47 protein-coding genes, 6 tRNA genes, 2 rRNA genes and 1 pseudogene (2 of these 56 running past the window's edge) are annotated in these 57671 nt (G+C 39.1%); 21 read left to right on the plus strand and 35 right to left on the minus strand.

From position 1 onward, the window contains the following. The 3 genes from O1450_RS02190 to rnr form a co-directional block, all read right to left on the minus strand. Positions 1 to 663, minus strand: the 5' end (the start) of a protein-coding gene (locus O1450_RS02190) for a M3 family metallopeptidase (protein WP_269229535.1). The gene continues 1377 nt to the left of window position 1, outside the view; only the first 663 of its 2040 coding nucleotides appear in the window; it begins with the start codon at positions 661 to 663; the stop codon falls past the left edge of the window. Positions 664 to 739: 76 nt separating this feature from the next. Beyond that, positions 740 to 1327 carry a hypothetical protein gene (locus tag O1450_RS02195; RefSeq protein WP_269229536.1) on the minus strand — a complete coding sequence of 196 codons (588 nt, stop codon included), beginning with the start codon at positions 1325 to 1327 and terminating at the stop codon, positions 740 to 742. A gap of 87 nt (positions 1328 to 1414) precedes the next feature. Next, entirely contained in the window at positions 1415 to 3841 is a 2427-nt protein-coding gene (rnr, locus tag O1450_RS02200; protein ID WP_269229537.1) for a ribonuclease R, read from the minus strand. Between the two features lie 259 nt (positions 3842 to 4100). Between rnr and O1450_RS02205 the strand changes: the two genes are divergently transcribed. From O1450_RS02205 to O1450_RS02220, 4 genes are all read left to right on the plus strand, one after another. After that, positions 4101 to 4190, plus strand: a tRNA-Ser gene (locus O1450_RS02205). 11 nt (positions 4191 to 4201) lie between these two features. After that, a tRNA-Arg gene (locus O1450_RS02210) sits at positions 4202 to 4278 on the plus strand. Between the two features lie 46 nt (positions 4279 to 4324). After that, positions 4325 to 4401 (plus strand) — tRNA-Arg (locus O1450_RS02215). Positions 4402 to 4665: 264 nt separating this feature from the next. After that, positions 4666 to 4742 (plus strand) — tRNA-Arg (locus tag O1450_RS02220). Positions 4743 to 4801: 59 nt separating this feature from the next. Here the strand turns inward: O1450_RS02220 and O1450_RS02225 are convergent. Beyond that, positions 4802 to 6100 (minus strand): SRPBCC family protein, encoded by a 1299-nt coding sequence (locus O1450_RS02225; protein WP_269229538.1) that lies wholly within the window; start codon positions 6098 to 6100, stop codon positions 4802 to 4804. Positions 6101 to 6460: 360 nt separating this feature from the next. Here O1450_RS02225 and O1450_RS02230 point away from each other — a divergent pair, with 360 nt between their 5' ends. Further along, complete coding sequence (locus O1450_RS02230; RefSeq protein ID WP_269229539.1) at positions 6461 to 6958, plus strand: YcxB family protein; 498 nt, start codon at positions 6461 to 6463, stop codon at positions 6956 to 6958. A gap of 33 nt (positions 6959 to 6991) precedes the next feature. Next, positions 6992 to 7633, plus strand: a complete 642-nt coding sequence (locus tag O1450_RS02235; protein ID WP_269229540.1) for a fumarylacetoacetate hydrolase family protein — start codon at positions 6992 to 6994, stop codon at positions 7631 to 7633. A 96-nt stretch (positions 7634 to 7729) separates the two neighbouring features. Here O1450_RS02235 and O1450_RS02240 read toward each other — a convergent pair whose 3' ends face one another. Continuing rightward, a complete protein-coding gene (locus O1450_RS02240; protein WP_269229541.1) occupies positions 7730 to 8980 on the minus strand; it encodes a YihY family inner membrane protein in 1251 nt (416 codons plus the stop codon). Between the two features lie 112 nt (positions 8981 to 9092). On the opposite strand from O1450_RS02240, the gene wrbA reads away from it, so the two are divergent. Beyond that, positions 9093 to 9692 carry an NAD(P)H:quinone oxidoreductase gene (gene wrbA, locus O1450_RS02245; RefSeq protein WP_269229542.1) on the plus strand — a complete coding sequence of 200 codons (600 nt, stop codon included), beginning with the start codon at positions 9093 to 9095 and terminating at the stop codon, positions 9690 to 9692. Between the two features lie 32 nt (positions 9693 to 9724). Here wrbA and lgt read toward each other — a convergent pair whose 3' ends face one another. After that, on the minus strand, positions 9725 to 10537 hold the full coding sequence (gene lgt, locus O1450_RS02250) for a prolipoprotein diacylglyceryl transferase (protein WP_269229543.1): 813 nt from the start codon (positions 10535 to 10537) through the stop codon (positions 9725 to 9727). 106 nt (positions 10538 to 10643) lie between these two features. On the opposite strand from lgt, the gene O1450_RS02255 reads away from it, so the two are divergent. After that, positions 10644 to 11426, plus strand: a complete 783-nt coding sequence (locus tag O1450_RS02255) for an NRDE family protein (protein ID WP_269230393.1) — start codon at positions 10644 to 10646, stop codon at positions 11424 to 11426. A gap of 40 nt (positions 11427 to 11466) precedes the next feature. On the opposite strand, the gene O1450_RS02260 is transcribed toward O1450_RS02255, so the two are convergent. From O1450_RS02260 to O1450_RS02320, 13 genes are all read right to left on the minus strand, one after another. Next, positions 11467 to 13455 (minus strand): PhoX family protein, encoded by a 1989-nt coding sequence (locus O1450_RS02260; protein WP_269229544.1) that lies wholly within the window; start codon positions 13453 to 13455, stop codon positions 11467 to 11469. 181 nt (positions 13456 to 13636) lie between these two features. Continuing rightward, complete coding sequence (tatC, locus tag O1450_RS02265; protein ID WP_269229545.1) at positions 13637 to 14404, minus strand: twin-arginine translocase subunit TatC; 768 nt, start codon at positions 14402 to 14404, stop codon at positions 13637 to 13639. Then, on the minus strand, positions 14401 to 14841 hold the full coding sequence (gene tatB / locus O1450_RS02270) for a Sec-independent protein translocase protein TatB (protein WP_269229546.1): 441 nt from the start codon (positions 14839 to 14841) through the stop codon (positions 14401 to 14403). The genes tatC and tatB overlap by 4 nt, the downstream gene beginning before the upstream one ends. Before the next feature lie 12 nt (positions 14842 to 14853). Next, the gene (locus O1450_RS02275) at positions 14854 to 15069 is read right to left on the minus strand and encodes a Sec-independent protein translocase subunit TatA (protein ID WP_004660425.1); all 216 of its coding nucleotides are present in this window, start codon (positions 15067 to 15069) and stop codon (positions 14854 to 14856) included. A gap of 241 nt (positions 15070 to 15310) precedes the next feature. After that, the gene (gene rdgB, locus O1450_RS02280) at positions 15311 to 15934 is read right to left on the minus strand and encodes an RdgB/HAM1 family non-canonical purine NTP pyrophosphatase (protein ID WP_269229547.1); all 624 of its coding nucleotides are present in this window, start codon (positions 15932 to 15934) and stop codon (positions 15311 to 15313) included. 98 nt (positions 15935 to 16032) lie between these two features. Then, on the minus strand, positions 16033 to 16737 hold the full coding sequence (locus O1450_RS02285) for an endonuclease/exonuclease/phosphatase family protein (RefSeq protein WP_269229548.1): 705 nt from the start codon (positions 16735 to 16737) through the stop codon (positions 16033 to 16035). A gap of 74 nt (positions 16738 to 16811) precedes the next feature. Continuing rightward, the gene (locus O1450_RS02290) at positions 16812 to 17399 is read right to left on the minus strand and encodes a tetratricopeptide repeat protein (protein WP_269229549.1); all 588 of its coding nucleotides are present in this window, start codon (positions 17397 to 17399) and stop codon (positions 16812 to 16814) included. Further along, on the minus strand, positions 17396 to 17989 hold the full coding sequence (gene metW / locus O1450_RS02295; RefSeq protein ID WP_269229550.1) for a methionine biosynthesis protein MetW: 594 nt from the start codon (positions 17987 to 17989) through the stop codon (positions 17396 to 17398). The genes O1450_RS02290 and metW overlap by 4 nt, the downstream gene beginning before the upstream one ends. Continuing rightward, positions 17989 to 19149 (minus strand): homoserine O-succinyltransferase MetX, encoded by a 1161-nt coding sequence (gene metX, locus O1450_RS02300; RefSeq protein ID WP_269229551.1) that lies wholly within the window; start codon positions 19147 to 19149, stop codon positions 17989 to 17991. The genes metW and metX overlap by 1 nt, the downstream gene beginning before the upstream one ends. A gap of 103 nt (positions 19150 to 19252) precedes the next feature. Further along, the gene (leuA, locus tag O1450_RS02305) at positions 19253 to 20950 is read right to left on the minus strand and encodes a 2-isopropylmalate synthase (RefSeq protein WP_269229552.1); all 1698 of its coding nucleotides are present in this window, start codon (positions 20948 to 20950) and stop codon (positions 19253 to 19255) included. Between the two features lie 399 nt (positions 20951 to 21349). After that, positions 21350 to 22453, minus strand: coding sequence for an alpha-hydroxy acid oxidase (locus tag O1450_RS02310; protein WP_269229553.1), 1104 nt, complete (start codon positions 22451 to 22453; stop codon positions 21350 to 21352). After that, positions 22453 to 23136 carry a Fe2+-dependent dioxygenase gene (locus O1450_RS02315; protein WP_269229554.1) on the minus strand — a complete coding sequence of 228 codons (684 nt, stop codon included), beginning with the start codon at positions 23134 to 23136 and terminating at the stop codon, positions 22453 to 22455. Before O1450_RS02315 ends, O1450_RS02310 begins: the two co-directional genes overlap by 1 nt. A gap of 97 nt (positions 23137 to 23233) precedes the next feature. Beyond that, positions 23234 to 25669: a catecholate siderophore receptor Fiu gene (locus O1450_RS02320; RefSeq protein WP_269229555.1), complete on the minus strand. Its 2436-nt coding sequence runs from the start codon at positions 25667 to 25669 to the stop codon at positions 23234 to 23236. Positions 25670 to 26142: 473 nt separating this feature from the next. Here O1450_RS02320 and tig point away from each other — a divergent pair, with 473 nt between their 5' ends. The 4 genes from tig (at position 26143) to O1450_RS02340 (ending at position 30483) form a co-directional block, all read left to right on the plus strand. After that, positions 26143 to 27474 (plus strand): trigger factor, encoded by a 1332-nt coding sequence (gene tig, locus O1450_RS02325; RefSeq protein ID WP_046738411.1) that lies wholly within the window; start codon positions 26143 to 26145, stop codon positions 27472 to 27474. A 196-nt stretch (positions 27475 to 27670) separates the two neighbouring features. Beyond that, positions 27671 to 28276 (plus strand): ATP-dependent Clp endopeptidase proteolytic subunit ClpP, encoded by a 606-nt coding sequence (gene clpP / locus O1450_RS02330; RefSeq protein WP_004660445.1) that lies wholly within the window; start codon positions 27671 to 27673, stop codon positions 28274 to 28276. 28 nt (positions 28277 to 28304) lie between these two features. Further along, the gene (clpX, locus tag O1450_RS02335; protein ID WP_269229556.1) at positions 28305 to 29615 is read left to right on the plus strand and encodes an ATP-dependent Clp protease ATP-binding subunit ClpX; all 1311 of its coding nucleotides are present in this window, start codon (positions 28305 to 28307) and stop codon (positions 29613 to 29615) included. A gap of 151 nt (positions 29616 to 29766) precedes the next feature. After that, positions 29767 to 30483 carry a DUF2846 domain-containing protein gene (locus tag O1450_RS02340; protein ID WP_269229557.1) on the plus strand — a complete coding sequence of 239 codons (717 nt, stop codon included), beginning with the start codon at positions 29767 to 29769 and terminating at the stop codon, positions 30481 to 30483. 17 nt (positions 30484 to 30500) lie between these two features. On the opposite strand, the gene O1450_RS02345 is transcribed toward O1450_RS02340, so the two are convergent. Both O1450_RS02345 and O1450_RS02350 read right to left on the minus strand, forming a co-directional pair. Continuing rightward, positions 30501 to 31043 carry a DUF2059 domain-containing protein gene (locus tag O1450_RS02345; protein WP_269229558.1) on the minus strand — a complete coding sequence of 181 codons (543 nt, stop codon included), beginning with the start codon at positions 31041 to 31043 and terminating at the stop codon, positions 30501 to 30503. 95 nt (positions 31044 to 31138) lie between these two features. Further along, positions 31139 to 32665, minus strand: coding sequence for a fumarate hydratase (locus tag O1450_RS02350; protein ID WP_269229559.1), 1527 nt, complete (start codon positions 32663 to 32665; stop codon positions 31139 to 31141). A gap of 202 nt (positions 32666 to 32867) precedes the next feature. On the opposite strand from O1450_RS02350, the pseudogene O1450_RS02355 reads away from it, so the two are divergent. After that, a pseudogene (locus tag O1450_RS02355) lies at positions 32868 to 33026 on the plus strand (DMT family transporter); the annotation flags it as partial. A 67-nt stretch (positions 33027 to 33093) separates the two neighbouring features. On the opposite strand, the gene pta reads toward O1450_RS02355, so the two are convergent. The 3 genes from pta to O1450_RS02370 all read right to left on the minus strand — a co-directional run bounded on the left by pta (position 33094) and on the right by O1450_RS02370 (position 37999). After that, the gene (gene pta / locus O1450_RS02360; RefSeq protein ID WP_269229560.1) at positions 33094 to 35229 is read right to left on the minus strand and encodes a phosphate acetyltransferase; all 2136 of its coding nucleotides are present in this window, start codon (positions 35227 to 35229) and stop codon (positions 33094 to 33096) included. A gap of 33 nt (positions 35230 to 35262) precedes the next feature. Next, the gene (locus O1450_RS02365) at positions 35263 to 36438 is read right to left on the minus strand and encodes an acetate/propionate family kinase (protein WP_269229561.1); all 1176 of its coding nucleotides are present in this window, start codon (positions 36436 to 36438) and stop codon (positions 35263 to 35265) included. A gap of 295 nt (positions 36439 to 36733) precedes the next feature. Beyond that, positions 36734 to 37999: a glutamate-5-semialdehyde dehydrogenase gene (locus O1450_RS02370; protein WP_269229562.1), complete on the minus strand. Its 1266-nt coding sequence runs from the start codon at positions 37997 to 37999 to the stop codon at positions 36734 to 36736. 344 nt (positions 38000 to 38343) lie between these two features. On the opposite strand from O1450_RS02370, the gene O1450_RS02375 reads away from it, so the two are divergent. Further along, positions 38344 to 39654: an alpha/beta fold hydrolase gene (locus tag O1450_RS02375; protein ID WP_269229563.1), complete on the plus strand. Its 1311-nt coding sequence runs from the start codon at positions 38344 to 38346 to the stop codon at positions 39652 to 39654. A 60-nt stretch (positions 39655 to 39714) separates the two neighbouring features. Here the strand turns inward: O1450_RS02375 and O1450_RS02380 are convergent, their stop codons facing one another. Together O1450_RS02380 and nagZ are read right to left on the minus strand one after the other, a co-directional pair. Then, on the minus strand, positions 39715 to 40557 hold the full coding sequence (locus tag O1450_RS02380) for a class I SAM-dependent methyltransferase (RefSeq protein WP_004660461.1): 843 nt from the start codon (positions 40555 to 40557) through the stop codon (positions 39715 to 39717). 133 nt (positions 40558 to 40690) lie between these two features. Next, on the minus strand, positions 40691 to 41710 hold the full coding sequence (nagZ, locus tag O1450_RS02385) for a beta-N-acetylhexosaminidase (protein WP_269229564.1): 1020 nt from the start codon (positions 41708 to 41710) through the stop codon (positions 40691 to 40693). A 239-nt stretch (positions 41711 to 41949) separates the two neighbouring features. Between nagZ and O1450_RS02390 the strand changes: the two genes are divergently transcribed. Then, on the plus strand, positions 41950 to 44133 hold the full coding sequence (locus tag O1450_RS02390; protein WP_269229565.1) for a carboxy terminal-processing peptidase: 2184 nt from the start codon (positions 41950 to 41952) through the stop codon (positions 44131 to 44133). Positions 44134 to 44194: 61 nt separating this feature from the next. Here O1450_RS02390 and O1450_RS02395 read toward each other — a convergent pair whose 3' ends face one another. From O1450_RS02395 to hflX, 5 genes are all read right to left on the minus strand, one after another. Beyond that, positions 44195 to 44641 carry a DUF2147 domain-containing protein gene (locus O1450_RS02395; RefSeq protein WP_269229566.1) on the minus strand — a complete coding sequence of 149 codons (447 nt, stop codon included), beginning with the start codon at positions 44639 to 44641 and terminating at the stop codon, positions 44195 to 44197. Between the two features lie 237 nt (positions 44642 to 44878). Beyond that, on the minus strand, positions 44879 to 45322 hold the full coding sequence (locus tag O1450_RS02400) for a DUF2147 domain-containing protein (protein ID WP_269230394.1): 444 nt from the start codon (positions 45320 to 45322) through the stop codon (positions 44879 to 44881). An 86-nt stretch (positions 45323 to 45408) separates the two neighbouring features. Then, positions 45409 to 46077, minus strand: coding sequence for an LrgB family protein (locus O1450_RS02405; protein ID WP_269229567.1), 669 nt, complete (start codon positions 46075 to 46077; stop codon positions 45409 to 45411). A 12-nt stretch (positions 46078 to 46089) separates the two neighbouring features. After that, complete coding sequence (locus O1450_RS02410) at positions 46090 to 46452, minus strand: hypothetical protein (RefSeq protein WP_004660470.1); 363 nt, start codon at positions 46450 to 46452, stop codon at positions 46090 to 46092. Between the two features lie 43 nt (positions 46453 to 46495). Continuing rightward, a complete protein-coding gene (hflX, locus tag O1450_RS02415; RefSeq protein ID WP_046738402.1) occupies positions 46496 to 47824 on the minus strand; it encodes a ribosome rescue GTPase HflX in 1329 nt (442 codons plus the stop codon). Positions 47825 to 48228: 404 nt separating this feature from the next. On the opposite strand from hflX, the gene O1450_RS02420 reads away from it, so the two are divergent. Further along, on the plus strand, positions 48229 to 49041 hold the full coding sequence (locus tag O1450_RS02420; protein ID WP_269229568.1) for a lysophospholipid acyltransferase family protein: 813 nt from the start codon (positions 48229 to 48231) through the stop codon (positions 49039 to 49041). A gap of 16 nt (positions 49042 to 49057) precedes the next feature. Here O1450_RS02420 and O1450_RS02425 read toward each other — a convergent pair whose 3' ends face one another. After that, entirely contained in the window at positions 49058 to 50623 is a 1566-nt protein-coding gene (locus tag O1450_RS02425) for a phospholipase D family protein (protein ID WP_442865410.1), read from the minus strand. Between the two features lie 168 nt (positions 50624 to 50791). On the opposite strand from O1450_RS02425, the gene O1450_RS02430 reads away from it, so the two are divergent. Next, positions 50792 to 51802: a metallophosphoesterase gene (locus O1450_RS02430; protein WP_269229570.1), complete on the plus strand. Its 1011-nt coding sequence runs from the start codon at positions 50792 to 50794 to the stop codon at positions 51800 to 51802. A 48-nt stretch (positions 51803 to 51850) separates the two neighbouring features. On the opposite strand, the gene O1450_RS02435 is transcribed toward O1450_RS02430, so the two are convergent. From O1450_RS02435 to O1450_RS02445, 3 genes are read right to left on the minus strand one after another with little or no spacing between them, the layout of a single operon-like run. Then, positions 51851 to 52330: an OmpA family protein gene (locus O1450_RS02435; protein WP_269229571.1), complete on the minus strand. Its 480-nt coding sequence runs from the start codon at positions 52328 to 52330 to the stop codon at positions 51851 to 51853. 8 nt (positions 52331 to 52338) lie between these two features. Next, positions 52339 to 53562 carry a diguanylate cyclase domain-containing protein gene (locus O1450_RS02440; protein WP_269229572.1) on the minus strand — a complete coding sequence of 408 codons (1224 nt, stop codon included), beginning with the start codon at positions 53560 to 53562 and terminating at the stop codon, positions 52339 to 52341. A gap of 5 nt (positions 53563 to 53567) precedes the next feature. After that, a complete protein-coding gene (locus tag O1450_RS02445; RefSeq protein ID WP_034601049.1) occupies positions 53568 to 54041 on the minus strand; it encodes a YfiR family protein in 474 nt (157 codons plus the stop codon). Positions 54042 to 54597: 556 nt separating this feature from the next. Here O1450_RS02445 and O1450_RS02450 point away from each other — a divergent pair. The 4 genes from O1450_RS02450 to O1450_RS02465 form a co-directional block, all read left to right on the plus strand. Continuing rightward, positions 54598 to 56135, plus strand: a 16S ribosomal RNA gene (locus O1450_RS02450). A 59-nt stretch (positions 56136 to 56194) separates the two neighbouring features. Further along, positions 56195 to 56271, plus strand: a tRNA-Ile gene (locus tag O1450_RS02455). 36 nt (positions 56272 to 56307) lie between these two features. Then, positions 56308 to 56383 (plus strand) — tRNA-Ala (locus O1450_RS02460). 385 nt (positions 56384 to 56768) lie between these two features. Then, a 23S ribosomal RNA gene (locus O1450_RS02465) occupies positions 56769 to 57671 on the plus strand (it continues 1988 nt past the right edge of the window). Together the 16S and 23S rRNA genes with 2 tRNA genes alongside form the textbook arrangement of a ribosomal RNA operon.

Genomic DNA, 57671 nt, shown 5'->3' on the forward strand with positions numbered 1-57671 from the left:
AATCGCAAAATAGGCAGGGAAGTCGAGTGTGGCAACGGCTTGCTCAAGCTCATGTTGTTGTCCGTATTGTTTTAACAGTTCAACACTGCTTTGTGGAAGGCCCTTGAGTTGCACTTCAGCTAAAGGCTTGAAATAAGCTTGGGTTGCATCGAGTACATGGTTTGAGAAGTCTGAAGACAACTGGGATAAACGCGCTGAAATTTCCGCATAACGTTTTTTCGCTTCGCCTTCGAGAGCCACACCAGACAGTTTAAAATCACGTAGCGCGAGTTTAATGGCACTTTGTTGTGCTTCGCTCAGCGTTTGTAAGGCTGCACTGTCATGAATCTGTTGATAGGTTTGATACAGCGCCGTGTGTTGTCCAAGCTGCGTATAGTATTCACTTAAACTTGGTAACAGGGCTTGGTAAACCTCACGGGTTTCAGCATTGTTCATGACTGCATTGAGATGTGACAAAATGCCCCACGATTCACTCATGTTATTTTCAAGTTGATCAACTTCTGCCAAGGTTGCCAGTTGGGCTTCAGAGCCTTGTGGAACTTCATTGAGTTGATTTAAGAAGTTTTGACCGTTTTGAATCGTTTGTTCAATCTGTTGTTTTAAATCGGCAAGTTGAATTTGATCAAATTGAGGAAGGGGAAGTGTCGCTTGTTGGAGTGTCATTGTATTTTTGCCATATTCATCTTTAAACATAGATATAGATGTAGGGCTTAGCGAGGGAGAAATCAAGGTTGATTGATTATTTATTCGTTGGGTTTTGCGTTGCAACCTGGATTTCATCAATTGACATTACATATGTACCGAATGTGCTATGACGGGTAGATAGCTTTAATTTGAGTTGATGATCCCTATACATTGCATATTGTTTTGATGTAATTCTGAAAATAGGGATCCCTGAATATATTGTTTGAAAAGAATAAAGATCGGTATTTTTATAGCGCTTTTTTACGGCTTGTGCTGATATTTCTATGATTTGAGGTTTTCCTAGCGTATACGTCCAGATCATTGGAAGCGTACCTGCTAAGTTGAGCCAGAGTACGGGAATAATGAATAAAGGGAAAAAAAATAAAGCATAACGTTTAGGTTGTTTTTGTACTTTTTCCCATTGTCTGGGAATAACCCATTCCTGTTTCTTTTTCAAGTAGAGAAAATAAATGAGGAGTAAAGCATAGAGAAAACAAGAAATGATTAAGGCGACAATTTCTACCGTAAAGTTAGGTGAAAAATCACTCCAAAATATAGAAATAGCAGCACCGATTGTGAGAAAGAAAAAGAGGATAGAAACGTAATGGTGATAATAATATTTTGTGATACGGTAGTGAGTCATTCGGATTTTATTTATATTTAGAAATAGTCTATCTGTTCATTATATAACAAAAAATAAGAGAGCCGAAGCTCTCTTATCGTGTAAAAACTACTCAGCTTTTGCTTTCGCATTCGACTTTTTCTTTTTCACTTTCTTTTTGGCCTTTTCTTTCGTATCAGGCTTAGCAGATGCTTTTTTAGCTGGCTTTTTGCTATAAGAACTCGATTTGCTCTTATCCTTTTTCTTACGCACAGGCTTTTCACCATCTTCACTAACTTTAGCTGTTGTCGATTGTGGTTTGCCAAAAACCTCTTCTGTCGTTTGAGTGCGGTTAGGCGCTGTAGTACGAGGTGCTTTTTGACGAATCGCACGACCGAGATGGGTGAGTTGTTGAACCAATTGGAAGTCAATCTTACGCTCTTCCAGATTTACGCCCGCCACTTGAATTTTGACTTCATCACCGAGGCTAAATGACTGTCCACGATTCTGACCAATCAAACTTTGGCTGGCTTGATCATAAAGGAAGAAGTCTTCACCGAGCTGGCTGACATGAATCATACCATCGACATAGAGGTCTTTCAGCGTCACGAATAGACCAAACTCAGTCACCGCACTAATGATACCAACAAACTCATCACCTAAATGCTGTTGCATATAATGGCATTTCAACCATGTGGTGACGCTGCGTGAAGCTTCATCGGCTCGACGTTCAGTTTGTGAAAAATGCTCGCCTGCATCATCTAAAGCTGCACCAGACAATGGATAAACTTTCTTATCGAGATAGGCTTTAATTGCACGGTGTAACAATAAATCTGGATAACGACGAATTGGCGAAGTGAAATGCGTATAAGCCTCATACGCTAAGCCGTAGTGTCCTGAATTTTTTGCGCCATAATAGGCTTGCATCATCGAACGTAATAACACTGCATGAATACTTGGCGCATCTAAACGATCTTTGGTTGCTTCAATCACGGCTTGGTAATCAGCTTGGGTTGGTTGCTCTGGGAATGGCAAACCGAGTAATTTGACGAAATCACGTACTTTCTGAATACGTGAAAACTCTGGTGCTTCATGTACACGATAAAGCATCGGAATATCATGTTCTAATGAGTATTCAGCTGCAGCAACGTTCGCCAATAACATGCATTCTTCAATCAGTTTATGTGCATCATTACGAGTACGTGGCAAAATTTCTTTAATACCACCTAACTCATCAAAGGTCATGTAGGTTTCAATGGTTTCAAATTCCATCGCATGACGTTTGGCACGTAGTTCTTTTAGTGTCTGATAAAGCTGGAATAGTGTATTTAACGATTTATGAACGCTTTTATCTTGCGGAATGGCATCGGTTGCGCCGTCAAAATAAGCAGCCACCTGATTATAGGTCAAACGTGCTTTGGAATGCATCACCGCAGGGTAAAACTCATAACCTGTGACTTTACCTGCACGAGACAGTTTTAAATCGCAGACCATACATAGACGGTCAACATGCGGATTTAAAGAACACAAACCATTTGATAATGCTTCAGGTAGCATCGGTAAAACAAAGTGTGGGAAATAAACCGATGTACCACGTTCTTCAGCTTCTTCATTTAAAGGCGAATCTAAACGGACATAATGGCTCACGTCTGCAATTGCCACTACAACACGGTAACCACCACCTGAGCGTTTCTCTGCGAATACGGCATCGTCAAAGTCACGTGCATCTTCACCATCAATCGTCACTAATGGCAAATCGCGTAAATCAACACGACCTTTGCGATCTTGTTCTGAAGGTTCTTTAAAACTTTCAGCTTCTTTAATGACGGCTTCTGGAAATTCATAAGGCAAACCAAATTCTAAAATGGTTTGTGGAATAATAATTTCAGTGTCAGCTTTGTCCGCCATCGACTGTACAACATGACCTGTCGCTAATTCTTCACGAGTTGGGTAATCATCAATCGCAACACGTAGCATATCGCCAACTTTGGCATTGGCATGTTCAATCAATTCTTTTTCGAGGGTAATTGGTTGGTGCTGATTTGGATTACTTGGCTGGATAAAGTATTCACCTTCATGTTCAGCGACTTTACCAATAATTTGTTTGACACGACGTTGTACGACTTCGGTAATAAAGCCCCAAGCTTTACCTTTACGGTCAACAGAAGTTTGGCGTACTTTAACACGATCACCATTAAAGACTAGACGTAATTCACGTTCAGGTAACAGGACATCATCCTGACCTGCGATATTGGCCGTACCTAAACCTTTACTGTTGATATAAACCGTTGCTTCATGGCTTGGCAAATCGGTTGCAGGTTGGTATTTAAAACCATCTTTCATTAACTGACCGTCGCGAACCATTGCACTTAAACGATGATTCAATGCATCAATACTTTTTTGATCTGGGATATTAAAGTGGTCAACCAGTTCTGCATGAGACTGTGCAGTTTTTAATTGTTCTAATGTAGTTAGAATAAGAGTTCGGCTAGGAATAGGATTATCATAACGTTGCGCTTCTGCTTTTGCTTCGGGATCAACCCAATTTGTAGTCATATCGTTTCATTTCACATCTGGCAGATCGGTTTAGCATAAGTCATTCAAACTTTAACTGCACGTCAAAGATTGCAAGATTCTGTTTATTGTCCAATCTAAATAAAGGAGAGAACACTATATTAACAAGCGTTGAGCTAAAAAATGCCGAAAAAACATAAGAATTGGTTAAAAAACATTTGATTGATTTAAAAAAAGAGAAAAAAACAGGATCATCTCTTGTGTAATGTGGTTTTAGTTTGTATTATTGCGCTCGTGTTACGGTGAGATGGGTGAGTGGCTGAAACCGCTTCCCTGCTAAGGAAGTGTACGGGTAACTGTACCGAGGGTTCGAATCCCTCTCTCACCGCCACTTTACTTAAAGCGCTCATAGCTCAGCTGGATAGAGCACTTGGCTACGAACTAAGGGGTCGGGAGTTCGAATCTCTCTGAGCGCACCAAGTAAAGATTTAAAGTAACACATGCCTAAATAGGCACATAAGTAATGCGCTCATAGCTCAGCTGGATAGAGCACTTGGCTACGAACTAAGGGGTCGGGAGTTCGAATCTCTCTGAGCGCACCAACTTAATAGAAGAAACCGCTTAATTGCGGTTTTTTTGTGTCTGTAGTTTGGATTAGTTCAACTGTGAAATATCTGTTTGATGTTTAAATTAAGGTTCTTCATTCATTTTATTAATAATAAAATCAGTTATTTATGTTGTTTTAAAAGATAATAACTATTGTACTTTAAATTCATAACGATCAATCAATCACCATTTGATTTCTATTTTATTAAAAAACACTTATCAATGGGGAAAAAATGCGTATAATGCGCTCCATCAAATATGCGCTCATAGCTCAGCTGGATAGAGCACTTGGCTACGAACTAAGGGGTCGGGAGTTCGAATCTCTCTGAGCGCACCAATTTGAATTTATCGAAAGATAAAATGAAAGAAACCGCTTAAATGCGGTTTTTTTGTGCCTTATATTTTGGTTTTAATTTTTTGTACAAATACAGTATTGCCACCAACAGCAGGCAGTACATCATGATAGGGCAGGCTTCGCATCGCTCTTAATAAAAAAGGTGCTTTTTCATCAATTTTCATTGAACTAGTGATTTTAAATAAAGTACCTTGATTAAGCTCTGTGGCAATCATTTTTCCTTTAATAAATCGCAAATCACCACCATTGGCATAAAAGTTATTTTCAACAGTATTTGGATAGTTGAAATGCAGCTTAAATGCAAAAGGAATATTAATCACACCTAAACCCACATTCACTTGAATATCTGCATCTTGACCTTGATTTTGGATTGGAGAGGTGATGATTTTCTTGACTTGTCTTGGAAATAATTCTTTATAGGCTAAAGGACTCAACCATTTATGTAATAGCTGCGGTGGCTGTTGATAAAATTGATAGGTTGTGGTGAAGCGCATGGTTTCCCGCCCATGTGTATACAAAATGCTGGTCGGGACATGTAGATAGCTGATGGGTTGTTGAGTGTTTTGACTCAGTTGTGCAATTTTAGCGAGTTGAGTTTCATTTAATTGTGGACTTGGAATTTGTCCTGAATTTAGTGCAACAATATTCGGTTTAATAAAGCGTGTTCGAAGTGATTCTAGGATAAAGGCATTGGTTGAACTTGGGATACCTAATTTGGCTTCAGGAATTGCATTTAGAATCTTCTTAAAAATAAATCCTTTAGGTTGGTTTAAATCACCCCATTGGGTGAGCGTAATTAAGGTTCGATGATCATCTAAGGCGAACCATTCAAATTTTCCTACACCGTATGGAATAGGAGAATCAATCACTAAACTGGCAATACTATTCGATTTAATCTGATGTTGTAGAGTGACATCTTCATTAAAGTTGAGAACTGGAATAGGCGTTGGAATGGAGACCTGATATTTCATTTTTATAATATTGCCTGATTGTTCCAGTGTCTTTGCAGATTTGAGTGTTGGAAACAAGCCGACATATTGATTAAAGTCGGTTAATGTCTTGGCAACTTGTTGTACATTGGCAGGTACGATGAGTGCAGCAGATGTAAAGCTTACACTCGGTTGTGAGTTGCTTTTGAGGGTAGGCACATTGGTCTTGGTATTGGGATGTGGGTAAATAAAAATATTATTCTGCGTATAACTTGCCAATAGTTGTGGATTATTTTGAAAAGGTTGTAAAGCACTTGGTATATTGTCATTCCATGTGATGATTTGTGCAAAACAGCTTTGCATTATGCTGAAAAAAACGGCTGTACATATAAATCCATTCAAATAAAACATCACATTCCTTTGATTTTTCTTAGTGATATAGTCAGTGGCATCTATGCATAAATAATAGAGCCTTGCTATTAATAAAAGTTTTTTTGTTTAAAAAACAGTCGTATTGTGTAAAACTTTCTTGAGCATCGAAATCTTAGACAAAGGATTATCTCTGCAAGTAAATACTTATAGCGGTTAATGTTGGTCAGTTAAGCGTAATTTCATTATTACTGAATTAGAAATTCCATCTCTTTGTTAAAAAGCAACTTAGAGTAGTGCTACGCCGTATTTGAATTTTGTATAAAATCGCTATAAATCTGATTTACGCTCAAGTCATTTATGTTCTAATAGATGAGTTTTTTCAAATCTTAGAAATCAAAAATGTCTGAACAACGTCCAACTGTATCTGTGCGCTATTATCTTAATTTAGAAGAATCACAAGATGGTTTTGCTCTTGTCACTTTTGGTAAAAAGACCTTTAGTCGTTTTCTAACACCTGTTATTAGTATTGCAATTATTGGTTGGGGAATCTATTTAGGTTTCTCAGATGTAGGGCGTTATTACGTTGCATTGGGTGCTTTTTTTCTGATTATGCAAGGATTGATGCGCTATTGGTTGTTACCGATGTTGTTTAAACGTCAGTTTGTTCGCTATCAATTTGGAAAAAGTGAGCAGGGAATTGACCTTTATCAAGATCATTTTGAACTTTATGCCACAGGTAAAAAGCAAACAGCGCAGTATGCAGAGGTACAATCTTTTGCAATAGGTAAACTGACTTATATGTTGGAGTTGAAAAACCATACGGTCGTTATTGTTCCAAAGCGTGCATTCACTGATCCAGCAGATCAAACCAAATTTGAAAATAGTTTTAAAAAATAACTTCATTCGCGATTTAAGGAACAAGGAGCTTTTATGAGCACACGTCCGTCAAAAATTGTTTGTGTAGGCAGAAATTATGCTGAACATGCGAAAGAACTAGGTAATGCAATTCCTGATCGCCCAATTTTATTTATCAAGCCACCGAGTAGTTTGAGTAGCTTAGCTCAAGGTATCTATTGGAATCAGGCTTTAGGTGAATGCCATTTTGAATGTGAAATTTGTTTGCAAATCGCACATCCATTATCGCAGGAAACCGATCCAAGCAAAGCTTTAGAAGCGATTGGTGCTGTGACTTTAGGGTTGGATTTAACTTTACGTGATTTGCAAAATGACTTAAAAGCGAAAGGACAGCCTTGGGAACGAGCAAAAGCTTTTGACGGCGCATGTATCTTGGCAGACTGGGTTGAAGCAGATGAAATTGGCGATTTACAAGAGTTAGAGCTTGTTTTAATGATTAATGGTGTTGAACGCCAACATGGTTTTAGCCAAGACATGATTTTTGATGTCGGTGCTTTATTGGTTGAGATTAGTCAGTCATTTAGTTTGGAAGCGGGCGATGTCATTATGACGGGTACGCCTGCTGGCGTCGGTGCATTACATTCAAATGATCAATTAACCATGAAACTAATAACCCAATCAGGAGAATATGATTGGGTTACGTTTGTTCAAGCATAATGATTAAGAACAAGTGCTGTTAATAAATAGCTTCTACCTAATTTCGTATGAGCGAGATAGTAAATAAAGAAAAGACCTCGGTTGAGGTCTTTCTTGTTACTTCTGTTCAAAAATAGTCGAAAGAGGAATCGAAAGTTTGGCAGCTAAATAATCATTACTCTCGATGAGGGATGGCCCTAAACGCTCTATCCATTCATCATCTTGATGGATATTGGCCACATCATGACGTAATGGTAAGGGGTAAGGAAGAGCTGTAAAAAAGCTCCAGAAATCGACTTGCTCAAGATTTCTAGCCAATACATACTCATCATTGTCTGTACGTTTGACTAAGTTCTGTTTTTCTAAATGTAGGATATATGCAGGTAAGCGTCCTAATTCACCGCGTCCAATAATCCCAAGTAGTTCTTGTTCACTGACACTTTCTCCAATTTGTTGCTTTTTATAAAACAACTCTAATATGTCCAATAGCATCAAGATAGGATGACGCTTTTGCTCCTTATCTGAATGAAAAGCAGTCAGTGCGTAACTCACTTCCACGCCCAATAATATAATGTTCCAAGACAAATAAATCCAAAGTAGAAAAATTGGAACAGCAGCAAAAGCACCATACACAATTTCATAACTGGTGAAATTACTCATCACCCAACCAAAAAAGCGTTTTAGTATTTCAAATACTGTTGCGCTAAAACATGCAGCAATAACAGCGGAAAGAATAGGGACGCTACGATTAGGGATGGTCCAGTAAAGAATGAAAAAGCCAACAATTGTAAGTAGAAATGAAATAAGCCATAAAAGGAAAGAGCCATCTAATTGATAACCCGCAAAGTTATTACTGAGAATATTCATTGAAGCGACAGTGGACGAGAGGACAAAAGCACTGCCTAGAATAATTGGACCTAGAGAAATAATCGTCCAATAACGCATAAAGCCAACAAGACCTGCCCGAGTTTCTTTGACACGCCAAATACGATTAAAGACATTTTCGATTGAAGTAAGCATAAGCACGGTGGTCACAAACAGAAATAGCACACCAATAATGGTGAGATTACTGGATTTATCTGTAAATGCGTTCAATGCTTTGTCAAAGGCAATGGTACTTTTTGGTAAAAAATTACTGTAAATCAATTGCTGTAGTTGTTGTCGAGCAGGCTCTAAAGCTTTAATTGAAGAGATAATGACTAAGAAAACAGTCAGCATCGGAACAACGGCAAAGAGCGTAGTGTAGGTCAAACCACCTGCTTGTTCTCTACAGCGATCGGCTTCGAACCGTCGTAACACAAATACAATAAATTGAAACCATGTTTTTTCTAAAAAAGGCAGTTTTCTTAGATAACGATTTAAGATCATGGGTTCTATCCTAGTTATTTTTAATAAAATCCTGTGTAAGCACAGGACTGACTACAGCTCAAAAGATGAAAAATGTCGTATAGTGTTCTTTTTAACAAAATTCATTAAAGTGATGCAACCTTACGTTCTTGTTCTTTATTACAGTAAATATGGTTCAACTCGAGAAATGGCACATTTAATTGCCGATGGAATTGAATCTTCTGGCATGACAGCTCGTATTCGAACTGTTCCTAATCTCTCAACTGTCGTGACGCAAGCAGAGCCAAGCATTCCATCAGATGGGGATATTTATTGTACTTTAGATGATTTGACGTATTGCTCAGGTTTAGCACTTGGTTCACCTACTCGCTTTGGTAATATGGCGAGCGAGATGAAATATTTTTGGGATCAAACGACGAGTTTATGGTTGAATGGTGCTTTGCATAATAAACCAGCATGTGTTTTTACTTCTTCTGGCTCGATGCATGGTGGGCAGGAAAGTACTTTGCTTAGCATGTTACCGCCATTATTCCATCATGGTATGTTCATCATGGGATTGCCCAACTCAATTCCAGCTTTGTCGAATACTAAAACAGGCGGTACGCCGTATGGGGCAAGTCATGTCAGTGGCCCTCGTCATGATCAAAATTTGAGTGTAGATGAAAAAGTATTATGCGAAGCGCAAGGTAAACGTTTAGGTGATATCGTAAAAGCGTTGTTAGGAAAAGTTTAGATTTAAAAAAGGGAGCATATGCTCCCATTGTTTTATTTTTTAATTTGCCAATCGTAGATTTTTTTCTGATAGGCATACCACATCATCCACAGTCCAATCAGTAACATTGGTACAGTGAGAATCTGACCTTTAGTCATCCAACCGAATAGAATAAAACCTTGATCTGCATCGGGCTGACGGAAGAACTCCATGAAGAAACGTGCAACTCCATAGCCCATCAAGAATAATGCTGAAACCGCCATACGAGGACGTGGTTTAGCGCTAAACCACCAAAGTATGATAAATAGAATCAGACCTTCACAAAGTGCTTGGTAAATTTGCGATGGATGGCGAACTAAGCCCAATGGATCGGTTGGAAAAACCATCCCAAATGGATAGCTAGGGTCTTGAACTTGACGACCATACAATTCACCACCAATAAAGTTACCGATACGACCAAACATTAAACCTGTCGGTACACATGGCGCAATAAAGTCCAATGTTTGAAACCATGTTTTCTGATATTTCTTACACCAGAATAACATTGCGATCATGACACCCAAGAAACCGCCGTGGAAGCTCATTCCACCTGTCCATACTTGGAATAACCAAAGTGGGTTTTCTAAGAATTTGCCAAACTCATAAAATAAAACATAGCCAATACGACCACCAAGTACTACGCCTAGAGCGCCATAAAACACCAGATCTGAGACCATATCGGCAGTCCAACCATCACGTTGTTTAGCACGATAAGAGGCTAAGCCCCAAGCGCATAAAAATGCCAAGAGATACATGAGTCCGTACCAATGCACTTTAACTGGTCCCAAGCTCAGCGCAACTGGATCAATATTTGGATAGGTCAGCATTGCTGTTCCTCAATTTAGAATTTGAAATTAAGTTTTGAGCAGATTGTAGCGGAATGATGTGAAAAATGTTGTACATTCAATGTGTAAAGATGTGAGAACAGAATTAATGTGTATTGTCGCTTTTGCATGGCATGTTCTTGATGATATGCCGTTGTGTTTAATTTCAAATCGTGATGAATTTTATCATCGACCAAGTGCTGTTTTACATCGATGGGATGACAGTTCGATAATTGCTGGGCAAGATTTACAGTCAGGTGGGGCATGGATGGGAGTCACTGAGTCTGGGCGTTGGGCAATCGTGACTAATTTTCGAAATGGAAGAGATAAAAACCAATACTCAACTTCACGTGGGCATTTAATCCAGTCTTTTTTAGAAAGTGATTTAGCCCCCATTCGTTTTGCACAACAATTAGAACAGCAACAACAAGACTATGCTGGTTTTAATTTGTTTGTCGGTGATCGAGAGCAAGCGGTTTATATGAGTAATCGGGGGGAAGCTCCACAAGTCTTAGCCAATGGTGTTTATGTTGTTTCCAACGGTTTAATGTCAGAAGATTGGGAGAAAACCAAACATTTACGTAAACGCTTTACACAAGAATTTTTACCAATGTTGCAACAATCAACGATTACAGAATCTGATTTGCAATATTCAGTCTGGGATATTTTGGAAGATGAACGAAAAATTATTCCAGATTTGTTGCCAGATACAGGGATTAGTGTGGAAATGGAAGAATTATTATCTTCAACTTTTATTCAAAGCCCAATTTATGGAACACGCTGTTCAAACTTTTTAACCATGACCAAGAGTGAGTGGAAGTGGATTGAAAAGACACAGCAAGGTGAACAGCAGGGGCGTATTATCGAAATGAAAGCAGATCTATGGAAATAAAAATACCGACAAGGCTGTCGGTATTTTTTACCAACCAAATTTATTTGGCAGAGGTTTTCTTTTCAACCGATGGTAAAACATCGGCTGTGATATAGCCAACACATGCACTATAACCACCATTATAGTTTTCTAAAACTTTTGCTTTTAATTCAGCAGAAAGTTTTGAGCTATCTCCAGGATGTTGGAAATTACTCATGATATATGTCCAACCATTTACAGAGTCAACTGCATGTAAGCCTGTTGATTCAGCACCTGCTGGAGTAGAGAGGATACGATCTAAAGACTTAGTATCAACGTTATATGCCCAGAGGAAGTTATTGGTATGGTTACCACTGTCTTCACCGATGAATAATGTGCGTAAAGTTTCAGAGAATTTTAAATTGTCTGGGCTTGCAATATTATTTGGATCTGCCGTGTTACCTAAGCTATCTACAGTAATATCTTTACCCATAAGAACCATACGGCTTTGGTAAGGTGTCCATTCACTATTGATCACATTGTTAAGATGATCAACTTGGCTACCTTTGAGGTCATGTCCAAGGACACCACCTGCTTTGAGCGTGCTCTTAAACTTAACATTATGTGATTCAACCCAAGCTGCATTGCCACCAATCATTGATTCTTGAATATTGGCAAGTGCAGAGTAAGCAACTTTATCTTTAATATTTACGGTAGTGCCTTCCATCTTTGTGAAAGCCATACTACCGCCTTTTAGGGCAGCATATCGATGTGTTTCTAGGAATGCAGCAGCAAGCTCAATCTCAGCTTTGCTAAAGCCATTGTTGGCTTCTTTGAGTTTAACCCAAAGCGACTTTCCATCTAACACAATCTTGGTATAACCTGTTAAATCAGCAGGAGCTACCGTTAAACTTTCCATAATGTTTTCAGATTTGATTCCTCGAACATTCACGAGGTCTTCGATGGTCTTACTATCAGTATGACCTAATTTGATCCATTTGATTGCTGCTGTTGAGGTCTCATTCAATTCTGATGTGTATTTCGCAACATATAATGTTCCAGCAGATAAGTCTTTTTCTTTGTCTGCAATAAACATGAAGAAACCACCGTTAGTGTAATCGTCACCCATGATTACAGTGCGGTTGTCTGGCATGACTTGAATCAGTTCATGTGAGATACGACCTAGACAATAATGCTTCACAGCCTGAGCACGACCTTTACCATCAAGAATAATTTCTGGCAAATGGCCATAGTTATAGGCATTTGCAGTATTTTCATTGCCATATAGATTTTTACTATATGCTTTGAGCATTGCGAGATCTGAACCGATTTGGTCAAATGCATCAGGCTCATATTCTTCACTTGAAAGGTGAGTATTCCAAGGAGAAAGGCTAGCACCACAGGTGATCCATAGACCATGAACTTTCGACATATCGACATTGAAGTATTTTTTCAATGCCAAGTGTCCAGTTTTTTGATCTTGATCTAATGTTAATACTGCAATTGGTGACGGTAATTTACCATACATGTTTTGCTTAGCTAAGTTTTTGGTGGTGTATTCAAACTGCACCACATGGAAAACTGGGTTTGATACACCCGCTACATTTGCGCCTTTAATATGAATCAGTGATGAACCATCTGGAGAGTCAGAGAAGAATTGGCGTTCTTGACCGATTACAGAAGTATCTTTAATGGGTTGATTATTAATATCATAATAACTACCTGCAATGATTTTTCCACCATCGATATTATCAACTTGCATGCCAGTACGGAAAAACTCCTGATAACCCAATTTGTACTCTGTGGTTGTATTATCATCCCACGTAATCGTCAAAGCAGATTTAACTGAAGTTGTAGCCATCTCTGGTACAGTTGAAGGTGCCGCCATCGGTGTAAATTTTGCATTTTTAAATTTTGCAGCAGGTACGGTTGGCGTAACGTTAGTATCGTTATTATCATTGCAACCTGCTAAAGCTGCTGCTGTGCCCATTGCCCCTAGTGGTAAAAACGGAACACCCGCGAACCACTTTAAAATATCACGACGACTTGGCTGATTTGTATTGGCTGTCATAATAAATCCGTATCTTTAATAAATGGTAAATAAATCTAGATTGATTTTATGTTTGATAGATGACAATTTTTTGACACTTTTAAGGCAGTTTGAAGACAATTTAATTTTTATAAATATATAAAAAATATAAATTTAAATACAAAAATCCCTGAGCTTATTCAGGGATTGAATAGGGATATTATTATTCTGAAACTGCTTTACGCTTTTCTAATATTTTTCCAAAAAGTAAACCGATTTCAAATAGCATCCACATCGGAACAGCTAGCATAATCATGGATAAGGCATCAGGCGGAGTAACAAACATTGCAACAAAAAAACATCCAACAATAATAAAACGGCGTTTTTCAATGAGACTTTGTGTACTCACGACACCAATCAAAATCAGTACTAAAGTAATGATTGGAATTTCAAAGGTAAAACCGAAAACCAAGAATAGTTTTAAGCAGAAGCTCAGATAACTATTAATATCTGTCATAGGTGCAACAGTTTCAGGAGACACACTAATAAAGAAATGCAAAATAGCAGGTAGGGTAATGAAATAGGCGAATGCGACACCTAAGTAAAATAATAGAATGCTGCCAAATAGCAAAGGAATCGCTAAATGTTGTTCTTTTTCATATAGCGCAGGTTTTATAAATGACCAAATTTGATAAATGATATAGGGCATTGCCAGCATAAATGCGACGAATAAATTGAGTTTAAACGGTGCCATAAAGGTAGCTGTGACATCCGTCGCAATCATGGTTGATGTTGCGGGTAATTGTTGTCTCAATGGTTCAGACAGCCATTGATAGGTTTGATTTCTAAAAGGTAATAAACAAAAAAACAGAAAAATTGTTACACCAACAATCTTAAAAAGATATTGGCGAAGTACGATTAAATGCTGCATGACCGGCATTTGTTGTAGGGTTTCTTCAGTACTGACTGAAGTTGATGATAATTGGCTCATACGGCAATCTTTAATTCGTTATCAAACTGATTCAACGATGGGTATGCTTCCATACCAATCACAGATGATTTTTTGTATTGAACACAAAAGGGAATAATAGAACTTGAGTGATATGGCACATAGCGAATCGAATTTTGAGATTTAGTTACTGATGGTGCAGTCTCTACCTCATGATCTTGAGTTTTCAATTCATCTAATTGTTTTTGTAGCCGACGTTCAAGCTCAGTAATCTTTTCAATTTCTTTTTGCATTTCTTCGCGGAACTCAGAAAGACGGAGCTCTCGATCAATTTCGTTCTGAATATTGTTGATAAATTTTTTAATTTTCCCATACCATTTTGCTACAAATCGAGCAGCTTCAGGTAATTTATCAGGTCCGAGAACTAATAATGCAATTACTGCAAAGCAAAAAATCTCAGTCATTCCCAAGTTCAGCATAATTCCGCTCGCTTAGCTTTTTACTGAGCTTTCAGCATTTTTAACTTGAGCATCAATGGTACGAGGCTCATTGAGTGGCGCAGCAACTTCATCTTCTTTAATAGACTTTTTGAAATCTTTAACAGCACCGCCAACATCTTTGCCTAAATTTTTAAGCTTTGATGTACCGAATAGTAAAATCACCACAATTGCAAAAATAACGACGTGCCAAATTGATAAACCAGCCATAATTCTATTCCTATATAACTTTGGTTATATCTCAACAGTTTGGCATGACAAAGATGTGACACTTATATTGCAATTTTGCGACAAATAGTTGTAAGAATTAGTATTGGTGAATGGATTTTTTTACTTTTTGGTTTGTAATCAATGCTTAATATTGTGAGGTGTTATTTGCTAATAAGAGAGTATTTTTATTCAATCTTAATTTAAATCACTTGCCCTAGGTTTTAGCTAAGGCAAGCTACTTTTAGACCAAACTTGCTTTAAATAGCTGCATTGCTTGACCGCGATGGCTGATCTTATTTTTATCAGCTTTGCTTAGTTCGGCACTCGAAACATTCAATTCTGGTAGCCAAAACAAAGGATCATAGCCAAAACCATTCTCACCGCGCGCTGCTTCTAAAATCTCACCTTTCCAAATGCCTTGAAAGATTTGTGGCAATGGATCTTTGGCATGTGTGACCAGTGCTAATACGCATACAAACATACCTTCAATTGCTTCGCCATCTTTACGTAAAGGTGCAAGATCAGCCAATAATTTTTGGTTGTTGGCTGCATCATTGCCATGTTCGCCTGCATAGCGTGCAGAGTAGATGCCTGGTGCACCACCTAAGATCGGGACACACAATCCAGAGTCATCTGCTAGCGCAGGTTTACCAGAAAGTTTAGATGCATGGCGTGCTTTGATAATGGCATTTTCAACAAAGCTGAGACCATCTTCGATGGCATCTTCAATATCAAGTTTACCTTGAGCAATGATCTCGACAGGTAGATTGAGCTGTTGAAATAGATGATCAAATTCTGCAATTTTACCTTTGTTATTGCTTGCAAGAACAAGACTACCTTGGGTGAGCCAGAGGGGAGTAGACATATTAATTTTAGACTAACTTATATTGAGTAGAATTTTAGGGTGTTTTTATAGAATAGGGTAGAGAGTCACTATTTATTTTCGGTAAATGTTCAACAAGTCTAGATATTAATTTCAAAAAGTAGAGGAATATGATCGCTGTAGTTAAGCCATTCATATTTATCGAAACTTTTAAAAGATGAGTTGTTCTTAGAGAATAAATTACGATGACAAAATAAGTAGTCAATATGATAGTTTTTTTCATGATTTCTATTCATGTAAAATGTAGGAAGTGTCTCTTTTCCCTGCTCTTCATTTGATAACTCATGGTAAAGGCTATGAATATTCATTGCTCGTAATTGATTTACTACATCACTGTGATTCCACCAGCGATCCCATACATCCCATTGAGCGTTACTATTTAAATCGCCACAAATAAGGGTAGGTTGTACTTTTATTAGCTCTTCATGTAATTGTAAATATTTCCAAAGTTGCCCAATATATTGAAATGTAGGGGAATTGGCATATTTAGTCCAAGCAGCTAAGAGCTGGAAATTATCATTAACTCTTATTGGTAAAAATAATTCTAACTCGAAATCTTCCCAATACAATTGCTCTAATTTATAGTCTTCTCTAGCAAAGACTCCTAATCCTTTATTTTTATTATTACCTTTCCAAATTAAATTTGGTAACCATGCTTCATAAGCACCTTTGGACTGTTGTTGATTTTCACATTCTTGAATGATGTAGATGTCTGCTTCAATTTGTTGAAGAAACTCGATTTTCTTTCTAAACGCCCCGTTGCAATTCCATGTTAATATTTTCAAACTCTCATTTCCTTAAATAAAAAACCGACTCTTACAAGTCGGTTTTTAAAATCACTCAATAGATCTAAGCAAGATTATTGCGCTTGAATCCATTTATCAGCACGGTCACGTGCGGTACGGATTTGATCTTGAGTCAGGTTAGCAGCCAAAGCAGTTTTCTTACCTTCAGAAAGACTAATGACTTTCGTATCAAGCATGCCATCACGAGTTGAAAGCTCATACCACTGATAAGCACCAACAAAGTTTTTCTTCTGTTCTTCCATCATCGCAAGATTGAAACTCGCACGGTTATCACCATTGCTTGCTGCTTTCTCGAAATATTTGCGTGCTAAAACTTCATCTTTCTTCGTACCGATGCCATCTGCATACATACGACCGACATTTAACTGTGCAGCAGATAAACCTTGATCTGCTGCCGCTTTAAATAAAGAAAAAGCTTGTTTTTCATCTTTCGCAACGTCTTTACCAAATTGGTAACGCGTTGCTAAATAAAATTGTGCCCCAGCTTGACCAGACTTCGCTGCGCTTTGTAATTCACTGATACTCATGACTGAATATCGCGCTGCCTGTGTTGCCACAGATTGTGGTTGAGCAACATAGTCAGCGTGCGCTTGTATACTGATCAGACCAAATAAAAATGTGCTGATTAATGTCTTTTTCATAGAGCGCTCACTCGATAAATTGCGACTTCACCAAATAGGTTCGGCATATGCTTACTGAGCAGACTACCTTGTTGGTCACCATTAACGGCAAGTCGATTAATAATTTTAATTCCGTTCTCAGCACATAAGGCTTCAAAGTCACGGAAAGTACATAAATGAATATTCGGGGTGTTATACCACATATAGGGTAAAGCTTCCGAAACAGGCATTTTCCCTTTTAATGCAAGAAAAGAACGAGTCTTCCAATACGCAAAGTTTGGAAAGGTAATAATTGCCTGTTTACCAACACGCACCATATCCCGTAATAATACATCTGGTGCATCTACTGCTTGCAAAGCTTGTGCCATGACCACAGAATCAAAAGATTGGTCGGCAAAACGGCTTAAACCAAGGTTTAAGTCTTGTTGAATAATATTTAACCCCCGACTGATGGCAATTGCAATCTTTTCTTGATCAATTTCTAAGCCATAAGCACGAATATTGTGCTGTTTGCTCATATGAGCAAGCAATTCGCCATCACCACAGCCTAAGTCCAATACGCTAGAGTTCGGGCTGATCCATTTTTCAGCGAGTCGTTGATCTATTCGCATTAGTGCTGCTCCTGCGGTGTAGCTTGCAACTGTTGTTCTCCACCTAAAAATGCTCTTAATGTTTTCACATAGAGTGGGATAGGGAATAAGAACGAATCATGACCTTGTTCCGCATCAATATCTAAGTAACTGACGGGCTTATGATTATCAATTAAAGCATCAACTAATTCTTGTGAACGACTTGGGCTAAAACGCCAGTCAGTGGTAAATGAAACCACCAAAAATTGGCACTTTGGTTGACTCATTGCCTTCGTCAGAGAATGTTCATATTCACGAGAGGGATCAAAGTAATCCAATGCCTTGGTCATAATCAAGTAGGTATTCGCATCGAAATTGCGGCTAAATTGTTCGCCTTGGTAACGCAAATAGCTTTCCACTTGGAATTCGACATCAAAACCATACATAAATTTGCCAGATTTCAAATCGCGACCAAATTTCTGTTTCATAGCTTCTTCAGACAAATACGTAATATGACCGACCATACGTGCCAAAATTAACCCACGTTTTGGATAACTGTCATTTTCCAAATAACGCCCATGATGGAAATCTGGATCAGAGAGAATCGATTGGCGAGCAACTTCATTAAAGGCAATATTTTGAGCTGATAATTTTGGTGCACTGGCGATAATGACACATTTTTTTAAACGATCAGCATAGTCCAATGACCATTGTAGTGCTTGCATGCCACCTAAAGAACCACCAATCACGGCAAACCAAGCATCAATTCCAAGACGATCAGACAACATGGCTTGAGTTTTTACCCAGTCACGAACAGTGACTAATGGAAAATCTGGACCATACGGTCGGTTTTCATTTTCAGGGTTTGGCGATGTTGGGCCTGTTGAACCATTACAGCCACCAATATTATTTAAAGAAACAATAAAGAAGTGATTGGTATCAATCGCTTTGCCGGGACCAATACAGCTATCCCACCAACCTGCTTTTTTATCATCTGCATGATGATAACCCGCAGCATGATGATGCCCAGATAATGCATGGCAAATTAAGATTGCATTGGATTTATCTGCATTAAGTGTTCCATAGGTTTCAACCATCAAATCAAAACGTGGCAGGATACGCCCACATTCAAGCTCTAATGGTTGCTCAAATTGAAATTTTTGTGGTGTGACTAAACCCACTGAATCCGATGGAAAAGACACTGGAATGATTCGCCTTGTATAAATCTTTGATCAATAATAAAAGGATACCAATTCAGGTATCCTTTCAAAAGTCATTTTTTCTGATATTACAACTCAGCTTTGCTTAAACTGCCGCAGCAGCAACTTGCTCAGTTGTCAGTACACCTTGCTCTATTAAACGATTGGTACATGCAATAATCGCTTCAATGGATGAGGTGACAATGTTGTCATGAATCCCTGCACCAAATGCGCTCTTACCTGTGCCTTTAACTTGAAGCTCAATCAACGCAAGTGCTTTGGCATTTGCCCCAGAACTGATACTGCGCTCTTCATAGTTTAAGACATCAATTGGCAATTGTAACGCATCGAGCATCGCCGAAATTGGACCGTTACCTTCACCGCGTAAACGTTGTACTTCACCATCAATTTCAATATCTAATTCAATGATTTGTGTGCCATTAATATCGGATAATTGATAATGCTTGGTTTGATAATGGCTATTTTTCACATCCACATAGGTATTTTGGAATAAGGTCCAGATTTCATGTGCACTGATTTCTGTACCGTTTTCATCAGTATGTTGCTGTACGATTTGGCTGAACTCGATTTGTACTCGGCGTGGTAAAGCAACGTTGTAGTTCGATTCTAATAAGTATGCAATACCACCTTTACCAGATTGGCTGTTGACACGAATCACTGCATCATAGTCACGACCCAAGTCTTTGGGGTCGATTGGTAAGTACGGCATATCCCAGATCTCTTCATTTTTCTGGAATTTGAAGCCTTTTTTAATCGCATCTTGGTGTGAACCAGAGAACGCGGTAAAGACTAAATCACCTGCGTATGGATGACGAGGGTGAACTGGTAAACCTGTACATTCTTCAACAGTTGCAATGATTTCATTGATATTGGAGAAGTCTAAGTTTGGCGCGACACCTTGGGTATACATATTCAAGGCAATTGCCGCAACGTCGACGTTACCTGTACGTTCACCATTACCAAACACGCAACCTTCAACACGGTCAGCACCTGCCATGATTGCTAATTCAGAGGCTGCGATACCACAACCACGGTCATTGTGACAGTGAACTGAGATAATCACGCCATCGCGACGCGCCAAATTACGGTGCATCCATTCGATTTGATCGGCATAGACATTTGGTGTTGAAACTTCAACGGTTGCAGGCAAGTTTAAGATCACCTTATTGGTTGGAGACGCTTCCCAAATTTCCGTGACCGCATCACAGACATCTTTGGCAACTTCTAATTCTGTTGCAGAAAAACACTCTGGACTGTACTGGAAAATCCAGTCGGTTGCAGGGTATTGCGCTGCGTATTCTTTAACTTTATTTGCTGCATTAATGGCAAGTTGCTTTGCGCCGTTTGCATCTACATTCAACACTTTTTGACGGAATGTTGGTGAGTTTGAATTGTAGATATGCACGATCGCACGTTTAGCATCAACTAAAGCTTCAAAAGTACGCGCAATTAAATGATCTCGAGCTTGAACCAAAACTTCGATGTACACATCTTCTGGAATCAAATCTTCTTCAATTAACTTACGAGTAAAGTCAAAGTCAATTTGAGATGCTGAAGGGAAACCAATTTCAATATGTTTGAAGCCGATTTTAACCAACATGTGGAACATTTTTAATTTTTGATCCATATCCATTGGCTCAAAAATCGCTTGGTTACCATCACGAAGATCGGTGCTCATCCAAATCGGTGCTTGGTTAATTTCGTTATTTGGCCATTGACGATCTGGTAAATCCACTCGTTGATACATACGGCGGTATTTTTTGCTTGGGTCAGCCAACATCATGAGATAACTCCTTGTTGTAGCATGGTTGCTGCTTCAAAATAAATGCAACGTGCTACGAATATATATGGTGTCTATAAGAATCAATTTAAAGAGAATATGTATTGAGTACCTAAAATCTAGGTAAAAATTTATACGCGCGCGAGGCGCAGCATCAGGAGAGCAGTGAGTAGTTTTATATCAGACGGATGGCTAAAATCATCACTCGTTTTCATCATCTACCGTTCAAAGCAAAAGTATTGGGTTTTGCAGTTATCTTAATCACCTAATTTGAATCAGTCTAGGTGAAAATACAAGCGACTGCAGTGGTCTATAATTTATTTTAATTCGAATGGATGGGAAATATTTTCCTATTTTTTGCATAAAAATAAAATTTAAAGAAAATATTTCCCATTAATATGCTTAAGACTGATAAATATAGTCTTGATTAATGTCCTTTATGGTAGCAGTTCCCATAAGTGCCATCGTAATTTCAAATTCTTCTTTTAACATGCGGATGACATGAGCAACACCTAAAGCGCCTGCTGTTGCTAAACCATAAATATAAGGGCGTCCAATCAATACGGCGTTTGCACCTAAAGCAATTGCTTTGAACACATCCGTTCCACGTCGAATTCCACCATCGAATAATACAGGGTAATCAGCAGGAACAATTGCACGAATTTTTTGTAATGCAACTAAAGGTGGAATAGTCGTATCTATAATGCGCCCACCATGATTAGAAACAATAATCCCAGACACCCCATGATCGAGGGCTTTCTGAGCATCGGCAGGATGTAATATTCCTTTTAAGATTACAGGCAGATGTGTATTTGCAATCACCCAAGCAATATCAGACCACTTTGGCGCGATTTGCATTAAACCTTGAAACAACTGACTTTCGGATGGAGATACATCAGGAAAACTCAGGTGTGTAGGCGTATGTGGGTGCTGCATATCTTTAGGTAATTGGAAGAATAATTTGCGTTCTCGATCTCGAATACCAACATGCGGAGCATCGACGGTGATAACCAGTGCGCGATAACCTGATTGTTCAGCTTGTTTGATTAAGGTTAAAGATTTTTCTCGAGAACCCTGCCAATAAAGCTGAAACCATTTATATGGATTATGGTGCGTGAGTTCATCCATTGCGGTATTACTAAAAGTACTGAGAATGATATTACTCTGCATCACTTCGGCAGCAAGGGCAGAAGCCGCCTCTGCTTGAGGGTGAAAAAGTGCTTGATGACCAATCGGTGCTAAAAAAATAGGATGTGGATATTCCATCCCAAATAACTGAAAACGGGTATTTCCCTGTGTTAAATCATTTAAATGTCTCGGAATTAGTTGAATATTTTGAAATTGCTGGCAATTATTTTGCACACTAAGTTCATGCATTGCACCACCATTTAAATATCCCCAAACATCTTCAGGAACATGTCGCTGAGCTTGTTGTTGATAGTCGTGAATGGTTTGAATATATGCAGGAATCGCATCTAATGGCGCTAATGGTCTGTGCTGAGACATTATAAATTGCCCCATTGTCTTAATAAATTATGATAATGACTGGTCAAGCTCACAACTTCTTCGGTGTCTCCCAATTGTTGTCTGAGTTTGATAATGGTCATATCGAGATTAAAGAGCATGGTTCGTTGCCAGTCATCTTTCACCATACTTTGAATCCAAGTAAAAGCCGCAATTCGGCTGCCTTGAGTCACTGGCTCAACGCGATGTAAACTGGTTGCTGGATAGACAATTGCATCTCCCGCATCAAGCTTAACTTCATGGCTGCCATAGGTATCTTCGATGACTAATTCACCACCTTCATATTCATCAGGTTCAGATAAGAAAACGGTAATAGAGACATCGGTACGAATCATTTGCCCAGTTTTGGTTGAATATTGAATTGCATTATCAACATGATTGCCATAGTTACCTTGACTTTGGTAACAGTTAAACATGGGCGATAAAATATGCTGTGGGAGAGCCGCTGAGCGAAGCAGTAAGTTTTGTTGTAAGGCATTTAAAACATGATGGCTGATTGAAGGATATACATCACTATGCACATCAATTTGTAAGTTGTTTTTAATTTGTTGAGCTTGTTGTCCCGCACTTTGGATACCATTAACCCAGACTGATGCTTGTTGTATTTGTTGGCGTAGTTCATCAACTTGTTGTTTATTTAGGACTTCGGGGATATGCAACATCATATTTAAAATCTTCCAAAAAAATACAGCCTGTCGAAAGTATAACTTTTCTGACAGGCTGTGTTCATGTGTTAAATCATTAATGATTTAACAGAATGATTTAGAACTTATAGTTGAAGCTGAGAGACGCTGAACGTGGTTGACCAAGAACGAGACGGCTACCGCCACCATTTAATGTACTGATATAGTCTTTATCTGCAAGGTTATAGACGTTTAAAGTCATGGATGCATTTTTGTTAAAGGTATAGGCAGCCATTGCATCAAATACCACATAAGATGGAATAATTGGCATCGCTACAGGTGTTGCACTATTGGTAATTAAACGTTTTTGTTCGTCTACATAACGTGCGCCAATACCAGCTTTAAAACCAGAAACGCTATATGTTGTCCATAACGAAGCAGTCCAATCTGGCGACCAACGAACGCCATCGGTATATGTCCATGTTTTGGTTGTTTCATTATACGCTTGTTGATTTTCCTGTTCAGTGTTCATATAAGCAACACCTGCAGAGACGTTCCATGCACGTGTAATTTGCCCAACAGCACCAAGCTCTAAGCCTTTAACTGTTATTTTTCCTTCAGGAATGTACGCCAAAGTGATTGGATCTTGAGTGATTTGGTTTTCATTCTCTGTGTGGTAAGCCGCAGCAGTTAAAATGATTTTATCGTCATTTAAAACCCATTTGGTTCCAATCTCATAATGATGTGTTTCTTGAGGTTTGGTTGATGGGTTGTTGGTTACAGCATTGACTGAATTTGAAGCACTACTTAATACAAAGCCCGTTCCTGGAGGGGTTAATGATTTAGCATAAGATGCATAAACACTACTTTCGGTTGTTGGTTTAAATACACCACCGAGTTTCCAGCTAACCAAGGTATCATGTACTTTTAAATTTGTTTTTACTTCTGTAATTTTAGATGTCTTTGAATCCGTATTTACTTCGAGTGCATCATATTGAGTATCAAAATAATCGACGCGGACACCACCATTTAACTGAAAACGTTCACCAAATTTGAGTGTGTCAAACAAATAAAGTGCCGCTGTATCCGTTTGTGCGTCTGTATATCCGCCTGTGTAAACCAAATCAGGTAATACAGTATCTCGGTTTGGGTTGTATATATTGGCAGCTGGAATGGTTGGGGCTACCTGACCTGGTATTTGTACATTACGAGTCTTGTTGTACTGCTGTTCTTGTAATAGCTCTAAACCAGCAACAATATTATGCTCAATGTCACCTGTTTTTACATTGATATTCAATGTGCTTTGGTTCGCAAGTATTTTATTGGTTTGATCTAAGCCTTGGCGGGTGCGAGCAACTGTAAAAGTATCTGGGTTAGATAAATCAAGGGTCTTATAATTAAATTTATAGCTATAAGTTTTATCCGCATTCACTTTGACATCTACAGATGGAACGGTAATCGCATTGACTCCAGTCAATACACGCTCCATTTCAGTTTTACCAAAACGTGAAATATTGGTGAATTTGATATTTTCAGAGAGATCACTTTCAATTTTTGCAGAGACCATATTGGCTGTAATATCTTCATGATCATTAACATTGCCGTAAAAATTGGTACGGTCAACTGCAGATGCTTTTGCTAAAGCCGCATTAATTTTCTTTGCATCCGCTGAGTTGTTAATATCTGCTCGAATTGTATCTCTTAATGTTTTGTCTTTAGAGTCAAAAGGATACTTGCTATCATATTCATAATTAGATGAATAGCCATAATAGAAACCATCCATGCCAATGGTTGGAATACCACCATCAGGGATATTATTTTGTTTGATATGTTGTGAATATAGATAGAAACGTGTGTCAGAATCTAAACCGAAAGCAATAGAAGGTGCGATTGCCCAACCATTTTGTTCAATATAGTCACGACCTTCAACACCACCTTGTTGCCCCATAACATTCAAACGTACAGCCGTACTTTCATTGATTGCTTGGTTAATATCGGCAGCCAAACGGCTATGTTCTGCTGTGTTGTATGTTGCTGAAACTTCGCTGCTATTGTCCGCATGTGGTAACTTGGTTGATAAATTGATATAACCACCAGCACCGCCACGACCTGCTTCTGCACCAGACGGGCCTTTGACCACTTCAATTTGTTCAAAGTTATAAACATCACGGGTAATTGCACCAATGTCACGGATACCATCGACATAAATCGAGTTTTTGGTATCAAAACCACGCATTTGGAAAGAATCTCCCGCGCTGGTATTACCATTTTCACCTAACTGTAGGGTAATGCCTGGTGTGTTACGCAAGGCATCTGTCAGTGAAGTTGCACCTTGTTCTTTTAAAATTTCTTTTTTGATGACACTAATCGTTTGAGGTGTATCAACCAAAGGTTGTGTGTACTTTGGTGAACTTACTTTATCCGCTTTATAAGTATTTTCTGCATTCACTTCAATCGTTGGAAGTTTAGCAATATTTTCTTCTTTAGTCGCAGCATGACCAGCAAAAGGTAAACTTGCAGCAAGTGCAACTAACTGTGTCGTACCAATATGTTTACGACTTTTAATCTTTGCCATTGAGAGAACCCCTGAATTGAAGTGATGAATGACTGAACTTTCGATTTTGTAAATATTTTTACAAAAAAGCAGTAAAAGTGGATGGATTGTTAAGCTATGTAACAATTTGCGCGAAGTCTAATGATAATTATTATCGTTATCAATGGCTTTATCTATTGTAGAATGAATTGTATACATCTAAGTTGTTGATATATAATATCTAAAAATGTAATTGGTATTAACGATTTTTATTTAGATGTAAATTAATAATAATGATTGATTTAAATAAATATTTGTTTTTTAAATGAATAAATTGTAAATGTTGGATTTGTTAAATTGTATTTTTATCCATAAGTGATGAGAGCTTAAATATAATTCTTTTGATTTATACGAAAAATAGGGAATTTTGATCATCTAATTTTGTATATCCTGAAAGTTGTCATATAATGTGGCACTTTTAAAAATGTTACTACTAACTATATATCGAGGAAGCCATGCAAGTAACGACTGAAGCGGTTTCGGGCGTTGCCCGTCGTTTAAATGTTTCTGTACCGACGAGCCGTGTTAACGAGCAATTTGAAGCTCGCTTAAAACGCACTGCCAAAACTGTGAAGATCAACGGCTTCCGTCCAGGTAAAGTGCCTTTAAATGTTGTTCGCCGTGAATATGGTGCAAGCATTTATCAAGAAGTTGTGAATGACATCATTCGTGACACAGTATTCGAAGCAATTCAACAAGAAAAAATCAATGCGGTCGGCATGCCGAACATTGAAAAAGTTGAAAACAAAGATGATGCTTTAGTTTTTGAAGCGACTGTAGAAGTTTATCCAGAAGTAGAAGTGAAAGCTTTTGCTGACTTAGAAGTTGAACGTAAATCATCAGAAATCAACGATGCCGATGTTGATGTCATGATTGAAAACTTGCAAAAACAACGTGCTTCTTGGACTGAAACTAAAGGCATGGCGAAAAAAGACATGCAAGTGACTTTCGATTTTGAAGGTACAGTTGATGGTGAGAAGTTTGAAGGCGGCGCTGCTGAAGACTTTAAACTTGTTCTTGGTTCTGGTCGTATGATTCCAGGCTTTGAAGATGGCATCATCGGGATGAAGAAAGGCGAAGAGAAAGTGATTGATGTTACTTTCCCTGAAGATTACCAAGCTGAAAACTTAGCGGGTAAAGCAGCTCAATTCAAAATCACTGTTAAACTTGTTGAAAAACAAAAACTTCCAGAGATTGATGCTGAATTTTTAAAAATCTTTGGTTTAACTGAAGAAGAAGGCGTAGACAAGTTAAAAGCTGACGTTCGTAAAAATATGGAACGTGAAGTTCGCAACGGTCTTCGTAACCAAGTTAAACAAGCTGCATTTGACGCACTTGTCGCTGCAAACGAAATTGAAGTTCCAGCTTCTATGGTTGCTCAAGAAATTGACCGTCAACGTCAACAAATGATTCAACAGTTCACTCAACAGTTTGGTGCTCAAGGTGCAGGTGCATTTGATAGCAGCATGCTTCCAGATGAATTGTTCAAAGAGCAAGCTGAAAAATCAGTGAAGCTTGGTGTATTGGTCAGCAAAGTATTGGCTGATGCTAAACTTGAAGTTGATCAAGCACGTGTTGAAGCTTACATTGATGACATGGCTTCTTCTTATGAAGATCCAACAGAGGTGGTTGAATACTTCAAAAATGATAAACAACAACGTGCTCAAATTGAAGCAGTTGTGTTAGAAGACCAAGTTGTTGACCACATTTTAGCTGCTGCTAAAGTAAATGATGTTCCAGTAAGTTACGAAGACTTATTGAAAGAACAACAAGCTCGTCGTGGCTAATCTTTTAAAAGTTCAGAAGAAAGGCGCTTAATGCGCCTTTTTTTATCCGTGTTATGAAAGTGTTAATTTATCGAAAAATTGCCAGCTTTTAGTCTAAATAGTCGAATATTTAGGGTTGAACCTTTTGCAATTTCAGCGATTATCCCTCATATTGTTGGCATGATCGAGTCAGAATAATTTAGGAATAAATAAACATATGTATGTTCCAACAATTGAAAATGCTTTAGTTCCTGTAGTCGTTGAACAGTCATCACGTGGTGAGCGTTCATTTGATATTTTCTCACGTTTGTTACGTGAGCGTGTCATCTTCTTGACAGGTGAAGTTGAAGATAACATGGCAAATCTTATCGTTGCGCAGATGTTATTTTTAGAAGCTGAGAATCCAGAGAAAGATATCCATCTTTATATCAACTCACCGGGAGGCTCAGTAACTGCTGGTATGGCAATTTATGACACTATGCAGTTTATTAAGCCAGATGTTGTTACATATTGCATGGGACAAGCGGCTTCAATGGGTGCATTCTTATTGAATGCAGGTGCTAAAGGAAAACGTTACTGTCTTGAAAATGCACGCGTGATGATTCACCAACCACTCGGTGGTTTCCGTGGTCAGGCGTCTGATATCGAAATTCATGCACGTGAAATTCTTTATATCAAAGAGCGTCTAAACCGTTTGATGGCTGAGCATAGTGGTCAAGATTATGAAAGAATTGCACGTGACACAGATCGTGACAATTTTATGACTGCACAAGCAGCCAAAGAATATGGTTTAGTTGACCAAGTATTAAGCAAACGTCCCTAGTTTTTAAGATTTAAGTTGTGGAGTAAATATGTCCGAACATCCTCAAGGACAAAAGCATTGTTCATTTTGTGGTAAGACACAATCTGAAGTTGGAAAATTGATTGCAGGTGAGGACGCATATATTTGTAATGAGTGTGTGGATGTCTGCTTAGATTTAGTGCAAACCAGTCAACAAGTTGAAGCAGGTGACTGGGCGACTAAAGCTTTGCCTAAACCACATGAGATACGTGCTGCGTTGGATCAATATGTCATTGGACAAGATGTTGCAAAGAAAACATTATCTGTTGCGGTCTATAACCATTATAAGCGCTTGAAAGTTGGTCAGTCTCATCATGCACATCAGGATATCGAGATTGCGAAAAGTAATATCTTGTTGATTGGACCAACGGGTTCAGGTAAGACCTTACTTGCGCAAACTCTTGCACGCTTATTGGATGTTCCTTTTGCCATGGCAGATGCAACGACACTCACAGAAGCGGGTTATGTGGGTGAAGATGTTGAAAATATCGTACAAAAGTTATTGCAGAAAGCGGACTACGATGTAGAAAAAGCGCAGAAAGGTATTATCTATATTGATGAGATTGATAAGATTACCCGTAAATCTGAAAATCCTTCGATTACGCGTGATGTCTCGGGTGAAGGTGTACAACAAGCATTATTAAAAATGATTGAAGGTACGGTTGCTTCTATTCCGCCACAAGGTGGTCGTAAGCATCCGCAACAAGAATTCATTCAAATTGATACCTCAAATATTTTATTTATTTGCGGTGGTGCATTCTCTGGTTTAGAGAAAATTGTACAGCAACGTCAAGAGAAAGGCGGTATTGGATTCACGGCTGATGTGAAGAATAAGGATGACAGTAAAAAAGTCTCTGAGTTGTTCCGTCAAGTTGAAGCAACTGATTTAGTCAAATTTGGTTTGATTCCTGAGTTTATTGGTCGTTTGCCTGTGATTGCAACTTTAGAAGAACTGGATGAAGAAGCATTAATGCAAATTCTGACAGAGCCTAAAAATGCATTAACTCGCCAGTATCAGTATCTTTTCACGATGGAAAATGTTGATCTTGTCTTTGATGAATCTGCATTGCGTGCTGTAGCGAAAAAAGCACTTGAACGTAATACGGGCGCACGTGGTTTACGTTCTATTTTGGAAAATGTATTGCTTGAAACCATGTATGACTTACCAAGTCGTAGTGATGTGGGGACGGTTATTGTGGATGAAGCTGTGATTAATGGTACAGCTAAGCCGACATTTAAAGCTGAACGTTTACCTCAAGTTGCAACACCAGAGTTGGTGGAAAAGAAAGATCTGAAAGTGATTGACTCAAAGTCAGCTTGATTCACATTCATCTAAAAAAGCATGAAAGCCTCGGCTTTTCATGCTTTTTTTATTTGCAATTAATTAATGAGGTGTTAATCTTAAAAATCGGAAAATCCGCATAGTTTTGCGCTGTTAAAAATAAATCCAAGAAAACGCCTTGAGGGATATCATGCGTTATTTAATATTGTCATTATGTTGTGCAGGGGTGTTAGCTGGCTGTCAAAGTCATAAGGCGGTTGAAGAAAATTCGACAGTACTCACAGCGACTTTACCTCCAGTTGATACAGCAAAAGAACCGGGGCTATCTGATCAGTATCATGTTGGTGGTTTTACCATAGGTGGATGGGTCAATCAAAAATTAGGTCAATATTACACACCGATCAAACCACAGAATGAGCAAGCGGCAGTGGTCTATTTATATCGCCCAGATACGCGCTGGAATCGCCAAGAAATTGCTGCTGCAAATTTATTTATCAATGGTCATCGAATTCCAAGCCTGTTACATAATCATTATTATTGGGTAGAATTACCAGCTGGGACATATCGTTTGAGTGTCAGCCGTCCATTGGCAGGGCTACATTTTCAAAAACCAAAATATGTAGATTTTACGGTTGATGCGTCACAAACGTATTTTATTAAATACGATGAAGAAAATAAGATTTCTCGTAGTGAACATACGGGACCATTTATGATTATGCCTGATAAAGTTGCACATCAGGAAATCGCATTTACACGGTTAAAATCATCGAGCTATAACTTTGTAGCACAAGATGCCTCAGGTAAAGTTCGTTCAAAACCACAAGAATTGAAACCTCTGAAATATGATGAAAAATCTGAAGTACTATTGGTTAAACCATTTAAGCTTTGGAATCCTTTGACTTGGTAATGGATAAAGAGCAGGGCTTACTCATCTTGAATTAAAGGTTTGATGATGCTTAAAAGCTGCTCTTTAAGCTGTAAACTCTGCTCAGGGTCAGCCAACGTTTTTTGACTTAAATTATTCATGTATTGAAAAACATTGGTATTAATCTTTAAGTTTTTTTGATTAATTGATTTTCCTTCTGGTGTTCTTAAAAACTTTAAATAGGCTTGTACTTCTTCTTCACTGAGTGTTTCTGTATAAATTTGTTCAATGGCTTGTAATGTCTCAGGGCGAGCAAACATTTTTGAACTTGTCTGTTTTAAAAGCTGTCCCAGTTCTATAACGGCTAAATATTCTTCTGTTGTTGTTAGTCGCTGTTTGCCTAAAATGCGTAATAGAATATTTTCTGCCTCAGCATCTAATGTTGGCTGCATCTCATCTAAAGACGTATGTAAAACATTTTCTAATTCACTGAGTTTAATCAGCTCCTTTACTGATTTGACTTGAGCAGGGCTTGCCTCAGTATTTTGTACAGCTATGACGATGCAAAAGCTTATGAGTAGTTTCGATATTGTTTTATGCATGTTTTTATCCTTATCGTTCTGTGAATAATTTAGCAGAAGCTTAAGGCAAAAAAATAGCCGAATACGATGATTCGGCTAAGATTATTGTATGAGTATTATTGAGCGGCAGCATCTACAACAGGAATTTTCCCAATTTTTGCTTGCCAGATTTTTGGTGCAGTGGCATGGATTGAAGTACCATTGACATCAACTGCAACAGAAACAGGCATATCTTCAACCACGAATTTGTAGATTGCTTCCATACCTAAGTCTGCAAAAGCAACGACTTCAGCTTCACGAACTGCTTTAGACACGAGGTACGCAGCACCGCCAACAGCCATCAAGTATGTTGCTTGATTGTCTTTGATTGCTTCAATTGCAGCAGGACCACGATCCGCTTTACCAATCATACCGAATAAGCCAGTTGCTTCTAACACTTGACGAGTGAACTTATCCATACGAGTTGCTGTTGTTGGGCCTGCAGGACCAACGACTTCATCGCCAACTGGATCGACTGGACCCACGTAGTAAATGAATTTACCTTTTAAGTCGACTGGAAGCTCTTCACCATTATTTAACATGTCGACCATGCGCTTGTGTGCAGCATCACGACCTGTGTAAATCGTACCGTTAAGAAGTAATGTATCACCTGGCTTCCATTCATTCATTTCTTCTTGGGTGATGGTATCAAGATTCACACGTTTTGATTGTGATGAATCCCATGTTACAGCAGGGTAGTCTTCAAGTTTCGGTGCTTGAATGTGTGCAACACCTGTACCATCTAACTGGAAGTGTGCGTGACGAGTCGCAGCACAGTTTGGAATCATACCGACTGGCTTACCTGCCGCATGGCATGGGTAATCTTTGATTTTAATATCAAGTACTGTGGTTAAACCGCCAAGACCTTGTGCGCCAATGCCCAATGCATTCACTTTCTCGAAGATCTCGATACGGAGTTCTTCCATTTTGCTTTGTGGGCCACGACGAAGTAATTCGTCCATGTTGATTTCTTCCATAAGTGCTTCTTTTGCAAGCATCATGGCTTTTTCAGCAGTACCACCGATACCAATACCGAGCATACCTGGTGGACACCAACCTGCACCCATCGTTGGAACAGTTTTAAGTACCCAATCCACGATTGAGTCAGATGGGTTGAGCATCGCAAGTTTAGATTTATTTTCTGAACCGCCACCCTTCGCAGCAACGGTAATATCAACTTTATTACCAGGAACGAGTTTGTAGTGAATCACGGCAGGCGTATTGTCTTTGGTATTTTTACGACCAAAAGCTGGATCTGCTAAAACAGAAGCACGGAGTACATTTGAGTTCTCTAGGTAACCTTGGCGTACACCTTCGTTTACAGCATCATCCAAGCTCATGGTTAAATCAAATTTAACATCTAAGCCGACTTCAAGGAAAACGTTAACGATCCCTGTATCCTGACAGATTGGTCGGTGCCCTTCAGCACACATACGTGAGTTGATCAGGATTTGGGCAATAGCATCTTTTGCAGCTTGGTTTTCTTCACGATCATAAGCACGGCTCATCGCTTGGATGAAGTCTTGTGGGTGATAGTAAGAAATAAACTGCAGGGCATCCTTGATTGATGTAATCAAGTCATCTTGTTTGATGATCGTTGTCATATCAAATTTCTCTTGAGCGGGCGATTAGCTGGCGGGCTAAATTATATGACAAAAAGCAATGAATGTGGGAGTTTTAGCTTAGATTTGGCTAAAGGTCTAAAGTAAGCCTTTGATCTAAATTGCATCAACCAAAGGTGCGCTTTGGATTTTAGTTTTTTCTCAGTTGAGATGGACTATAGCCAAACTGTTTCTTAAAGCGAAGTTATTTCCTTTAGTGGCCTTGATGATCTCGACAGTTTGGGAAGATTATCATTGGCAAATGAATGCAGTGATCGGAGTGATCTTAATCTTATGTGGTAATGCAATTTTCTTTGTGAAAATTCCGCAGTTAAAGCGTATAGATTCTTCAAAAAATGCTTGATTGTTGGATAAATAAAAAAGCCATTAACTTTTGAACGAGTTAATGGCTTTAATATAATGATATGAGTTTAGTCTTGTTGTTTTGCCTGAATCGCCGTTAAGGCAATGGTAAATACAATATCATCAACCAAAGCACCGCGAGATAAGTCATTCACAGGTTTGTTTAGACCTTGCAGCATTGGGCCAACACTCACCACATTCGCTGCACGTTGTACTGCTTTATAGGTGGTGTTACCAGTATTGAGATCAGGGAAAATAAATACATTGGCACGACCTGCAACTTTAGATTCAGGTGCTTTTTGACGTCCAACGCTTTCAACTGAAGCTGCATCGTATTGTAGAGGCCCATCAATCAGTAAATCAGGACGACGTTGTTGGGCGATCTTGGTTGCTTCAGCCACTTTTTCAACATCGGCCCCTGCGCCTGACGTACCTGTGGAATAACTGATCATGGCAATACGTGGATCAAGACCAAAGGCTTTAGCAGAGTCTGCAGATTGAATCGCAATTTCAGCAAGTTGTTCAGCATTTGGATCTGGATTAATTGCACAATCGCCGTAGACATAAACTTCATCAGGTAACAACATAAAGAAGATTGATGAAACTAGTGAATAGTTCGGGGAAGTTTTAATCAATTGAAATGCAGGCCGAACGGTATTGGCAGTGGTATGAATTGCGCCAGATACTAAGCCATCGACTTGATCAAGTGCCAACATCATCGTACCAAGGACTACAGTATCTTGTAGCTGTGCTTTTGCTTGTAATGCATCTAACTTACCTTTGCGTAATTCAACCATAGGTTCAATATATTGGTCACGAATACTATCGGGATCAATAATTTGCAGATCAGCTGGAAGCTGAATACCACGCGCTTTAGCAACTTCAGCAACAGCTTCAGGTTTCGCTAATAAAATACATTCAGCAATACCACGTGATTGGCAAATTGCAGCAGCTTGTACAGTACGAGGTTCATCACCTTCAGGTAGTACAATGCATTTTTTCGCAGCAATCGATTTTTGTACCAGCTCGTAGCGGAATGCAGATGGAGATAATCGTGGATTCAGGTTGTTCTGAGTATGTTGATCGAGCCAACTATTATCAAGATGGCTTGAAACAAAACGCGTCACTTGTTCAGCACGTTCAATATCATCTACAGGAATTTCATTGCCAAAATGATATAGGCGTTGTGCTGTTTCTAATGTGTCTAGCGAAGTGTGTAAAATCGGTAGGCCTTGTTTAATAGCACCTTGGCAGAATTCTAAAATATTCGCGGCTGGAGCGGCTTGTTCAGCTAAAACCAAACCCGCTAAAGGAATTCCATTACTGCTTGCGAGACTTGCTGCAAGTAGAGCATCTGTACGTTGAGATGCGCTAATGATGAGTTCGCCAGCAACAAATTTATGTAATTCGGCTTCAATATCAGATGCGATTAAACTGGTATGTAAAATACGGCGTTGTTTTGCTTCACCTTCATTTAACCAAATTCCATTAACAACAGTAGCAATATCTAAGCTACGCGGTACGCTGAGAATATTACTGAATGGCACTAAACCAATGATAGGTAATTCACTTGTTCCAATAAAACGATTGTAACGTTGTAATTGTATTGAAAATTCAGCTATTTGCTTATCTAAACGCAAACTTGGATCAAGTGTGACAGGAATTGCTGCTGTACCATCGGGAAGACCTTTGGTTCGCATAAATAAAACGCCTGTGGTGCGCGCTGATGCAGCACCTCCGAATTGACGCAAATGTGCATCAACTTTTTCAGCTGTTTTACGTGGGTCAGCTAAATCCGCTGTGCTGACCAAAACAACTTGGGCATCGAGTGCTTGTGCAAGTGCGGCATTAATTTCACTGGCAAAGTGATCTTGTCCATTGGGTACAAGTCCTTCGACAATAATCACATCGTGATTGGCTGAGATTTTACGATGCAGTGCAACAGCTTCTTCGAGTAGCTCATCTGTTTCGCCTAAACCAAGAAGCTGGGTGAGTTTTTCATAAGCAATCGGTTCAACAGACTGATGTTGAAATAAATGACGATAAAGTGTTGCAGTGCGATCAACGGTTGAATCTGCTAATTGAGAAAATGGTTTAAGAAAACCAGCATTAATTCCTTTACAGTCTAAAGCGTAGATCATTCCTAAACAGGCAGATGTAAGACCAACCCCTTCACCTGTTGGAATCAGTAAAATCGTATTCATAAGAACCTTAAAATTTATCTAAATTTTTGTGAATTAAGCGAGCTGTTCAACGACTTGACGCGTTTCTTTCGCAATGCGTCCTTCTTCGTCTGTAGGTACAACCCAAATCTGTGGACCTGTGCCATTATCGATTTGGCCTTCAGTGCCGCGTGCTAACGCATTATTTTTTTCTGCACTAAACTGCAAACCAAAGTGTGGTAGATAAGCCAAGGTTTTTTCACGAACATAAGCTGAGTTTTCACCGATTCCACCCGTGAAAACTAAACCATCTAAACGCGGCAAACCACAGCTTAACGCCGATAAAGATTTAGCCAAACGATAACAGAATACTTCAATCGCCAGTGTTGCCCCTTCATGGCCATTACCCGAAGCTTCAACTAAAGTACGCATGTCGTTTGACAGGCCAGATAAGCCAAGCAAGCCACTTTCTTTATTCAACATACTGTCAATTTTCTGGATGCTCCAGCCTAAATTACTTGCAAGGAATAAATGTAAGCTTGGGTCAACATCGCCACTACGTGTACCCATCACGACACCTTCAAGTGGAGTCATGCCCATAGAAGTATCAAGACTTTGACCATTCCAAACAGCACAGGTTGAGCTACCATTGCCTAAGTGGGCGCTGAGCCAGCCCCCTTGATTTTTCGTACCTGCGAGTTCACTTGCACGTTCTGTGACATAGGCGTGACTTGTGCCGTGAAAACCATAGCGACGGACATGGTGTTCGGTATATAAATTTTGTGGCAAAGCATAGCGGTAAGCATGTTCAGGCATGGTTTGATGGAATGCCGTATCAAATACAGCAACTTGAGGCAATTCAGGGAACAAACGCATGGTTGCTTCAATCCCAATCAAATGTGCAGGATTGTGTAAGGGTGCAAGTGGTGTTGCAGCTTCGATGCGGCTTACAATTTCAGGTGTTAATAGTTCTGCTTTGGTTAAATTGCCACCATGAACAACACGATGACCAATCGCTTGTGGATTGTAGTTCGCTAAACGTGCAAGAAGAGTCTCAAGTGCTTTGGCGTGATCTGCATGTGGAATCGAAAGTTCAAGTGGTTCACCACCAATCGTAACGCCTTTGATACGCGCTTCAGCAGAACCTAAGTTTTCTGCTAATCCATAAATACGATCTTCACGACGTTCTGAAATAAGCGCATATTTGATCGACGATGAACCACAGTTAATTACAAGTACAGATTTAGCCACGTTTGAACACCTAACAAATTTTAAATTTTATGACGAACACTTTGATCTTGCTGCAACGCATAAGCAGGGTAATCAAGCACAATGTTTTAACATGGGTTGTCATATTGGCGAAGATAGACTTTAGCCTATACAACTGATTTATAATTGAATCTAATGATTATAGAGTGTAAATAGCAACTTCTTAGGATGAATCTGTTTATTTTGATCAGGGTTTTTGTATGAAAATATGTAAAAACACGATAAAGATCAAATAAATGAGCTTTATCGTGCAGCGTTTTACTTGGATCTAAATGCCTTATTGGCGTATTTGACCATCACCAAATACGATCCATTTCTGAGAAGTTAGACCTTCGAGACCAACTGGACCACGTGCATGGATTTTGTCTGTTGAAATCCCTATTTCAGCACCTAGACCATACTCAAAGCCATCAGCAAAGCGGGTTGAAGCATTGATCATGACTGAGCTTGAATCAACTCGTGCGAGAAACTCACGTGCTAGACTAAAGTTTTCAGTAATAATCGCATCGGTATGATGAGAACCATATTTATTAATATGTTCGATTGCTTCATCCATACCTGTAACGACTTTGATTGCAAGGATAGGACCTAAATATTCAGTGTACCAATCTTCTTCGGTGGCTGTTTTAACAGACTCACCTAAGATACGTCGTGTTTCCGCACAACCTCTTAGTTCAACTTGTTTATCTGCATATAGTTCAGCAATACTTGGTAGGAAATCTTCTGCAATTGCTTCATCAACAAGTAATGTTTCCATCGCATTGCATACGCCATAACGATGTGTTTTTGAGTTGAGCGCAATTGGTAATGCTTTTTGTAAATCTGCTTGTGCTTCAACAAAAACATGGCAATTGCCATCTAAATGCTTAATCACAGGAATACGTGCTTCATTCGTTACACGTTCAATCAAGCTTTTACCGCCACGAGGGACAATCACGTCTACAAATTCAGTCATCGTGATTAAATGACCTACTGCTGCGCGGTCAGGTGTGTCAATCACTTGAACAGCATGTTCAGGTAAGCCTGCAATTTGTAAACCGTGTTGAATTGCGATTGCAATTGCTTTATTCGATTCAATCGCTTCTGAACCACCACGTAGAATAATGGCATTTCCTGACTTTAGTGCTAATGATGCGGCTTCAAGGGTAACATTCGGTCTCGATTCGTAAATCATGCCGATTACACCTAAAGGAACCCGCATTTTACCCAGTTGGATACCCGATGGACGGTAAGCTAAATCCGTAATTTCCCCAATTGGGTCAACAAGTGCAATAACATCTTTTAACCCTTGTAGCATGCCTTTAAAGCGAGCAGGAGTAAGTTCAAGACGATCAAGGAGGGCAGAATCTAATTGACGTTGGTGACCATTTTGCATATCAATTTGATTGGCTGCCAAAATTTGTGCTTGATTATTTTCTAAAGCAGTATAAATTGCAGACAGAGCATGGTTCTTTAGATGCGTTGATGCGCTCATTAAGATACGAGACGCTTGACGTGCCTGAGTACCAACCTGTTGCATATAGTTTTGAATAGAATCTTGCATAGCATTTTGACGATTGCATATATTTACAATGATAGTAACAGTCAAATGATGAACAATGAATAGGCTGAACTGATAATTCAAAAAATTATAGATTGTAAATTTTGAGCAGTTCTTTTGATTTAAAATTGAATTTACAAGCTGATTACATATTTTGAAAAATATTATTGATCTAAACAAGATAAGTGGTTAAGGAAATGATTGCGTATAAATCATGCATTTGTATAGAATGAAAAATGTATAGGATAAATGTAATACAAATTTTATAAATTTGTTAACTTGTAACTAGAACTCACTAAAAATGAGACTAATTACAGCAAAAAAATAAACAAGGATGGAGGAAGGATATGAATTCCATAATCCAAATGGACTCGGATTTAAACCATACCTACACAGGGTTTGGTTTTTTCGACATATACAATAAAAACAGTTTTAAACAACCAGCGCGTACTACATGGATAGATGGTTGGAAAATTGAATATATGGCAATTGCAGATCCTAAGACGATCTATAACACGCCAATTGTAATTGTCGGGGGCGCATTTCAAAATTTTAACTCTTATAAGTATTGTGTCGAGCAACTGTTTGAGAGTGGGCCTGTCATATTGATTGATTTACCATCAATGGGCGCAAATCAGCAGATTCGAAATGTGGACACAGGCGAGTCAGCTGGAATTCTTGAATTACCAGATTTATCAAAAATGTTGGGTCAATGGCTTGATATTGTTGGGATTGATAAAGTATCTGTTATGGGCATGTCGTTGGGTTCAGTCGTTGCATCTTCATTTGCACACCAACGTCCCGAACTGATTGATCGCATGGTCTTGATGGGTGTGATGCAAAAGACCCGTAAAAGCTGGCGTATGCTGCTCGAGGAATCTTTACACTTGATGCGTGAAGATCGTATGGAGGAGTTTGGGCAAGCAGTTATTTTGTATCTTGTGAATCATGCCAAGCTTGATAAAACGCGGATGTCTCCAACGGCAAAACGTTTATTCTTTAGACAGATGGCAGAGTTTACTGCAACTGAACGTGAGCGTTACGAGATTAATTGCAATCGACTACTCCGTTTAAGCAATGTACCTGTTGCGCAGTGTAAAACTCTAGTTGCAGCAGGGCAGTATGATAGCTTTACTTTGCCACATGAAAATGCTGACTTTGCTTTGCAATGTAATAATATGGAATTTGCGTTGATTGCCAATGCAGACCATGTTCCACAATTACAGCGTCGCAAAGAAACGATGACGCTTTTTACTACGTTTTTAAAGGGAGAATCCATCGACAATCTTGATGGTATTATTCCAATGAACCGTGAACAGATGAAAAATATTGAGCGTCGTGGTGAAGAACGTATCCCTGTTTTAAAACCAGACACTAAATTATCACATCGACATTCAGATACCGAAGTAGCAGTAAAGATTGTAGATATTACGTTCTTTGGTGTGTACCTAAAACTTGATCATTTGGATCAGCTTGGTTTTGTTAGCCAGCATCCACGAGATTTAGCCTTACATTTAGCTGATGAAGAAGGTGAGTTTAAAATAGAATGTTTAACATTTGAGGCAACTGAACAAGGTTTACGTATCTTGTTTAAACACGGTAGTTTCGACGTTGCGGATCGTTTATCTCGTTTTATTGAGCGTCAGAAACAAATTTAATTATTTTTTAATAAAATTTAAAAGAGAAGTGTTTTGAATTCACTTCTCTTTTTTTGACTTTTATTTATTGGTGGCTTGAATCATCCAAACAAGATCACCGAGATGTTGTTCCTTGTTTTCTAAACGTGTTTGTTCAAAAAATTCTTTAGGTTGAAGCACTTCAACTTGCTTAAAACCGGCTTCATGAAAAAAATTCTCTACCTCTGCTGGTGTCTTAAAGTGAAAGCTAAAAGCGCTGCGTGACATTAATTTCAATAAACGACTACTATTCCAGATAATGGTTGCTAATTTATTTTGAGTGGGTTCTGGATAAAGATCGGTTAAATAATGAAGTTCTTTGAAGTCACGGCCATAGATCGCAATTGCTTGAATAAGTTGCTGAAGTAGGGGCTTTTCAAAGTAGTTAATTAAGCCTTCACTAATAATCACCAAAGGTCGTTTAGGGTCAAAGACTTTAAATACGTTTGCAAATGCTTCTGTAAATAAATCAACGGATAGGACATCATCAACATGTGGTTCAATTTGTTGTAATGCTGCTTGTTTTGTTGCGGCCATGTCAGGTAAGTCAAGCTCACGATAGCAAATGTCTGGGTGATGCTGTCTAAACCACCAACCTCGTGGCGATAAGCCACATGCAATTTCAAGTACTTGTAGGTTTGGATATTGCTGAATTAATTGCTCTAAATGCGTATCAAGCATGGTATGGCGTTGTTTCAAGGTTGTTCGCATACTTCCACCAACATACTTTTCTGCCCAACTTTCAATCGGATGGACTAAGGCTGCTAGTGTTTTTCCTTTAGTTGTCGCTAATGCAGGATGGGAAATGCCCATTTGATACCAAATATAGCCGGTATAGTGTGCAGTAAATGAAATATGGCGGTGTTTCGAAAGTTGTTGTGTCATCTGTCCTAGACTCAATTTTTTCATTTTATTCTGTTCCCATGCACAACCCATTTGCGCGAGGAAATTGACCTATTCATTTTTAAATAGATCAATTGGAGATGGCGTGTTAAATCATCTTTTGCTTATTGGCAAGTTAAAACGAATTCTTAAAGTCTTCAATGACTTTTTTTACGTTCTGCCAACTTTCATCTAAATTTAGTGTTGAGCCTACTTGGATGTTTGGGATTTTACCGCGCATACGCTCTAGACGTTGTTGTTTTGGTAAAGCAAGCTTCTCGATACCATCTAAGGCTGTACATGCTGCTGTTCGATCATTACACACTAATCCCATATCACAACCCGCATTTAATGCCGCTTGAATACGTGCATCAGCACCACCAGCAACACATGCGGCTTGCATACTGAGATCATCAGAGAACAAAACGCCGTCAAATTTTAACTGCTGGCGTAAGATATTCTGCAGCCAGAATGAAGAAAAGCCAGCAGGGTTTGGATCGACTTGATCATAAATCACATGTGCGGGCATTAGTGCATCGAGCTGAGGCATCAACTTGATAAAACTTTGCATGTCTTTGTCATAAATTTCTTGATATGAACGGCTATCAATCGCCGCTGCAACGTGCGAATCGGCTTTCACAGAACCGTGTCCAGGAAAGTGTTTTCCAGTCGTTGCCATACCTGCTTGTTTCATTCCACGCATAAAGGCATCAGCGAGCGGCACGATGTCTTGCATATTTTTAGCAAAGCCTCGATCACCGATCACATCACTAATGTCATTGAGGTCTAAGACTGGAGCAAAACTAAAATCGATACCTACAGCGAGAACCTCAGTTGCCATTAACCAACCACACTGTTGGGCTAACTCAATTGCTTGTTCGGGATGATGTGCATAATGTTCACCAAGTCGCCCCATTGCAGGTAACAAGGTGAAGCCTTGTCTTAAACGTTGAACACGCCCACCTTCTTGATCGACAGCAATCAGAATATCTGGACGGACTTGGCGCATATGATCAGTTAAAGCGCGAACTTGTTGAGGAGACTCAATATTTCGTGCAAATAAAATCATGCCACCGACTTGCGGAGCTTGTAATAGTTCAATATCTTCTTGAGTAAGTTCTGTGCCAGCAACGTCTAGCATCAATGCGCCGATCATATAGATTCCATTTGAATTTTGATGTAAAAAAGCGATAGCTAAATTGTGCAATGATTTGCTACATTTTGTCAGTACAGAATATGATAAAACTACATGATATTGATGATAAGTGCTTGTTGGTCATTTATTTACAATGATTAACGCGTACTACAGTTTGGTAAAAATATTGAATGAAATATGTTCATATTGATTGTACTAGCATGTAATAATTGCCATATCCAAGGAAGTACCAAAATTTTATGAAACTTCAAATGATAGCGTGTGCAGTTGCAATCGCGACTGGTGGTTTATTTTTTTCTCATACAATGAATGAGGCATTTGCGGCAACGGAAGCTCCTGTTGTTTCAACCGTGATCAAGCCATCACAAGAACAAGCATTGGTCGCACGTCAGTTGGCAACATTAGTTGATCGTCAGCATTATCTGAATATGCGTTTAGATGCTGCGACATCAAATCGTATTCTAGATATGTATTTGGATAGCTTAGATCCAGATCATTCATTATTTCTGAGCAGTGAAGTTTCAGAATATAAAAATAAATATGGTTCAAATTTTGGTAGCTCATTAAAAGCAGGAAACCTAACTGGACCTTTTGCGATTCATGCCCAATATCGTGAACGCTTGAAACAGTTCTACGAATTTATGTTGGCTGAATTGAAGAAGCCACAAAATTTACAGCAAAAAGGTGTTTATCTTGATATAGGTCGCGAAAAAGCGCCTTATTTTCAGACTTCTGCCGAGCAACAAGCACATTGGCAGAGAATGTTGGTGTCTCAATTAATTAATTTAACGATTAGCAAAGAAGAAGAGCAGGCGAAACAAAAAGCTTTGAAAGCAGATCCATCGCTTGCCAATGGTCAGGACTTAACTGGACCTGAAGACTTAACACCAGTTCAGACGCTCACGAAACGTTATACACGCCAGTTAGAACGTATGGGACGTGTCAAGAGTGATGATGTGTTAGATAAAACACTCAATGCCATGCTTGCAACGTATGATCCACACAGTAATTATTATCCTCCTATCGATGCAATGGAACTAAACCGTCAAACCACCCTACAACTTGAAGGTATTGGGGTATCTATTCGTCCAGAGCGAGGCAATGAGGATTACACCAAGATTGAAACGATCGTTGAAGGTGGACCAGCAAGTAAATCTGGGCAAATCAAATCAGGAGATCGAATCATTGGCGTTGCCCAAGACGGCGAAAAAATGATTGATGTCATTGGTTGGTCGAGTTCAGAAATTGTTGGATTGATTCGTGGTAAGCGTGGAACAAAAGTAACTGTTCGCTTACTCGGTGCGGGTGCTTCGATGGGCCAAGCACGTAATGTCAGCTTGGTCCGAGATGTGATTCAGGAAGAAGATGCTGGGGTTCGCTCTCGTACGGTTGAGATTACACGTGATGGAAAAAAACATCTTTTCGGTGTAATTGAAATTCCATCATTCTATTTCGATTATCGTTCACGTCGAGCTGGTACAGAATATCGTTCAGTTTCTGAAGATACAGCAAAAGCATTTGAATCGCTCAAAGCACAGAAAGTAGAAGGTGTTCTGGTTGATTTACGTAATGACCCAGGTGGTTCATTAGAAGAGGTTGCTCGTATGCTGGGTCAGGTGATTAAGTCTGGTCCAGTCGTACAAATTCGGGATGGCAATGGCAATGTGAATGTCTTTGAAGACACTGATGGCGGAGAGCAAATTTATGCTGGACCAATGGCTGTGCTCGTTAACTTAGCATCTGCGTCTGCGAGTGAGATTTATTCTGCGGCAATCCAAGATTATGAGCGCGGTATTATTATTGGTAGTACCACGACAGGAAAAGGCACCGCTCAGGTTCAATTAGACTCCTTAGCACATGGTCAGGCAACACTAACTCAACGCAAATTCTATCGTGTTACAGGTGGAAGTACGCAGAACAAAGGCGTAATTCCTGATATCAAACTTGTTGATATTTACAATGAAGAGTTTGGTGAGCGTAAAGCTAAAAATGCATTGAAATGGGATACCATTCCAACAGCACCTTTCAAGCGCGAAGGTTCTGTACAACCGTATATTGCTAAGCTTACCCAATCTTCTGAACAGCGGGTGAAAGCTGATTCACAATTTAATTATTTAGAAGCTCGAAAACAGATTTCACAGAAAAGTATTGATCAGAAGAAAGTTGAGTTAGATATTGCTCAACGTCGGGCTGAGCTAATTGATTTAGAAAAGCAAACACTCAATGCTGAAAATCAGCGTCGTATAGCGACAGGTCAGGCACCTTATGCCAACTGGGAAAGCTATCAGGCTTCGATTGATGCATTAATTGAGTCACGTGCCAAAATGAAAGCTTATGCACGACCAGCATTGCCTGAAGAAGAAACTTTTATTACAGAAGCTGCAAATGTCTTGATTGACTACGCAAAGTTGCAAAGCCATTAAACTACAGTGATAGAAATATAAAAAAGCCCTCAAATTGAGGGCTTTTTTATTGATTAGATTTTTAGTTATTCACACGAATCCAAATTTGACTACGACCTAATACTGATACACCTACATATCCTCGTAAGTGTAAACGTTGTCCATTGTTACTTACTTTTGCTGCAAGACTATAAATACGACCACTGTTTGGATCTAAGATTTTGCCACCAGAATAAGATAAGTCTTTTTTATGCTTTAACTTGGTGATAACAGTCAAACCGAGGATAGGTTTGTTGGTGTAAGGAGCAGGGCAGCCCGTACAAAATTCTTTTGGTATATAACCTGTGCGTGGCGTGATTTTAGTGATTTTACCAATATATGTTCCATCGGCTTCTTGGGTGATTTCAACTTGCCCTTTGGGTGCTCCAGTTAGATCATCAACACTTTGCCAAGTACCTATAATATCCTGTGCAAAAGTCAAATGGCTAAGACTAAATAAGAAGAAAAACGTAATTAGTTTTGTGTACATGTTAAGCTACTCAGCCACTATTATTGTCTCTCTATTATTTCGGATTTCTAACAACACATTCAATCATTATTTTACATTTGTGTATTTTTTTTAATAATTGAAATTTCAATGAATTTTTTTAATGTTTAAGAAAAAACACCTTTCATTCAGAACGAAAAAAAGGTGTTTTATAGTGCTAAACCGTGATCAATTTGATCAAATACGGAAATGGTTGGCGCGATGATATCGTTTTAAAAATTATTCATCGCGAATCCAGATCTGATTACGACCTAACGCAGATACGCCAAGATAGCCACGTAAGTGTAAACGTTTACCATTTGAACTTAATTTTGCTTTCATACTATAAACTTTACCTGTATTCGGATCTAGGATACGTCCATTAACGTAGTTAATTCCTTCACCATGTTTTAAGCCTGTCATAACGTCTAAACCTAAAATTGGTTTGTTGGTATATGGCGCCGGACAGCCCACACATATTTCTTTAGGTGTGTAGCCTGCTCGTGGAGTAATCTTTACAACCTTACCCGCATAAGTACCGTTCGCTTCTTGACGAATTTCAACCAAAGCTTTTGGTGCGCCAGTTTTGTCATCGATACTTTGCCACATACCTGTAATATCTTCTGCAAAGCTAAAACTGCTTATCGCAGAGAGAATCAACGCGCCTAATAATTGTTTGCCCATCATTAAAAATCCTTTTAACGTTTGAACTTTCATTATGTAGGATTTTTGACAACTAGTTCAATATTAATTGACATCTGTGTGACAAATTAAGTAAGAGACAAAATAAAAGTGGGTAGCCATATAGCAGTAAATACACCATTCACAGCCATCCCAAAAGCAGCGTAACGACCTGTAACAGGGCCTCGCTGCCATGCCTGTGCTGTACCAATTGCATGAGCAGCCAAACCTAGAGCTAAGCCTGAAGCCCGTTCATCATGGATATGTTTTAAAATCCATGGAGAAAATGCGGCACCAATGACTCCAGATAAAATCACAATCAGTGACACCATCATCAGAGGAGCGTGTAATAGTGTGGCAATATTCAGAGCAATTGGCGTCGTTACAGCTCGGGTCGCAAAAGCCATAATTGTTGGTTCTGACATATGTAATAAATATGCAAGTCCCATCGGCAATGCAACTGCACTGATACTTGCAAAACACAAAATGCCAATCATCGATTTAATTGGCAAATCATCATAACGCATCGCAGCTAGAGGTATGGCTAAAGCTACAGTAACGTAGCCAAGTAAATGATTAAATATACTATTCACATTATTCATGTAATGTTCATAAGGAATACCCAAAATTGCGAGTAGTCCGATCACGATAAACATCGCAAAAACAATTAATGGAATCTGTGGAATTTTTTTATTTAAAGGTTTTGCGATGAGATAACTGATTAAGGTAATCACGAATCCATATATAACCATCAACATATTCATGAACTCCTATAACCAGCGTTTCGCCATTTTGGCGTAAATCCACAATGGCAATAAAGTACTCAGGGTTAAGACAAATAAAAAGATTGGAATTTCTTTGCCTAAATGTACCAACATAATCAAAGAGCCAGCACAGATTGGCAAAAATGCAAAAGCACTTTCTTTCATGATTTTGTTGTTGGTATCTATAAGACGATTGGAGATTTTTCTAAATCTTCTCCAAATTAATAAAGTTGCAAGTAAGCTGATCAGCCCGACGAGATTACCTAATTCTGGATGATGAAAGACCGTGGTAATAGCAACAGCGCCTTCACGAAATACAATAATTAATAGAATCGTGCAAAACCAAGCTGTCCAATCAATTTCTTTCATCTTTTTTCTAACTCTCCCTTATGAACGATTATTACATTGATGCTTACTTTTCAAATTCTTCCAAAGGCCTGTGAAATAAGGCTGCTTGGTTTCCAAGAATTTCATCTAATGGTAGATGTGCTTGTTTGATGAGTTGATGCAATTTTTGTGGAGCAATACAAACTGATAAATGCAAATCACCTTGCTCATCATATTGTTCAGTTTGAATGACATTGAGTGTATAAAGTTGTGTGCGTAGTTTACCGTAAGCAGGTTTGAGAACTAAGTCGAAATGTTGTAACTGTCCCATCAGGCATTGTTGAACAGCTTGGCTTAATAAATCTAATCCCTGCCCAGAATGCGCAGAAACATAAACGCGATCAGGTAAATCTGCTGCTTTATAAATGATTTTTGCCGTATCACCGCTGAGATCAATTTTATTGTAAACATGAAGAATCGGTGCATCGGCTCCAATTTCTTTCAGCACAGATTCCACTGCTTCGATTTGTTCAGGCATGTTAGGGCTACTGCTGTCAATTACATGCAAAAGTAAGGTCGCTTCTAGTGTTTCTTCTAAAGTCGCTTTGAAAGACTCAACCAAATCATGCTGTAAATTTCTCACAAATCCAACTGTATCTGCGAGTACGACAGTACCGATACCATCCCATTCTAGACGACGTAAGGTTGGATCGAGCGTTGCAAAAAGTTGGTCTGCTGCATAGACATCACTTTGGGCTAAAATATTAAACAGTGTCGATTTACCTGCATTGGTATAACCAACCAAAGAAATCGTTGGAATTGCTGCTTTTTGGCGTGCGGCACGACCTTGTAAACGCGTCTGTTGAACTTTAACCAATTTGTCTTTCAGTTGGGTAATACGTACTTTTATGAGTCGGCGGTCAGTTTCAAGTTGTGATTCACCAGGACCACGTAGACCAATCCCACCTTTTTGTTGTTCTAAATTACCTGTGAAGCCTCGAATTAAGCGCGTTGATAAATGCTTAAGTTGGGCAAGTTCAACTTGTAATTTTCCTTCGTGTGTACGCGCTCGTAATGCGAAGATATCTAAAATAAGCCCTGTGCGATCAATCACACGGCATTTTAAGATTCTTTCTAAATTACGTTCTTGGGCTGGTGAAAGAGAGTGATCAAAGATGACTAATTCAGCTTCTAGCTGCTGAACTAATTCTGCGATTTCATCCACTTTGCCTGAGCCAATAAAAAATTTAGGGTCTGGCTTATTTCTTTGTACAGAAATATGTTCAAGAATTTCAGCACCAGCGGATTGAGCGAGCAATCGAAACTCTTCAGCATCAAGGTCATCGAGTAACTGCACAGAAACACTGACTAAAATTGCTCGTTCACCACCTTGTTGCCGCTCAAAAAATTCCACGCTGTTATCATATCCTGAGTATAGAAGCCTTATTCTAGAATAAACTTCAAGCAAAGGGCAAAGGCTTCATGGATTTATATGACATGATGATGAAGAAGTTTGATAAAACCAACGAGTGTGCCGATATATAAAATTGACCAGCCAAAAAATATTCTTAAAGCATAGCCATAAGGAATATTCACTTGATTATGAGATGTTGTGTGTTGAGGATTCATCATATGACCTCTTAATTTGTTAATTCGATTTATTTATGATATTTAATTTAAAAAACCTTTTAAAATTGAAAATAATTATATTCACATTCGTTTTTTCTCATGGTGGTAACTTTTATAAATAGATACGGGCATGATATAAGTGAGCTAGTTCAATGCAATGTGCATACATGCGTACGGTTTTAATGATTTATGACTCAAGAAGCAACAGCAGCAAATAACACACCATTAAATTTAATCTCTAAATTGAGCTTGTATAGTAAAAAATTAGCCTCAGGTCTAGAAACAATTGGTGAAGGTTTTTATCTCATTTATCGACACGGTTTATACAAAGACCCGAATAATCCAACGAATACGCGTTATGTTCAGTATTTTTGCCGCCGTTTATGCGAAGTTTTTAATATCGAAGTGCAGATTCATGGCACTATTCCACGAGAACCAGCGCTTTGGGTGAGTAATCATATTTCTTGGTTAGATGTTGCTGTACTTGGCTCTGGAGCACGTATCTTCTTCTTAGCAAAAGCAGAGGTCGAAAAATGGCCTATTTTGGGTAATCTAGCAAAAGGCGGTGGAACCTTATTTATTAAGCGAGGTTCTGGTGACTCAATCCGAATAAAAGAACAAATTACAGCGTTTTTAAAACAAGATATTCCCGTTTTGTTCTTTCCAGAAGCCACAACCACAGACGGTCGTCAGGTCAAAAAAGTACATGGGCGCTTATTGGGTGCTGCCATTGATGCGCAACGTCCAGTTCAAATTTGTGTGATTTGCTATGTCAATCAGCAAGGTGAATTAGATCTGGTCGCACCATTTATTGGTGAAATGTCTTTTGCAGAACATGTACAACGTGTTTTAGAAATGCCAAAAGTTACCGCACATTTATTGACCCTACCTGCAATTCCTGTAACAGACCATACGGTAGATAGCTTAACTAAAGAAGTTGATCGTCAAATGCGAGCAGGGCTGCTTGAGTTACAAAGCAAAGTTTTAAATACGCTGCCATAACAATACTCGCTTTAAATTACATAAAGCCTTCAATTGGCAGCCATGAAATAATTTTCATTCCTGCCTTTTGCCACCATTTCATTCGAGGTTCTTTGGTGTAGATGACAGGGCCTTGTGGTGTTTCACGTCGCCATGTAATTTTTTTATTGGCATCTAACACTAATTTATAGGCATATTTACTTAGATTTTGATCCATAGTCGCATGAACAGCCTGCGCTAAAGGTGGGCTATCTAAAAGCACGCCAATTTCAGTGTTCAGGTAGGCAGAGCGTGGATCAAAATTAAATGAACCAATAAAAACTTGCTTTTCATCTAGCGCCATCAGTTTGGCATGTAAACTGGAACGGCTTAGTCCTTTGATATTTACTTTTGCTTTCTTCGCGAGTTCTTCGGTATGTTTATCGAGATCATTTTTATTTAATGCGGGGAGAAACTCATATAGCTGTACACCATGTTCCAGTAAATCCTGACGATATTTTCCATAAAATGCATGAACAACAGCGACATCGTTTGCCTGAAATGAGTTTGTGAGCACTCGAACCTCGATTCCATCTTTTGCAAGATCATTGAGAATTTTAACCCCCTTTTTTTCAGGGACAAAGTAAGCTGAGATGAGGTCAATATTTTTTTCAGGTTGTTCTAAATGGTTAATCAATTGGAAATTAAGGTGTTCTTGTTTTTTGGCTTTTGATTTAATTTTGTCAGGAGAGTCTTTTACAACTTCAGCTTTTACCCAGTTTAAAGGAATATCCCGACTGATAATTGAATCAATTGCCTGTGAGTTACCAGTCAAATCAAGATAATTCTGTACCGTTGCTCGCTTAGAATGTTCATCAAGTTGCTGTTTTAGGCTCTCATAGCTTAAGCGATGAGCATTTTGATTGACAATTTCCCTTACATCGTAAGCGTAACTATGATTCCAGTATTCATCAAAAGACTGTGAAATATCAGTGACTGCTGTACCCACGAGCATCACATCAACATCAGAAAACTGGTAGTTATCACTGACATTATAATATTGATTAGTCATGTTTCTGCCACCAATTAGAGCAACTTGTTGGTCTGCAATAAAGCTCTTATTGTGCATTCTGCGGTTGATACGTTTTAAATCTAAAACCATATCAAGCGCACGGTATTTGCGAAACCGATAGGGATTGAATAATTTAACTTCAATATTTGGATGCTGTGCTAGAGCTAAGAAGATTCCTTCAGTTTTTTTTGCGTTATTATCATCAATAAGTAATCGCACTTTGACACCACGATCTGCTGCGCGAATCAGCGCATGCAAAGCAAGAGCACCTACTTTGTCATTGTCCCAAATATAATATTGCAAATCTAAGGTTTTCTCTGCCTTATCAATTAAACGTAGTCGTGCTGCTAACGCTTCTAGGGGTTCAAATAAAACGTGATAACCCGTCAATCCAGGATTTTGTTGTTCTAAAGGTTGAATGATCTGAGCCAAAGTTGTCTGGTTTATTTCTAATTGTTGAATGTTAGATTGTTGTATTGGCTCTATTTTATGTTTAGGTAGTGTGCTGCATCCTGTGATTGTGATCGCAATACTGCAATAAATCGCAAGCATACTTTTATTGTAAGTAGTTGTACTTATTTTTGTATGTTTACGATTTAGATGAGAAAATTGCGTCATAATCTTTACTGATTAAAAGTTGGACTTGAGTATAGCATTTCATCAAAAATTATAAATATGAGATGCGATGTATGCCCTAATGTCAGATTAATGAGAGTGGTAATGTCGAATTCAGACACAGTTATATTAATTTTCTATACTATTTTTATTGTTTTAGCCTTGTGGGCATTCGCTCAGGCATGGATTCATCAAGCAAGAACTGAAACGATTCATCCTTTCAAAGCTTTTGTACATCTAGCTGCATTTTATCTTTCTTATTTGTTAGTTCCTCTCTGGTTTTTTACCTTGTATGCAGGTTGGTCTGAGTTTTACAGTTTACATGAAAGTATTTTTGTTTTCCTTTTAACGAGCATATTGATTTATGCACGATTTATTGAGCCACATATGGTTCATATTAAACATCATCAATACCGTTTAAATTCGGATCGTGATTTTATTCAACCCGTTAAAGTGGCCTTAATTGCAGATATGCATGTGGGATTGTTTTCTGGTCATGAACGCCAATTAAAAAGCATTGTTAAAAAATTAAATGAAGCTAAACCAGATATTGTGGTGGTTGCAGGCGATTGGACTTATGAACCTGAAAATCGTTTGATTCAGGAGCTCTCTGTTTTAAAGGAAATCCAAGCACCCGTTTATTCTGTGCCAGGGAATCATGATGAGCAATATCCAGGTCCTCCAATACAATCATTACTCAAAGCGGCATTAGAACAAACTAATGTGATTGATATAGAAGGGCAGATTATCGATTTTGATGAGTTTCGCTTAATTGGCATTGGTGATCTGTGGGCAGGGAAGGCAAATATGCGTTTTATGCCAGATTTACCACAAGATAAACCATGGCTCATTTTATCTCATAACCCTGATACAGTAGATATGGTGCCAGCATTACCTACACGACCATTAATGCTTGCAGGCCATACCCATGGTGGACAAATAGAACTTCCTTGGATTACAACGTATATTATGAAAAAAGTGTCTATCTTGGGGCACAAAAAAGGTTTTTATACACATGAACACGCTGATGTATTTGTAACGGTTGGAACTGGAATGGTTGGTGTTCCATTTCGGTTTCGAGTGCCACCGACGATTGATATTATTCAACTCATATAAATTAAAAAAGCCAACTTTAAATAGTTGGCTTTTAACAAAAATTGCAAGTTAAGAAATAATAATAATCGTAACTCTGCGATTATTCGCGCGGTTCTCATCAGATGTATTTGGTACGAAAGGTTGGCTTGCACCACGACCAATCACAGTGACATTATTTGGCTTGAAACCCTGATGAATGAAAATCGAAGAAACACTTTGAGCACGTTCTTCAGACAATTTCTGGTTATATTCAGGATTACCAATATCATCAGTGTGACCCACAACTTTTAATTTTTGCAGATCATATTTGTTTAGTTGATTGGCAAGACGAACGATTTCTCTTTGATTTTCAGGTTTAATATCTGCTTTATTAAAGTCGAAAAGTAAACGTTCAGGCAGACCCAGACTCCAGCCTTCTTCTGTTAAAACGAAACCTTCTTTTTTTAGCATTTTGACTTGACGATATTTCAAAGGACCAAAACTTAAACAGCCAGTCAATGTTAGGCAGAGTAATGCTACAAAGGATATCTTAAAAGTGTGAGCGCGCATAACATGTCCTAAATTTCTGGTTTATAAAGAAACCAATGTGGATTTAAATTTTTAGCTTTATACATTGCTTGATCTGCTTGCATGACTAAATTATCTGGATTGTCTGCAAACTGTGAAAATGCAATCCCTAAACTAAAGCTAAAATGGATAAGTTGACCGTTAAAATTCAAAGGCTCATCACAACTTGCTAGTAAACCTTCAGCGATTGTTTGTAAATGATCAGAATGATGGATGGTATGCAAAATGATTGCGAATTCATCACCACCCAAACGAGCAATAAAGTCTTCTTGTCTGACAGACTGCATTAATCGATTTGCCATTTCTCTTAATACCGCATCGCCAGCAAGATGACCATAATGATCATTAATTGCTTTAAACTTATTATTATCTATGAAAATCAGCGCTGAATTGTGACGAAATTTATTATTTTTAAAAATATTGAACAATTCTTCATAAAAATAGTGTCGATTAGGTAAACCTGTGAGCTGGTCATGGTGAGCTTGAAATGAAAGTTGGAGATTCTCTTTCTGTAAATGAGTATGCCAAACTTGTATTTCTTCTAAGAGCTCATTAAATACCGTATTAAGATTTTGAAACTCTTTAATATGGTTATTTGGAAAACGTAAGTTGTAAGCTTTTTGGTCACTCACTAATTGAGCAATATGGGTTAATGGTTTGATCGCTTGCATGATTTGGCGATAGGTAAGATTAACGGACCATAACAGTGCAATCACAATAAAAAACATTGATATGGCTAAGCCAATAATGATGGTTTTTAAAAAATGTAAAATATTTTCTGAGCTGCCATATAAAACTAATTCGCCGACTTGTTTCTTATGATGAATAACCGTCAATTTGATTGGATCATGTAGAAACCATTTATCTAATACGCTTTGTAAAAATGATGTGTGGTCAATTTGCTTGGTACTTTCTGCTAATAATTGATGCTCTGGATCATAAACATGAATACTACGAATCGCATGTTCTGTTGTGTAGTCCGCTAAAATTTGATCAATTGCTCCTTTGTCCTTGAAGACAACAGCGGGCTGGATTCGTTCAAGTAGCGTTTGACTTAATAGTTGCAAATTTTGTTTAGCGTACGTTTCCATTGTGAATATGGAAATAGTTGCAAAGGTAAAGGAACAAATGACAACGGTAAGCGCAAAAATCGAGAACTGAGACTTACGAAATAACGCCCGTAATGAAGTGGACTGATATAAATTCGAAATCACTTTAATTACTCCGTATTCTTCGCCAAGATTAAGACTCGGGGGTCGATATGAACTTTGGAGTAACTCAAAGCATCTAGATTTACTTTAAATGTAGAAGAGGTCTTTTTGTTGTATAAGCAGAAAATACTGCCGATTTCACATGCTGGATTATTAATACTTAATGACAGTAATGAACGCGATGGATAAGCTTGAATCAAGTTTTGTTGTTGTTGCGGTGTTGTTGTTGAGAAATACACAACATGACATTCTGTTTTTTGAAAATCTTTTGAATTAACAGCTTGTACCTGATAATCATACCCAAGTTGTTTAATATTGGATTGAAATTGATTCGAAGCCTCAGCATTATCTATTACACAAATAATTGGGCGAGATGTATTCGACCACTTGCTATAACTCAATATGGTTAATGCTAATTCATAAAAATTATGATTTGAAATGGCGTAACAAATCTGACTCGTAGCGATCGACGCTAAAAGCAACAGTAATTGTACTTTTTTATTAATAAACCGTATTTCCAATCAAAAATGCCAAAAAATTTGAAGCAAGAGATACATTCTACTTAACTTAATTGTTTAAAAAAAGTTCTTATCGACAAAGAAAGTAGACAAAAAGTAACTGATTAGCCTAAAAAACGTTCACTTAAATAAAAAGATTAGGAAATGGGGTTGCACCTGATCTGAAATGCTGTAGAATGCACATCCATCGGCGGTGATGCAAATAAAAACTTGTTGAAAAACAAGGATTTGGCTAGAAGGGTTAGATTCTTGGGTTGATTGATAGGTTTAAAAAATATCGAAATTACCTGTTGACTTTAGTTTAAATTAGAGTAACATAGCCGACCTAGCTTGATGATGACGAATCATCGAGAAGATCATTAAGAGAATAGAAGAACAACTTGTGTGGATTTTTACTGGTTGATCGATTGAAAATATTTCATTGATTGAAAGGTAGAAATTTCTCGAAGTTTATTTGAGCGAATTTTTAGTCAGAAAATTGATGAGCCAAGATTTGTAGCCATAAGCTACTAATGATTTTAAACTGAAGAGTTTGATCATGGCTCAGATTGAACGCTGGCGGCAGGCTTAACACATGCAAGTCGAGCGGAGATGAGGTGCTTGCACCTTATCTTAGCGGCGGACGGGTGAGTAATGCTTAGGAATCTGCCATTTAGTGGGGGACAACATTCCGAAAGGAATGCTAATACCGCATACGTCCTACGGGAGAAAGCAGGGGATCTTCGGACCTTGCGCTAAATGATGAGCCTAAGTCGGATTAGCTAGTTGGTGGGGTAAAGGCCTACCAAGGCGACGATCTGTAGCGGGTCTGAGAGGATGATCCGCCACACTGGGACTGAGACACGGCCCAGACTCCTACGGGAGGCAGCAGTGGGGAATATTGGACAATGGGCGGAAGCCTGATCCAGCCATGCCGCGTGTGTGAAGAAGGCCTTTTGGTTGTAAAGCACTTTAAGCGAGGAGGAGGCTACCTAGATTAATACTCTGGGATAGTGGACGTTACTCGCAGAATAAGCACCGGCTAACTCTGTGCCAGCAGCCGCGGTAATACAGAGGGTGCGAGCGTTAATCGGATTTACTGGGCGTAAAGCGTGCGTAGGCGGCTGATTAAGTCGGATGTGAAATCCCTGAGCTTAACTTAGGAATTGCATTCGATACTGGTCAGCTAGAGTATGGGAGAGGATGGTAGAATTCCAGGTGTAGCGGTGAAATGCGTAGAGATCTGGAGGAATACCGATGGCGAAGGCAGCCATCTGGCCTAATACTGACGCTGAGGTACGAAAGCATGGGGAGCAAACAGGATTAGATACCCTGGTAGTCCATGCCGTAAACGATGTCTACTAGCCGTTGGGGCCTTTGAGGCTTTAGTGGCGCAGCTAACGCGATAAGTAGACCGCCTGGGGAGTACGGTCGCAAGACTAAAACTCAAATGAATTGACGGGGGCCCGCACAAGCGGTGGAGCATGTGGTTTAATTCGATGCAACGCGAAGAACCTTACCTGGCCTTGACATACTAGAAACTTTCCAGAGATGGATTGGTGCCTTCGGGAATCTAGATACAGGTGCTGCATGGCTGTCGTCAGCTCGTGTCGTGAGATGTTGGGTTAAGTCCCGCAACGAGCGCAACCCTTTTCCTTATTTGCCAGCGAGTAATGTCGGGAACTTTAAGGATACTGCCAGTGACAAACTGGAGGAAGGCGGGGACGACGTCAAGTCATCATGGCCCTTACGGCCAGGGCTACACACGTGCTACAATGGTCGGTACAAAGGGTTGCTACCTAGCGATAGGATGCTAATCTCAAAAAGCCGATCGTAGTCCGGATTGGAGTCTGCAACTCGACTCCATGAAGTCGGAATCGCTAGTAATCGCGGATCAGAATGCCGCGGTGAATACGTTCCCGGGCCTTGTACACACCGCCCGTCACACCATGGGAGTTTGTTGCACCAGAAGTAGGTAGTCTAACCGCAAGGAGGACGCTTACCACGGTGTGGCCGATGACTGGGGTGAAGTCGTAACAAGGTAGCCGTAGGGGAACCTGCGGCTGGATCACCTCCTTAACGAAAGATTGACGATCGGTAAGAATCCACAACAAGTTGTTCTTCGAAGATGTATCTGAGGGTCTGTAGCTCAGTTGGTTAGAGCACACGCTTGATAAGCGTGGGGTCACAAGTTCAAGTCTTGTCAGACCCACCAAATCTGAAAGATATATCGTTCATTAAGTGATAAGCTGGGGACTTAGCTTAGTTGGTAGAGCGCCTGCTTTGCACGCAGGAGGTCAGGAGTTCGACTCTCCTAGTCTCCACCATGAATTAAAAGAGTTTTTAAAACAAAATTAATTCAAAGCTAAGAAGATTATAGAGTTTAGTGAATACAGTCTAATTTGACTGGTTTATTAATCTCTGTGATTTATCACAGTTTACTGCAAGCTGACGAGGCTGTAGTTAATCATTAACAGATTAGAATTTGAGTCTGAAATAAATTGTTCAAACTCGATTAAATAGGAAGATAACAAGTAATTGTTAAATTAATATTTAATCTGAGAACTAGCAAAAACACTGAATCAAGCGTTTTGGTATATGAATTTAGATTGAAGCTGTATGGTGATTAAGTTCACAGACAACGAATAGTAGCAATTAAGTTTGCAACGCTAACACTGACTTGTATGTGTTAACGACTGTTTGGGGTTGTATAGTCAAGTAATTAAGTGCATGTGGTGGATGCCTTGGCAGTCAGAGGCGATGAAAGACGTAATAGCCTGCGATAAGCTCCGGGGAGGCGGCAAATATCCTTTGATCCGGAGATTTCTGAATGGGGGAACCCACCCGCTATAAGGCGGGTATCATAAGCTGAATACATAGGCTTATGAAGCGAACGAGGGGAAGTGAAACATCTCAGTACCCTTAGGAAAAGAAATCAATTGAGATTCCCTTAGTAGCGGCGAGCGAACGGGGAGTAGCCCATTAAGTTGTGTGTGTTCTAGTGGAACGCTCTGGGAAGTGCGAACGTAGAGGGTGATATTCCCGTACACGAAAGGGCACACACAATGATGACGAGTAGGGCGAGGCACGTGAAACCTTGTCTGAATATGGGGGGACCATCCTCCAAGGCTAAATACTCCTGACTGACCGATAGTGAACCAGTACCGTGAGGGAAAGGCGAAAAGAACCCCTGTGAGGGGAGTGAAATAGATCCTGAAACCGCATGCATACAAGCAGTGGGAGCCGACTTGTTCGGTGACTGCGTACCTTTTGTATAATGGGTCAGCGACTTATATTCAGTAGCGAGGTTAACCGTATAGGGGAGCCGTAGAGAAATCGAGTCTTAATAGGGCGTTTAGTTGCTGGGTATAGACCCGAAACCAGGCGATCTATCCATGAGCAGGTTGAAGGTTGGGTAACACTAACTGGAGGACCGAACCCACTGTCGTTGAAAAGCCAGGGGATGACTTGTGGATAGGGGTGAAAGGCTAATCAAGCCTGGTGATAGCTGGTTCTCCCCGAAAGCTATTTAGGTAGCGCCTCGGACGAATACCATTGGGGGTAGAGCACTGTTTCGGCTAGGGGGTCATCCCGACTTACCAAACCGATGCAAAC

This window comes from Acinetobacter sp. TR11 (assembly GCF_027105035.1).
Taxonomy (GTDB): domain Bacteria; phylum Pseudomonadota; class Gammaproteobacteria; order Pseudomonadales; family Moraxellaceae; genus Acinetobacter.

What these genes read in the sequence shown, in the direction of transcription:
- O1450_RS02195 (WP_269229536.1), bottom strand. Translation starts at nt 1,327, where the DNA reads ATGACTCACTACCGTATCACAAAATATTATTATCACCATTACGTTTCT.
- rnr (WP_269229537.1), bottom strand. Translation starts at nt 3,841, where the DNA reads ATGACTACAAATTGGGTTGATCCCGAAGCAAAAGCAGAAGCGCAACGT.
- O1450_RS02225 (WP_269229538.1), bottom strand. Translation starts at nt 6,100, where the DNA reads ATGTTTTATTTGAATGGATTTATATGTACAGCCGTTTTTTTCAGCATA.
- O1450_RS02230 (WP_269229539.1), top strand. Translation starts at nt 6,461, where the DNA reads ATGTCTGAACAACGTCCAACTGTATCTGTGCGCTATTATCTTAATTTA.
- O1450_RS02235 (WP_269229540.1), top strand. Translation starts at nt 6,992, where the DNA reads ATGAGCACACGTCCGTCAAAAATTGTTTGTGTAGGCAGAAATTATGCT.
- O1450_RS02240 (WP_269229541.1), bottom strand. Translation starts at nt 8,980, where the DNA reads ATGATCTTAAATCGTTATCTAAGAAAACTGCCTTTTTTAGAAAAAACA.
- wrbA (WP_269229542.1), top strand. Translation starts at nt 9,093, where the DNA reads ATGCAACCTTACGTTCTTGTTCTTTATTACAGTAAATATGGTTCAACT.
- lgt (WP_269229543.1), bottom strand. Translation starts at nt 10,537, where the DNA reads ATGCTGACCTATCCAAATATTGATCCAGTTGCGCTGAGCTTGGGACCA.
- O1450_RS02255 (WP_269230393.1), top strand. Translation starts at nt 10,644, where the DNA reads ATGTGTATTGTCGCTTTTGCATGGCATGTTCTTGATGATATGCCGTTG.
- O1450_RS02260 (WP_269229544.1), bottom strand. Translation starts at nt 13,455, where the DNA reads ATGACAGCCAATACAAATCAGCCAAGTCGTCGTGATATTTTAAAGTGG.
- tatC (WP_269229545.1), bottom strand. Translation starts at nt 14,404, where the DNA reads ATGAGCCAATTATCATCAACTTCAGTCAGTACTGAAGAAACCCTACAA.
- tatB (WP_269229546.1), bottom strand. Translation starts at nt 14,841, where the DNA reads ATGCTGAACTTGGGAATGACTGAGATTTTTTGCTTTGCAGTAATTGCA.
- O1450_RS02275 (WP_004660425.1), bottom strand. Translation starts at nt 15,069, where the DNA reads ATGGCTGGTTTATCAATTTGGCACGTCGTTATTTTTGCAATTGTGGTG.
- rdgB (WP_269229547.1), bottom strand. Translation starts at nt 15,934, where the DNA reads ATGTCTACTCCCCTCTGGCTCACCCAAGGTAGTCTTGTTCTTGCAAGC.
- O1450_RS02290 (WP_269229549.1), bottom strand. Translation starts at nt 17,399, where the DNA reads ATGAAAAAGACATTAATCAGCACATTTTTATTTGGTCTGATCAGTATA.
- metW (WP_269229550.1), bottom strand. Translation starts at nt 17,989, where the DNA reads ATGCGAATAGATCAACGACTCGCTGAAAAATGGATCAGCCCGAACTCT.
- leuA (WP_269229552.1), bottom strand. Translation starts at nt 20,950, where the DNA reads ATGATGTTGGCTGACCCAAGCAAAAAATACCGCCGTATGTATCAACGA.
- O1450_RS02310 (WP_269229553.1), bottom strand. Translation starts at nt 22,453, where the DNA reads ATGTCTCAGCACAGACCATTAGCGCCATTAGATGCGATTCCTGCATAT.
- O1450_RS02315 (WP_269229554.1), bottom strand. Translation starts at nt 23,136, where the DNA reads ATGATGTTGCATATCCCCGAAGTCCTAAATAAACAACAAGTTGATGAA.
- O1450_RS02320 (WP_269229555.1), bottom strand. Translation starts at nt 25,669, where the DNA reads ATGGCAAAGATTAAAAGTCGTAAACATATTGGTACGACACAGTTAGTT.
- tig (WP_046738411.1), top strand. Translation starts at nt 26,143, where the DNA reads ATGCAAGTAACGACTGAAGCGGTTTCGGGCGTTGCCCGTCGTTTAAAT.
- clpP (WP_004660445.1), top strand. Translation starts at nt 27,671, where the DNA reads ATGTATGTTCCAACAATTGAAAATGCTTTAGTTCCTGTAGTCGTTGAA.
- clpX (WP_269229556.1), top strand. Translation starts at nt 28,305, where the DNA reads ATGTCCGAACATCCTCAAGGACAAAAGCATTGTTCATTTTGTGGTAAG.
- O1450_RS02340 (WP_269229557.1), top strand. Translation starts at nt 29,767, where the DNA reads ATGCGTTATTTAATATTGTCATTATGTTGTGCAGGGGTGTTAGCTGGC.
- O1450_RS02345 (WP_269229558.1), bottom strand. Translation starts at nt 31,043, where the DNA reads ATGCATAAAACAATATCGAAACTACTCATAAGCTTTTGCATCGTCATA.
- O1450_RS02350 (WP_269229559.1), bottom strand. Translation starts at nt 32,665, where the DNA reads ATGACAACGATCATCAAACAAGATGACTTGATTACATCAATCAAGGAT.
- pta (WP_269229560.1), bottom strand. Translation starts at nt 35,229, where the DNA reads ATGAATACGATTTTACTGATTCCAACAGGTGAAGGGGTTGGTCTTACA.
- O1450_RS02370 (WP_269229562.1), bottom strand. Translation starts at nt 37,999, where the DNA reads ATGCAAGATTCTATTCAAAACTATATGCAACAGGTTGGTACTCAGGCA.
- O1450_RS02375 (WP_269229563.1), top strand. Translation starts at nt 38,344, where the DNA reads ATGAATTCCATAATCCAAATGGACTCGGATTTAAACCATACCTACACA.
- O1450_RS02380 (WP_004660461.1), bottom strand. Translation starts at nt 40,557, where the DNA reads ATGACACAACAACTTTCGAAACACCGCCATATTTCATTTACTGCACAC.
- nagZ (WP_269229564.1), bottom strand. Translation starts at nt 41,710, where the DNA reads ATGATCGGCGCATTGATGCTAGACGTTGCTGGCACAGAACTTACTCAA.
- O1450_RS02390 (WP_269229565.1), top strand. Translation starts at nt 41,950, where the DNA reads ATGAAACTTCAAATGATAGCGTGTGCAGTTGCAATCGCGACTGGTGGT.
- O1450_RS02395 (WP_269229566.1), bottom strand. Translation starts at nt 44,641, where the DNA reads ATGTACACAAAACTAATTACGTTTTTCTTCTTATTTAGTCTTAGCCAT.
- O1450_RS02400 (WP_269230394.1), bottom strand. Translation starts at nt 45,322, where the DNA reads ATGGGCAAACAATTATTAGGCGCGTTGATTCTCTCTGCGATAAGCAGT.
- O1450_RS02405 (WP_269229567.1), bottom strand. Translation starts at nt 46,077, where the DNA reads ATGTTGATGGTTATATATGGATTCGTGATTACCTTAATCAGTTATCTC.
- O1450_RS02410 (WP_004660470.1), bottom strand. Translation starts at nt 46,452, where the DNA reads ATGAAAGAAATTGATTGGACAGCTTGGTTTTGCACGATTCTATTAATT.
- O1450_RS02420 (WP_269229568.1), top strand. Translation starts at nt 48,229, where the DNA reads ATGACTCAAGAAGCAACAGCAGCAAATAACACACCATTAAATTTAATC.
- O1450_RS02425 (WP_442865410.1), bottom strand. Translation starts at nt 50,623, where the DNA reads ATGCTTGCGATTTATTGCAGTATTGCGATCACAATCACAGGATGCAGC.
- O1450_RS02430 (WP_269229570.1), top strand. Translation starts at nt 50,792, where the DNA reads ATGTCGAATTCAGACACAGTTATATTAATTTTCTATACTATTTTTATT.
- O1450_RS02435 (WP_269229571.1), bottom strand. Translation starts at nt 52,330, where the DNA reads ATGCGCGCTCACACTTTTAAGATATCCTTTGTAGCATTACTCTGCCTA.